Below are 55,491 nucleotides of genomic sequence, written 5' to 3' on the forward strand. Positions count from 1 at the left end.
CGGTGCCGTGGGTGGCTTCGAAGATGGCGGCGTTCTCGCCGATGTTGGCGCCGGGGGCCATGCCCAGGCCACCGACCATCGCGGCGGCGGCGTCGGAGATGTAATCGCCGTTGAGGTTCAACGTGGCGAGGATCGAATACTCCTGGGGACGGGTCTGGATCTGCTGGAAGATGCTGTCGGCGATGCGGTCGTCAACCAGAACCATCTCCTTCCACTTGCCGCCGCCGTGGCTGTTGCCGATGGCGTCGATCACGGCCTGCACTTCGGCGTCGATGTCGGCTTTCTTCTCTGGAGTGAGGCTGTCGTAGCCGGGCTCGATCATGCGGGCGTTGGCCTGCACGCTCAGGTTGGGATCCTTCTCGAGGTTGCCGAGGATCCAGCTTTCCCGCTCGGTGATGCACACATCGCGGAATTCGGTGGTGGCCAGCTCGTAGCCCCAGTCGCGGAAGGCTCCTTCCGTGAACTTCATGATGTTGCCCTTGTGCACCAGGGTCACATGGCGCTTGTCGCCCTGAAGACGCAGGGCGTGTTGGATGGCCTTGCGGATGTGGCGCTGGCTGCCGGCTTTGCTCACCGGCTTGATGCCGATGCCTGAACCCTCTGGGATCTGGCGCTTGCCCAGTTTGCCGTTGGCAGGGATCACAACCTCGTTGAGGTGCTTGCGCAGCTCCTGGCCAACGGCGTCATCGGCTTCCCATTCCACCCCCATGTAGATGTCTTCGGTGTTCTCCCGGTAAACGATCACGTCCAGATCCTGGGGACGCTTATGGGGGCTTGGGGTGCCCTCGTAGTAGCGGCAGGGCCGCACGCAGGAATACAGATCAAAGATCTGGCGCAGGGCCACATTCAGTGAGCGGATGCCGCCGCCCACTGGTGTGGTTAGGGGGCCCTTGATGGCCACGCCGTAGGCGCGGATCGCCTCGAGGGTGTCCTCCGGCAGGTACTGGTAGGTGCCGTAAAGGTCGCAGGCCTCATCGCCGGCGTACACCTTGAACCATTCGATGCTCTTGCTGCCGCCGTAGGCCTGGGCCACGGCCGCATCCAGCACCTTTTGTGTCGCAGGCCAGATGTCCACGCCGGTGCCATCGCCGCGGATGAAGGGAATGATCGGGTTGTCGGCCACCACGGGCTGACCGTTCTCGAAGCGGATCGGTGTGCCCTGGCTGGGGGCGGTGAGCTTCTCGAACTGGGCCATGGCGGTTGGTCGGGCGTCAGCAGGCCGAGCCTATGACTGAGCCGGGAGCCTTACGGTTTCAAACAGTGCAGACCGCGCATTGATGGCCAGCGAGCAGGTGTGGGTGGTGGCGGCCTGCTTCAACGAAGAAGCTGTGATCACCCGCTTCATCGAGCGGGTTCTGGTTGTCCCTGGTGTGGACCATCTGGTGTTGATCGACGATGGCTCCAGGGATGCCACTGTTCAACAGATCCGCGATTTCCTGACACAGCGCCGCAGTCAGGGCCTGTTGGTTCCGGTGACCCTGCTGGAACTCACCCGCAACTTCGGCAAGGAGGCCGCCATGCTCGCGGGACTGGATCACGTGCGTGAACGCTGTGCTGCGGCTGTGCTGATCGACTCCGATCTTCAGCATCCGCCTGAGTTGATCGAGGCGATGGTGGCGGAATGGCGCGCTGGGGCTGAGGTGGTGTCGGCGGTGCGGGATGACCGTGATCAGGAGTCGCGTCTGAAGGTGCTGAGTGCCTCGTGGTTCTACCGGGTGTTCAACAAGATGGTGGATTCCATTCAGCTCCGGGAAGGGGCTGGTGATCAGTTGATTCTTCTTGACGCAGCCGCTGTGAAGGCGATCACGTCGATGCGCGAATCCAGTCGTTTTTTCAAAGGGCTCATGCCGTGGACTGGCTATCGAGCAGTCGCACTGCCCTACCAACGGGTCAAACGGGAAGCAGGGTCCACGTCCTGGAGTCCCCTCAAGTTGTTTGGTTATGCCATCGACGGAATTTTCTCGTTTTCAGTTCTGCCTCTCAGGGTCTGGACGGGGCTGGGTCTGATGGTTTCCAGTTTCAGTCTTCTCTATGCCTTCGTGATCGCGCTTCGCACACTTCTCTTTGGCAGGGATGTTCCTGGTTATGCCTCATTAATGGGGGCAGTTTTGTTCCTCGGCGGCATTCAACTGATCGGCATCGGCGTGTTGGGTGATTACATCGGTCGGATCTATATCGACGTCAAACGGCGGCCGCACTATTTCGTCCGAGCCGTGCATCAGGGATCAGAGTTGTTGCGCTGATGTCCATTCCTTCTGGTGGGCCTTGGCACTGAACCGGGCCGCTCGGCTCCAGATCACGGCATTCAGCAGCGTGGGTGTGAAAACCAGCATCAGGGTTGGGGCCTGGAGCAGCGGTAGGAGGGCGCATACGCTGAGGTTGGTCACGTACTGCAGCAACAGCCAGCGACGGGCGAACTGGCGTCCCCCCGTCTCTTTCCGGAACGTCAACAGGGAATGGCCGAAATAGCTCGCCACGGAGGCGGCCAGGAAGGCAATGGGGTTGGCCAGGCTCAGGCTCATCCACGGGCCCAGAAGCAGCAGCACGCTGATGTGAATAGCTGCGGCCGTGCCCCCCACCAGGCCATAGCGCAGCACGCGGTTCAGCAGGGGCATCATGCGCACTGTGGGGGCGTGTTGTTGCAGCGCTGCAGCAGGGCCTCAATCAGCCGCCAGGCCTTTTGTTCGTAGCGTTTGACGAAGTCTTCAAAGCTCTGGGCCGCCGTCTCATCGGCACCATCGGAAATCACTCGCAGCACCAGCCAGGGGACGCCCTCCTGCTCGGCCACCTGTGCGACGGCGGCGCCTTCCATCTCAACGGCCCGAAGGTCGGGCAGGGCATCCCGCAGCGATTGCAGCACCGCTGGATCGCCGATGAAACGATCTCCTGTGGCGATCAGACCGCTGCTGGGCCGAGCGAACCCGTCCAGATTGCCTGCGCTATGGGCCTCCAGCAGAGCGGTCTTGGCCCATTTGAACCAAGCCGGCTGCGGTTGGAGCCGGTCCTGCTTCAGTGCTGGCAGCGTGAAGCGTGGGAACAGGGGTCGGGCATCCATGTCGTGCTGCACCACGGCCTCGGCCAACACCACATCCCATTGACGCAGGGCTGGATCCGCAGCCCCGGCAACGCCGGTGAACACCAGCACATCGATGCTGGGATCACTCGCGAGCAGGCGCGTGGCGGCCCGTGCAGCGCTCACCTTGCCCCAGCCACTCCAGGCCAGGCTGAGGCGCACCGTGTCGTTCCACGATCCCCTGTGGATTCTCAGGTCGCCGTGGTCGCTGCAGCTCAGATCCTTGAGGTGGCTGAGATCCGAGCCGATCTCCTCCGGCATAGCGCCCAGCAAGCCGATATGCAGCGGTTGCGTCATGGTTTCGTGAACCTCGCGCAACCGTAACGGCGACCTCCTGCTTCTCCCTGCACACTGTGCGGAATCAGGAGGTTGCAGTGAACGCGGGCGAGTCGGTACACAGCGTGGCCCGGATGCGAGCACTGGCGTCCACGATCACCCTTGTTCGCCGTCAGTTTCCGGCTGCTCAGGCCAACCTCAGCCCCTGGCGGGACGACCCACAGACCCGACAGTGGAGTGAAACGGAATCACTCGACCTCTCCTTTCATTTCCCTGGTTGGAGTCCACGCCTGGAATGCCGCAGTTTGCTGATGCAGTTGCGGATCAGCGCGGAGCGGGGTGACGACAAGCTGCGCCTCCTGGGGGTGTTGATACGGGGCATGACCTACGACGGCGAACGCTGGCGCCTCGCCACTGTTGGTGAATGGTTGCCGGAAGGCCCCCACCTGCCTCAACAGCAGCAGGTGAAGCAGCTCCAGCAGATCTGTCGCGAGTTGTTCGAGCTCTTTGATGGCACCGTTGCGTCTGAACCAGCGGCGTAACCCTTCGCAACGCACAAAGCCGTCCTGCCTTGAACTCCTTTTAAGTTCGAAGTCAGGCCATTTCTCGCAATCATGTCTGTCGCCCTTGCTGCCCAGCTCCGGGAAGGCACGAAAAAGTCGCACACCATGGCGGAGAACACCGGCTTCGTGAGCTGCTTCCTGAAGGGAGTCGTTGATAAGGCCAGCTATCGCAAGCTGGTGGCTGATCTGTATTTCGTCTACTCCGCCATGGAGGAGGAGATCGGCAAGCTGACCGATCATCCGGTGGTGGGTCCGGTTGCCATGACCCAGCTGAACCGTCGTGAGGCACTCGAGCAAGACCTCACCTATTACTTCGGCGACAGCTGGAAGGACGACATCCAGCCCTCCCCCTCGGCAGCGGCCTACGTGGAGCGCATTCATGCCGTGGCCCAGGAGTCACCCGAGTTGTTGGTGGGTCACCACTACACCCGTTACCTCGGTGATCTTTCCGGTGGTCAGATCCTCAAGAACATTGCCCAGAAGGCAATGAACATGGAGGGTGATGCGGGCCTGCGCTTCTACGTTTTCGACGACATCGCCGATGAGAAAGCGTTCAAGACGTCCTATCGCTCGGCCATGGACACGCTGCCGATCGATCAGGCCATGGCCGATCGCATCGTTGAAGAAGCTAATCATGCCTTCCACCTGAACATGAACATGTTCAAGGAGCTGGAGGGAAACCTGGTCGCCGCCATTGGCAAGGTGCTGTTTGGTTTCCTCACCCGCCGTCAGCGGGCTGGCAGCACGGAGGCTGTTGCGGCCTGATTCGCTGTCTAAGTCGTTGGCCCCTGCGCTTGTCCGCTTTCTGGTTCCCGGCACCAGTGCCAGGTTCCGGTGTGGCGGACTCAGTGTCGAACAGCAGACGGCCCGACTGGTGGCGAACTTGTGCCCGACGGAACTCGTCACCTACCGCGAACGCTCACCCGACCATCCGTACCTGGAAGACTGCCTTCGCCTAGAGCCCCCAGATCCCAAGGTTCTCTGGGTGGTCAGCTGGGGCTTTGATGTGCCCGGTTTGATCCAACTGCTCAAAGGCCGTCGGGTTGCGTACCACGCCCACAGCAGCGAGTACGGCTTTGACTTGCCGCCAGGTGTTCCGGTGTTGGCCGTCAGCCGCAACACCTTGGGCTATTGGGGCAACAAAGCTCCCCGCAATCCGCTGCTCCTGGTTTCGAATGCCCTGGGCCAGGACTGGCTCGACCGTGGCGACCGTTCGATCGGCCAGCGTCGACCGATCGATGTGCTGGTGCAGGCCCGCAAGAGCAGCCCCTATGTGCTGAGGCAACTGGTGCCGGCCCTGCGAAAGACGGGTCTTGTGGTGGAGGTGCAGACGGGCTGGGTGGATGACCTGGTGCGTCTCTTCAATTGTTCCACCGTGTACCTCTACGACTCAGCGGAGTACTGGCGCGGGCGCGGCGTGACAGAGGGCTTTGGATTGCCCCCGCTGGAGGCGTTGGCCTGTGGATGCGTTGTGTTCAGCAGTCTGAATCACGCCCTGGCGGACTACGGCGACCCTGGTCACACCGTGCATCAGATCGGTTGTGGGCGGCTTGATTTCGATCTTGAGCGGATCCAGGCTGCTGTTGCATCCCCTTTGCGTTGGCGGCCCTCCAGCGATTATTTGGAGGACTTGCTTCACGAGTGTTCAGAAGCTGCGCTGCTCGAGCGCTGGCGCGATGCGTTCGCTCATCTGGATGCGTTGGAGGCAGTATCGGGGGCTTTTCTCAGTAGTTCTTCCACGTGGCGGTTGAAACTGCAGCATCTGCTCGATCGACTCCAGCGAGTGGTCAATCGGTTGCCCGGCTGGCCGAAACCCCTGCTGAAATGAGGGCGTTTGCGATTATTTCTAAGTGGGTATGGCTCGCAGTCGTTATCGCTGAATGATTAAGGCTCTACAGCGATCCATACAGAGTCAAACCTGGAAGGAGCTGCGATTTCTGCTCCGTGAGCTAGCGCCGGAAAGGCGGAGGTTTTTAGCCCTTGTGCTGCTTGCGTCGCTGTTGCAGGGATTGGTTGATATTTTATTGGTGGGTCTGTTAGCTCGCTTGGTGGGCTTGCTGGCTGGCGCCAAGCTCGGTGATCAGATCCCTGGTATTCGTTTTTTTGGTGGAGGCCTGCTGGATCAAGCAGGCTGGATTGTGGTCTTGTTGATTGCGGCCTACTGGTTGGCTTCTGGTATTCGCTTCGGGGTGGCCTTGCTTGAATCTTTGCTGACAGCGGAAATATGGTCGGACCTGGTGAATAAGGTTTATCGGAATTTAATGCTGCAGCGTTATGCGTTTTTTGTGCAAAATCGTAAGGCGTTGTTGTCTGAGCGGTTCAACCGAATTCTTTCACGTGTAACGGGAACAGTGATCACGCCGATGATCGCTATTTCGGCCAGTTTTGTGTCGGTCTCTGCACTGATTCTCGGAGTGGGATTGATGCTTGGTACGACATCCCTGCTGGTTTTTGTTTTGTTGTTTGTTGCCTATGCGGTCTCCTCGCGGATTATTACTCCTTACCTGAGGCTCGCTCTGCGTCAAAAGATCCGTTATTCAAGGCGCCTCAAATTAATTTTCTCGGAATCAATGAGGTCGATTAGAGATGTGCAGTTGTATTCTTCGCATGAGTATTTTGTTAGCCGATTCTCCAGCGCTGGGGTTCTGGCTAAGCGTAATGATCGACTTTCGAGTTTGTTGCCTACGGTTCCGCGATTTGTCATAGAGCCTGCTGGTATCACGATTTTGTTCGTGGTCGGTCTCGCTCCTGCGATTGCCTCCGGTGATGCTGATCGACTTCGCGAGGTGCTTCCAGAGTTGGCGACTGTTTTAGTGGTGCTTTTGCGTATTACATCTCCCTTGCAAACTGTTTTTCGCAATGTCAATAAACTGCGGGGCGGCCTTCCTGAAGTGAAAGATGCTTTGGAGTTGCTCAGGATGCGACCCAGTCGATTGTCTCTTCGTGACCCAGGAGTTCCCTCTTCAGAAGGCGTCATGCCGAATCGCTTGATAGAGCTCAATAATGTGAATTTTTCCTATCAAGGGAGTGATCGCCCCATTCTTGAGAATGTAAATCTTTCAATTCCTGTGGGTTCTAGGATTGCCCTTGTCGGTAGTACCGGCAGTGGGAAAACAACTATTGCCCATATTTTGCTGGGTCTTTACACGCCCTCGACGGGTGGTTTATTGCTTGATGGGGTCCCTGTTTCTGAGGAAGAAATGCCTGCATGGCAGGCCAATTGTGCTTTTGTTCCTCAGAACATTCGCCTGCTCGATGCAAGCGTTAGAGAAAATGTTGCTTTTTGCGAGGACCCTGAATTAATCGTTGATAACGAAGTCTGGGCTGCTTTGGAGGCTGCTCAGTTTTCTGAATTTGCAGCGCAGATGCCCTATGGCTTGTACACAATGTGCGGCGAAGATGGAATTAAGTTGTCTGGTGGTCAACGCCAGCGCTTGGCATTGGCGCGCGCCTTTTATCGAAAGGCCAAGCTGATGGTTTTGGATGAAGCAACCAGTGCTTTGGACAACAAAACTGAGCATGATGTAATGCAGGCGCTCGACTTAATTGGTCGACGATGCACAATGGTTGTAATCGCCCATAGACTTTCAACGGTGAAAAAGTGCGATCGTATTTTTGAGATCTCTCAAGGTCGTGTCGTTGCTTCAGGAAACTTTGAAACTCTTACGCAGCTCTCTCCAAGTTTCCGCGAGATGACCATGTTGGATGCGGTTTAGTTGGTCGTGGCCAACGTTGTTCTTTTGGCCACGTCGGACTGGGACCACCCGCTCTGGACCAACAAGCAGCATGTGGCTTGTGCGCTTGCAGAGCTGGGTCATCGCGTTCTTTATGTGGATTCCCTGGGGGTCCGCGGTCCCCGGGTTGATCGGTCCGATTCAGGCCGAATCCTGAGGAGATTGCGTCGTGGATTTCGTGGGCCGCGCAAGGTGAGGCCTGGGGTGTGGGTGCTGTCGCCTTTGGTGCTGCCAGGGCAAACCCGAGGCTGGGCCGGACTTCTCAACCGTTGGAGTCTCAATCTCAGCTTGTTGGTGGCCGATTTGGTGTTGGACCTGCGTCGCCCGTTGCTCTGGACATTTAATCCGCAAACTCGCGCTTATTTGAGCCTGAATCGGTTTCATGCCGCGGTGTATCTCTGTGTGGATCGCATTCAGGCGCAGCCTGGGATGCCTGCGCAGCCTCTGGAGGAGGCGGAGCATGATCTCTGCTCTTTGGTGAACGCGCTCTTCACCACCTCACCGGAACTGCAGGCCTCGCTCGGGCCTCTGAATGCCGGCAGCCATGGTTTTGGCAATGTGGCTGATGCGACCCATTTTGGTCAGGCCCTGCATGCTGGCCTGCCCCGACCAGCGGATTGGCCTGCCACCAAGGGGCCAGTGCTCATCTTCATCGGTGCGATCGATGCCTACAAGCTCGATCTCGACATGCTCGAGGCCTTGATGGAGCAAACCCCCCATTGGACCTACTTGTTCATCGGGCCGGTGGGGGAGACCGATCCCAGTACTGACGTCAGCACCTGGAAGCGCTTCCCCCACGTTCATCAGCTGGGTCCGCGGCCTTACGCCAGCCTCCCGGCTTATCTCGCCCATTCCGATGTGGCTTTGTTGCCGCTGCAGATCAACGACTACACCCGTCACATGTACCCGATGAAATTCTTCGAGTACCTGGCGGCCGGTCGCCCGGTGGTGGCCACGGCGATCCCCTCCTTGTGTGATCAGGGGGATGTGGCTCTGCTGTGTGAGCCGGAGGTGTCCGCGTTTGAAGCGGCGATTCAGCGAGCGTTGGCAGGAGAGGGGCCGTCCCTGGAGCGGCGGCTTGAGCGTGCCCAGCGGCATACCTATCGCACGCGCACTCAGTCGATGCTCGACTGCCTCAGTCAGCACGGCTTGATGCCGGAGAAGCCCTTGGCTCCCCAGGCTCCCCGCTACTTCCCGCTGTGCACTCAGCTGGGTCGACCCCACCTTTCAGCTCAGTTGCGCCTCGCTCTGGTGCGCGTGCTGGAGCGCCTGGGCCAACCGGCAAGGGCTGAACGCTGCCTGCGTCGCTGGCTTGTGTGGGAGCCGTTCAACATCACATTGCTGAATGATCTGGCCCGGCGTCGTTTCGCTCAGGGCGACCATCGTGACGGTCGACGCCTGATGGAACGGGTCTGGAAGGAAGACGGTGAAGCCGAAATCCTGCACCAACTGTTGTTCCGCCGCCGGTTTCTACCGGGCCGTTGCACCGATCAGTTGGCGATGTTGGATGAACTGGCCTCCAGCACGGTTTTGCCGATGCACCACGTCGGCTGCTGCCGGCGGCTGTACACCGATCGGGCCATTGATGCCAAGGATGTCGCGGCGTTACGCCGAGGTGTGGAAGAGCTGGGGGTGATCTTGGTGCAGCTTGAGTCCGATCCCGACACTTATCGCTGCCTCCAGCCCAAACGGAAGAACAGGGCCAAGCTTTTGTTCTCAGTGCACCTCACGCGTCTTCGTGCCTTGATGGCGTTGAAGGACACCGCTGCTTTGAATCGGGCCTCATGCGATCTGCTGGCTAGCGCCCGTCGCTACGACCCCTTCGCCATTGATCGCATCACCGCCATGTCCATGCCCCGCAGCGTCATGGGCTGTCTCACCATTGCCGCAGTGATGGCTTGGCATGCCGACGATTCCAGGCGTTTCGATGCCGTGGTCGATCAAATGGACCGTCTATGCAATGCCTTTCATGCCGCTCGTTTCGACGTGATGTTGGGGGAAACTCACGAAGACCATCGAGGTTTTGCCGAGGCTGTACTAGCCATGCTTCAGCCATGCCGCTGGCCTGCATCGGAACCCAGCGCGCGTCCGTCCACGTACCAAATGGTTGAACCTGTCCAGCTGGTGTTTTTCTCGGATCTGCGTCGGGAACGTGCCGCCAAAGCCGAGAGCTTTCTGCAATCGCTCGGGTCGCGCTGATGGCCGTGCTGCGGGTGGTGCTCATCATTGATTCGCTCAAGCTCGGTGGTGCGGAGCGGGTGTTGCTTCGCTGGGCCGGCTGGTGCCGTGAGGAAGGCCTGCAGGTGTTGGTAATCACGCGGCACGGTCCCCAGCGTGATGCCTATCCAGTTCCCGACGGGGTGGAACGCTGGGTGGAGCCTCGGCTATCGGCTCCCCTGGAGCGGTTGGGCTGGTTTGCTTTCCCCTGGCGGCTGTTGGCCTTGCGACAGCTGTTGCGTCGTTACCGCAGTGATGTGGTGGTGGGTGTGACCACCCTGCCTGCGGTGAAATTGCTGCTGGCAAGTGCCGGACTGCCGTTGCGCACCGTGGTCTCGGAACGCAACTACCCGCCGTCCAAGCCTCCGTCCCTGGTGTGGCGATGGTTGCGGCGCTTCACCTATCCCTGGGCCGATTTGCATCTGGTTCAGACCGTCCCCGCCGGTATCTGGCTGCGCGATCACTGCGCTGTAACGCGCCAGCGGTTGCTACCCAATCCGGTCAGTTGGCCGCTGCCGGACCGGGAGCCTGTGGTGTCGCCCGAGGACTGGTTGGCAGCCGATGATCCCTTGATCCTTGCGGCCGGAACGAAGTCGCATCAGAAGGGATTTGATCGTTTGATGCCGGTGTTTGCACAGCTGGGGCAGCGGTTTCCCAGCCTGCATTTGGCCTTGCTTGGACTCGCACCTGGTCGCTATCACGGCCGAGACCAACAGGCCGACTTGCGCCAGGCTCTCGGTGACAACTTTGACTTGCAGCAGCGGATGCTCTTGCCGGGCGTCAGCGGGAGCATGGCTCGTTGGTATTCGCGGGCCACGGTGTTCGTGCTGCCATCGCGCTATGAGGGCTTCCCCAATGTGTTGCTGGAGGCGATGGCGGCCGGTTGTGCCTGCATTGCCAGCGACTGCCTCACTGGGCCTTCAGATCTGATTCGCGATGGTGAGAACGGACTTCTTTTGCCGCCCCAAGCCACCACCGACGCCTGGGTGGACGCGATCGAAACGTTGCTGATGGATCCGGAGTACCGGAGCCGGTTGGGCGCTCGCGCTGCGACGGTGCGGGAGCGTTATGCCTCTGAACGCCTGCGCCGTGATTTTCTAGAGGCGTTGCGCCGGTAGCGCTATGGATGATCTCTGGGTTGTTCTGCCCCACATCGGCGCTGGCGGTGCCCAGAAAGTTGGTTTACTCGCCGCAGAGCATTTCGCGGCACAGGGGTTCAAGGTGCGGGTGCTCTCGCTACGCCATGGCCATCCGATTAAGCACGCGATCCCCGACGGTGTGGAGCTTTTGGATCTAGGGCCGGAGGATGAGGTCAGCCTTCATCCTTGGTTGCAGGATGGCTGGAACCGTTCGCTGATCGCGCGAGGACGTCGCTTCACCGTCGCGCAGTTGATCAAGCTCAGGCGGTTTTTGATGATGGTTGTGGTTTTAGGCGGCCTTCAGCTCACGTGGCGCTGGTGTGAACACAAGGTTCAACCTGGTTCTGATGCTTGGGTGACGCGCGTGCTCGCGTGGTGCATGCAAGGCATCGGTGGTCTGCGTTACCGACGTCTCCGGGAGCTGTTGCAGCAGCAGCGCCCGAAGCGTGTGTTGGCACTGCTCACCAAAACCAACATCCTTTGCGCGGCTGCGGTTTGGGACCTTCCCATTCATCTCGTCGTGTCTGAACGCAATGATCCGCGCCTTCAGCAACTCGATCGTCTCTGGAGTCGGTTGCGTTCCGTTTACTACCGCCGTGCCGATGTAGTGACGGCCAATACGGAGGGGGTTCTGGAGGCTCTCCAGGCGATGGGGCCTTGGCAATGCTTAGCTCTGTTGCCCAATCCCCTTCCTGGTGGTTTGAGTCTGCAGGATTCCAACCAGCCGAGCGACCATCAGCGGGAGGTGCTGGCGGTGGCTCGGCTGGTGCCGCAGAAGGGGCTGGATGTGCTGATCCGTGCCTTCGCATCTCTGCCGCCGTCGGTCCGCGATGGTTGGTGCGTCACCCTTGTGGGTGATGGGCCGGAGCGCCAAACCCTTGAAGATTTAGCAACCGATGCGGGGCTCAGGGATGTGATCCGTTTTGAGGGATTCCGCTCGGATCCGCTGGTGTTCATGCGCCGTGCGTCGATCTTTGCGCTTCCTTCGCGGTTTGAGGGCATGCCCAATGCACTTCTTGAGGCGATGGCGGCAGGGCTCCCCTCGGTGGTGAGTGATGCTTCACCCGGTCCGCTGGAGATGGTGAGTGATGGTCAGCAGGGGCTGGTGGTCCCCAGCGAGGATGTGATCGCTTTCGCTGCGGCGCTCCAGCGGCTGATGCTCGATGGGGATCTGCGCCATCGTTGCGGTGTCGCTGCAAGGGCAACGTTGCGGGCGCTCGACTGGGATGTGGTGGAGTCCCACTGGCGTTCGGTGCTGGCTTTGCCTGCGCAGCCATGAGCAATGTTCCCGCTGGTCGCAGCAACGGCCGTGAGCGGGTGCTGGTGCTGGCCCCCACAGCACGTGCGGCAAGTGAAACGTTCATTCGCGCCAATCTCAACGGGTTGTCATTGGACTTGACGGCCTACTTCGGCGATGACTTTCCCCTGCATGCGCCTTGGCGGTTGGCTTACAGCAGTGCCATTCTCCTGAGCAAATTATTCACTCGTTTGCATTGGCTGCGTCTGGCTGGCTTGCCTGCAGCCTGTGTGGCCTTTGCCCTGATCCGTCGCCATCAACCGGAGGTGGTGATGGTGGAGTTTGGCTTTGAAGCGGTGCGGGTGATGGAGGCCTGCGCCTGGTCGGGCATACCCCTGGTGGTGCATTTCCGTGGATCCGATGCTTCTGCACAGCATCGACTGGGGCTTCTTAAGAAGCGTTATCGACGTCTGCTGAGCCTGGCCTCCGGTGTGATCGTCAAATCCAGACCAATGGCCGACACCCTGTTAGCGCTGGGTGCACCGGCGGACCGCCTGCTGATCAGTCCTTCTGGCGCCAATGCGTCCTTGTTTCAGGGCAGCGCGCCGGCTACGGCACCCCCGGTCCTGTTGGCGGTGGGGCGTTTTGTAGCCAAGAAAGGACCTCTTGAAACCCTTCGAGCATTTGGCTTGCTCTGCCGTAATCCAGTGCTAGCTGCCTTCAAGCCCCAACTCTGGATGGTGGGTGACGGACCACTTTTGGCCTCAGCGCGATCGCTGGTGATTGAACTTGGCCTTCAGGAGAGGGTTCGTTTTTTGGGTGTTTGCTCTCAGGTTCGTGTGGCGGAACTGATGCGGCAGGTCCGAGGATTCGTACAGCATTCGAAGGTGGCTCCGGATGGTGATAGCGAGGGCAGTCCCGTGGCGGTGATGGAGGCTCAACTCAGTGGTTTGCCCGTCGTTGCGACGCGTCATGCGGGCATTCCTGAGGTGGTGCTGGAGAACCAGACAGGGTTGCTAGTGGATGAAGGGGATGAAAGCGCCATGGCACAGGCGATGAGCTTGCTGCTGTTGGATCCCGATCTGGCCTCACGTTTGGGAGACGGCGGGCGCCAGCGCATTAAGGAGCGGTTCACCATTGAGCATCACCTCAGGCAGGTTGAGCAGCTCCTACGTCAGGTCATCGACGACAGAGGCATGTCGTGCTGAGGATGTGTGATGAGGCCTTAAAACACCAACTGCTCCAGATGCGTGGCCTGGTTCAGGCTTGATCAGCTCGGTGTTGGGAAATCCTGCACCGCACAGATATCAAAGTGGAGGTATGGCTTCCAGTCCTGGATATCCGAGAGGACTTTAAAGTGCTTGCAGACAATAATTTTAAGTTTGGTGCCTTTTGCTGTATTGATGGGGGTGGCATCGGTTCAGCCATGGCTTGCAGGACGGCGATCTCTCTCTTTGGTGCTAACTACTCCTGCTACCTCTTGCCTAAAGGTCATGCGAGAGATGTTCAGCATTCGCAATGTCATCAAAAGCTTTGGTCCTTCTTTTCCGTAATTGCCTTTAAATTCCAATTGATGTCCTCGAATCTTCGCTCTCCTCAAAGGCCCACTGTGGTGTACATCACCAGTCGTGGGCACAGTGGTTCAACGCTTTTGTCTCTCTTGCTTGGAGGGCATTCTCGGGTTGTTAGCGGAGGAGAATTGAAAATGTTGATTAGTCCTGGTACTACAAGTAAATTGTGTGCTTGTCATCTACTGGCCCCAGATCAATGCCCCTTTTGGAGTGAGGTGCAGCGGCAGGTTATCGATTCTGTTGGTGTGCCATTGGATGGACTTGCATTAATGGAGGACGGCGATGATAAAACTTTCTCTCTGCATAATCAGGCTTTGTTCATGGCAATTGCTTCTGTCAGTGGCTGCTCGATTATTGTTGATTCGTCAAAATCTTTGATTCGGCTATCTCGACTTCTTCAAGCCAAAAGGAATGGATGTTGTATTGATGTGAAGCCTCTCCATCTTCATAGAGGGCCGCTGGGACTTGTCAATAGTGCTCGAAAGAAAGGTCATGCCTTGTTTCCTGCCGCTGCGAAGCACTCCAGAGAATTTTTTAGAACCCGTGATCTACTTAAAAATTATCCTTATATGTTTGTGAGTTATGAGATGCTTGCTCGCCGTACTCAATATTCGCTGCGAAGGGTGATGCGGTGGATCGGTTTGTCGGTTGATGCCTCTCAGTTTCAATGGCGGGAGGGAATCCGTAGAGATATCGGAGGCAATCGCATGCGCCGTGGTGGTTCATCTGTGATTAAGGTCGATCAAAGCTGGAGGCAGGATCTGTCTTGTTCTGAGGTGTTGAAGTTGACATTGCTCACTCTCCCAATCCGTTTGCGTTGGAAATGGCTGTACCGCAAGTTTCATGATCGAAAAATGAAATTCGGTTTGTGAGTCTTTGTTCCGAAAGTGGCTTATTGCGATTTCAGCGGAAGTTGATTCCTGGGTGTTGTATTAGTGGGTTTCGGGGCCTTGGTCTTGCGCAAAAATTTCACGCTGAAAACTATTCACCTTATTCCCGACTGGGTTCTATTTCATGCATGTTATTATAAACGTGATTTGTCGCTCAAGTCATAGATGACGTCCTGGAACCTCATTTATATCACTGGCAATGGTCATAGTGGATCAACGCTTCTGGATATGTTGATTGGTTCTCACTCTAAATGTGTAACTTTAGGGGAAATTCATCAGCTCACGCTCAAGGCCAAGGGAGTGTGTGCCTGTGGCGCTGCGAACTATAAAGAGTGCGATTTTTGGCGCGATGTTGATTATCGTCTTCAGTCTTCCGGTGGTCCTCAGTTGTCTGAATTGCATGTCGATTCTTCCCAAGAAAGTGAATTCAGGCGCAGCAACCATGCATTGCTATCTGTGCTTCAGGAGAAGACAAATGCTCGTTGGCTTGTTGATTCATCCAAGAAGTTAACGCGATTAAAGTGTTTGCTGTCTGATCCGTCAATTAATGTTTTGCCGATACATATTGTTCGCCGACCAGAGGGGGTTGTTTGCTCAAATATGGCGAAAGGGAGAAGCTTTTATCATTCTTTGCGTTCGTACTATTCTGGTCTTTGGTCGAGATATAAGTACCTGCGCCAGAAGCCTTGCCTTACTGTCTCTTATGAAGAGCTTTGTTCATTCCCAGAGCAGGTTATGACTCGGATTATGAGGCATTTGGGATTGGACTTTGAGTTGGAGCAGTTGGATTGGTCCAGTCATGATCATCATAATGTGAATGGGAATAAGCGCACACGTACAAGCCGTCAGTCTGCAATTCGTTTGGATGAGCGTTGGAGGAGCAAGCTCAACCCCTGGCAGCGTCTTGTTGTGAAGCTTGCTTCGCTCCACTTCGTAATTTGGCTTCGGCTTCAATATGGGATGAGGCCCTGATGATCTCTCTTGTGGGCCTGATGAAATGATGTAAATTAGTTGTTAATTCTGAGCCTAAGATTATGAAGGAATTTGGTCCTCACTTCATTGTCATAGGTGCGCAGCGTTCTGGTACGACGTGGCTTCACCGTGTCTTGTCTCAGCATGATCAACTTTGGCTTACTCCCGTTAAAGAGCTCCATTACTTCGATAAGCAATCGATCAAGCTCGGTGTGTTGAGTCGGTATGAGCGTCATCGAGCACGTTTCTGGAGCATGAAGCGTGCCGTCAGTAATCCGAGATGGTTCTGTCGTTATTGGTTCTTGCCACGTGATGATGAATGGTATGGAAAACTGTTTCGTCGTGCTCGCGGAAAAGGGAAAGTGACGGGAGAAATAACACCTGCCTATGCTGCAATGTCTAAGCAAGAATGGGATCAAATCCATTCGTTATTTCCTGATTTGCGTCTGATTTTTGTGATGCGAGATCCAGTAGTGCGGACTTGGTCTGCGTTGCGCAATAGTATGAAAAAGAGTCGCATTGATCCTTCGACAAGTGTGGATGGTCTTGTTGAGTATGCATTTAAGTCTTCGATAGCTGCCCGGTCGGACTACCTTCGTTCTATTCGGATGGTGGAGTCGAGATTTGGGGCTGGCCAGCTGCATTGCTGTTTTTTTGAGCAGCTCATTGCTGAGCCAAATGTTTTCGCGGATTCAATGTTTAGATTTTTGGGTGTAAATCCATTGGGAGAGGATTTGGTTGTTCCTGCTGCTGTTAATAGTGCAGCTGGTGGAGATCAACCGCCTCTTGCATTGCAGCGAGCTTTGGCAAAGGAGTATCTGCCCATGACCGAACAGTTGGCTGATCGTTTTGGTGGCATTCCACGAGAATGGGCGACAAAGTATCGGAAGCTTTTGGGCTGATTTTCGCTGGTTTTGGCCGATTCGCCGTTGCCTCTCCTGGTTTTTCTTTGGGCCTTGATGCTCTTGTCTGATCTTTCGCTTGGGGCGGTATGAGTCAATATCTTTCCCTTGATGCTCCTGATTTAGACCGCGATTTAATCGCTTTGTTGGCAGAACAGGCGGGCATTTCTGGTGTGCGTCTTGCCCTGGTGGGAGGCGCTGTGCGCGACCTCATGTTGTATCAAATGCTCCGAGATCCTTGGCGTCCGCTTTCGGACCTTGACCTTTTGCTGGAAGGTTCATCCTCTGATTTTGTGAGTCATTTGCAGGATCAGTACGGACCTGATCGTGTATCCGAGTTGCGGCTGCATGAGCAGTTTGGGACCGCTGAACTCGTGATTGATGGGTTGCGTTTGGATGTGGCCTGTGCCCGCACCGAGACGTATCCCGCGCCTGGAGAGAATCCTCATGTCCAGGCCGGCACTCTTGAGCAGGATCTTGCACGCCGTGACTTCACGGTGAATGCGATGGCTTTAGTGCTCCAACCGGATGGATCCCCTCAATTGTTTGACCCCCATCGGGGTCGAGAGCATCTGTTGCAGCGTCAGCTTGTGTTCTTGCATGAAACCAGCGTCGCTGATGACCCCACCCGTGTTTTTCGTGGCGCCCGCTATGGCGCCCGCTTGGGTTTTCAGTTGGCACCCTCAGCGTTGGTTCAGGTGCAAGCCACTTTGGATCAGTGGCCCTGGGCGTGGAAGCCAGGCGACGTCATGGACGCTGTGCCTCCTGCCTTGGGCACCCGGTTGCGCATGGAGTTGGAGCTGCTGTTCGAACGTGAACCCTGGCAAGAAGCACTCACGCTGTTGCAGCAATGGTCCGCAATGCCTTTGCTTGATCCTGCCTTGCAACGCGATTGTCGTCTCCGTCGACGGCTGGTTCAGGGAATCCGGCTTGCACTCCCCGCTTTGGTGGTCCTAGTGGCTGCTGCCGGCGATCCAGTCGGTTTGGCTTCACGTTTGCAGCTTCCCCACCAACAGCAGCTCTGGCTTAATCAACTGGTTGATATTCGTCATTGGTTGGATGATGAGGTCAGCCAATTGCCATGGGATGGCTGGGGTGCCCTGGATTGGACCCGGCGCCTCGAGCAGAAGCGCTGGGAACCTGAGGTGGTGGCGCTTGCTGTGCTCGACAACAACGCATTCCGTCGACCATTGCTGCGGTGGTGGGGGCGTTGGCGGCATGTGAGATCACCAGTGAGTGCCCGCGAGCTCATGGCTCAGGGCGTTTCGGCAGGTCCCGCCCTCGGCGATGCGCTGCGTCGTTTGAGAGATCAACAACTTCAGCAGATGTGCTGAAGCAGGTGGTTAGTTGTTGCGATCCCGCCAGCCCTGGTCGGCAAGAGTTGCCCAGATCCCTCGGGCTTTCAGAACCCGCTCAGCCAGTTCGCGCACGGCGCCATGACCTCCCTTGTGATGCAGCACGGCATCTGCTTGGCGGCGTATTGGCCGACAAGCGTCACTTGGAGCCAGTAGGAGCTTCACGTTGCGGCGGACGGCGAGATCGTTGAGGTCATCGCCCACAAAACCGGTGTTGTTTGGCGCAATCCCCAAGCGTTGTTGCAGTGCCTTGAGTGAGGGTGGTTTGTCTTGGATGCCCACCAGGCAGTGGTTGATGTTCAGTTGGCGTGCCCGTGCTTCTGTGGCACCGCCATGGCCACCGCTGAGCAAAGCCAGTTCGATCCCGGCTTGTTGCAGCAGTTTCAGGCCGAGACCATCGCGAACGTCGAAGCGTTTCTGCAGTTGACCCTCCGGATCCAGCCATAGGCCTCCATCCGTGAGCACACCATCAACGTCCAACACCAAGAGCTGCAACTGGGCCAGTGGTGTTTTGAGCCGTTGCCAGTGCCATTCACGCAGCATTTGTCGCATCCTCTTGTCCCTCTCCTATTGCGAATCCAGTCTGTGCTCGATCTTGAATGTGCATGGTTCATTGCAGCTGTCGGCCAAGCTTTCTCTGTTGGCCTCTTCGCTCGTGTCAAAGCCTTCAGTGGTTTGGTTCTGGCAGGCTAAGGACTCTTCCAAGGGCTTGTCTTGTCAGGTTTGATCAACTACCTCAAATCTCCTTGGCTGGATCTGCTGCTTCCGCTCTCGCTGATGGGCTTCATTTGGGAGCGCAGTGGTAACCCAGTAGTAATGGTCTGCTTCCTTGCCACTTGGTGTGCCCTGAAGTTCGCACGATGGCTGCCCTCACAACCGGTGTACGGCGTGTTGATTGGGGCGATCAGCATCATTCTTAGTGCGGTGATCCATCCCTTGAGCGCTTCGGCTCCCACAGATTTGTTGCTGGTGTTGCTTGCCTTTGCTGCTGGCCTTCAGCAATCCAAAGATCAGTGGCGAATCTCGATGTGGATTGTTTTGGCAACGGTAATTGTTTCACTGCCTTTTTTGGAGCTTTCTCGATTTAACGGCAATGTTGATGTGATTCCTTGGTCGTCTCTGCGCGACGCTTTGCCCAAGGAAGCAATACGCATTCAGAAGTTAACGATTAACCGATCGGCTTATCTCTATGGCTTGTTTTCGCTGGTCGGCTATGGCCTTTGGCGTCTTGAGAAGTGGCCATGGAGGTCGGCAGTAGCTGGAGTGATTGGTGGCCTCAGCTATTTGTTGGCGTGTGCTACGGGATCTCGGGCTGCTCTGATCTTCCCTTTTGCGATTGTGGTTGTGACAGAGCTGTGCTGGCGTCATCGCCATTGGGTGGCAAAGCAAGCTCGCTTTCTTGTGACTGCTCTACTGCTGCTCTCACTGCTGTTCAACTTCGCGCTGTATTGGCCCTCCGGTCCTATAGCTGCTAATGATCAAAGTGATGTCGGTCGGGCTGAAATAGCACAGTGTTTCTTGGAGCAATCGTTGAAATCATTGCCTGAACTGGTAATTGGTCAGGGCTACGACAGGGTGTCTGATCATTGTGCACAAAGAGTGTTTCTTCCTGGCCGCACGAAGGGAATTCCTCATGCGCACAACGTTTTTGTGCAGGCACTTGCAGACCAAGGCCTGTTGACCTTGATGCTCATGGTGGTGGCTTTCGCTGTTATTTTGCATCGTTTATTCCTTGGTCTTGGGGGTGATGCAGCACCCCTCTGCTTGATCGGTCTGTCCTGTGCACTGTTCATTCTTGCTTCAGCGTTGGTGGAATCCACGCTGCTGAAAACATCTCTGCAGCAGGTGATCAGTGGTTACCTTTTAGCCGTTGCTTGGGTGGCACCGGCACCGCGTGGGCCCATGCAGCACAACTAAGAACTCCCGTACCGTCAGTCGATGGGTTTTTTGGCAGGCCTTAACGACGCCCAACGACGGGCTGTCGATCATCACGAGGGGCCTCTGCTGGTCGTGGCGGGCGCTGGCAGTGGCAAAACGCGCGCCCTCACCCATCGGATTGCTCACCTGATCGGTGAGCACGGTGCCGATCCCGCTCAGATCCTGGCGGTGACCTTCACCAATAAAGCTGCCCGCGAGATGAAGGAGCGGCTTGAGCTTCTCTTGGCGCAGCGTCTGGCCCAGAGCCAGTACGGCCAGCCTTGGAGCACCCTGCCCCCTGTGGAGCAGCGCCAGCTGCGCTCACGTATTTACAGGGAGGTGACAAAGGAGTTGTGGATCGGCACCTTCCATGCCCTGTTTGCGCGGCTGCTCCGCTACGACATCGACAAGTTCAAGGACGCGGAAGGACTCACCTGGACCAAGCAGTTTTCGATCTACGACGAGGCCGATGCCCAGAGCCTGGTCAAGGAGATCGTGACCCAGGAGCTGCAGCTTGATCCCAAGCGTTTTGAGCCGAAAAAGACCCGCTGGGCCATCAGCAATGCCAAGAACCAGGGTTGGCTACCAGACCAGCTTGAGGCGAACGCCGAAGGTCAGCGGGGCAAACTCACCGCCGATGTCTACCGGCGTTACCGCAAGGCACTGGCCGCCAACAACGCCCTCGACTTCGATGACCTCCTGCTGCTGCCAGTGCAGTTGCTCCAGCAGAACGAGCAGGTGCGCAGTTACTGGCACCGCCGCTTTCGTCATGTGCTGGTGGATGAATACCAGGACACCAACCGAACCCAGTACGACCTGATCAAGTTGTTGGTCACCGATGGCAAGGATCCTCAGGAGGTTGAGGACTGGTCAGGCCGTTCCGTCTTTGTGGTCGGTGACGCCGACCAAAGTATTTACAGCTTCCGTGCGGCTGATTTCACGATCCTGATGGGCTTCCAGGACGATTTCGGCGATCAGGCGCCGGACGAATCCACCCGAACGATGGTGAAGCTGGAGGAGAACTACCGCTCAACCGCCACGATTCTCGAGGCAGCGAATGCCCTGATCGCCAACAACAGCGAACGGATCGACAAGGTTCTGCGTCCCACACGGGGAGAGGGGGAGCTGATCACCCTTACCCGTTGTGACGACGAGATTGCGGAGGCGGAAGCCGTGGTGCACCGCTTCCGAACGATGGAAGCCGCCAACCCCGAGCTGAGTTGGGGTGATATGGCCGTGCTTTATCGCACCAATGCCCAGTCCCGTGCGATTGAGGAATCACTGGTGCGTTGGGGAATTCCCTACATCGTGGTGGGGGGGCTGCGCTTCTACGACCGTCGCGAAATCAAGGATCTGCTGGCCTATTTGCGGCTGCTGGTGAACCCGGCCGACACGGTCAGTCTGCTGCGGGTGATCAATGTGCCGAAACGGGGCATCGGCAAGACCACGATTCAGCGCCTCACCGATGCGGCCAATCAACTGGGGATTCCGCTGTGGGACGTGGTGAGTGATCCCGAAGCGGTGCGCTCCCTCGGCGGCCGTTCGGCCAAGGGTCTTCTTCAGTTCTGTGATCTCGTCAATGACCTGAAAGCCCGCAGTCGTGATGTGGCGCCATCGGAACTGATTCAGCAGGTGATGGAGAAGAGCGGTTACGTCAGTGAGTTGATTGCCGATGGCACCGATGAGGCTGAGGAGCGCCGCCGCAACCTGCAGGAATTGGTGAACGCCGCTCTGCAGTACCAGGAGGAAAACGATGAGGGCGACCTGGAGGGATTTCTGGCCACGGCAGCTTTGTCGAGCGATGCCGACAACAAAGACACTGCGGCTGATCGCGTCACCTTGATGACGCTGCACAGCAGCAAGGGTCTGGAGTTCCCGGTAGTGAGTTTGGTGGGTCTTGAGCAGGGATTGTTCCCCAGCTACCGCTCCCTGGACGACCCGGCTTCGCTCGAGGAGGAGCGTCGGCTCTGTTATGTGGGCATTACTCGAGCCAAGGAACGGCTGTTCCTGTCCCACGCCTGTGAACGTCGTCTCTGGGGTGGCATGCGCGAAGCGGCCGTCCCTTCGGTCTTTTTGTCTGAGTTGCCTGAAGCCTTGATTCAGGGAGATCTCCCCCAGACCGGTGGGGCAGCACTCCGGCGTGAGCGGCGCCTTGACCGGCTGACCCGCGTGGACCGCGACAAGCCGTCATCGGCCCCCGCCAATGCTGTGCGTCGCCGTCAGGCCGGTCCAGCCCCTGGGCGCAGCTGGCAAGTTGGCGATCAGGTCGTCCATGCCAGCTTTGGGGTTGGTGAAATCACCCACACCTTTGGAAGTGGCGAGAAGGTGTCCATCGCGGTCAAGTTCGCAGGGATGGGTCCAAAAATTCTGGATCCTCGCCTGGCCCCGATCGAGCCTGTGACGAGCTCCGGTTGAACCGAACTGGTGTCGAACCCCTGACTTCCTCAATGGATCCCACCCTGAAGAGCTGCTGCGTCATCCATCAGCTGCCGTGATTCTGGGCCTGGGCGGAGATGGGACATTGGTGGCCCGGTTAGGCTGAATTTCAGGAATGGTTCATCCCTGGATACCGCTGCATTGGCCCTGGTCTGAGGTATGGCAGTGCAGTGCAGCCCAGGTTCGAAGCCGATGAAACGCATTGGGCTTGTTGTAGTGGCATCTCTCTGCCTGGCTTTTGGCCTCCGGGCCTTGCTATTGGTCGATGCCACAGCGCTCTGGGGGGATGAGCTGTACAGCGTCGGCAAGAGTTTTCAGCCCAGCTTCAGCAGGTTGATGGCGATGTTGCGGGAGGACACTCACCCCCCGGCGTATTACACCCTGCTCTGGCTTTGGGGACATTTGGTTGGTCAGAACCCCATCAGCCTCCGATTGCTGTCTTGGCTGGCTTACGTAGCGGGTGGTCTGGTGATGGTGTGTCAGGCCATGGTCTTGGGCGAGAAGCGTCCCCAGGTGGCGGTCATCGCAGCGCTGCTTGTGTTCTGCAGTCCATATCCCATCCGTTTTGCGATTGAGGGCAAGAGCTACGCCCTGCTTGTTCTTTTGCTCTCCTTGGCGTGGTGGTGGCGTCGTTCAGCCCATCCCATTGCTTACGGAATCACGGCTGCGTTGGTCGGACTGACGCATTTTTATGGTCTTTTTTTGGTGCTCGCGGCTGCGGCTTGGGATGGTTGGCAGCGCCGTTGGTCCATGTCGACTGCCGCTTTGATCGGAGCCCTTCCGGCCCTGGCCTGGATGGCCTATGCCGCGGACTATCTGTTCAGCTCTCGAGCAGGCAGCTGGATTGGGCCGCCGGATTACGCGCTGTTTGAAGAGATCTTGGCTCGCGGTCTTGGTCTGTGGCCCCTGCCCAAATTGGCACTGATCCTGGCGTTGCTGGTGGTTCTGAGGCGCTGGGGAGGGTTGCACCGTTTGCCTTGGCCGAAGCTTGATCTGCTTGATCGAAGCGGTCTGGTGCCGTCCTTGTTGATGGTGATCGGTGTTGTTGCTGTGTCGTTCGTGAAGCCGATGGCCTTCAGCCGCTATTTCGTGGTGCTGGTGCCAGCGGTGGTGCCCGTCGTGGCGGTTCAGATCGGTGGTTTGGATCTGAATCGTGTGGGGCGCTGCTGTTCTCTGCTCGTGCTGGGTCTGTTGCTGGCCAGTTGGTGGGGGCCTGGTTTTGCCGAACTGGATCCGGTTGCAGGCGGTGCACGTGAACAGGATCAGTTCCGGCTGATCAGCCAGCGCACCAGCGGTTTGGTGGAGCGTTATAGCCCGCGATCCCGTTTGCTCAATCTGAGTGATCGCATGGAAGAGGTCATGGGTCGGATTCCCAAAGACCCTGTCCCTTGGGGGAATCGCCATGCGTTGGAGCGACGTTTGGCCATGCCACCCTTGCCGCGGGAGCTTTGGCTGGCCAGCAGCGGACCGTTGCCGAAATTGACCCGCAAGATGCAGCCGATGCAGGAGCAGGTTGAAAGGGAGGGGTACACCTGTCGGGACCGCTCCGGTGATCTCAGTTATGCCCGACTGCTGCAATGCCAATCTGCCGCCAGGGTCCTTCGCTGAGAAGAGATGCGGCTGTGCTTTCTGGGCAGGCCAAAAGCAGTGGGCCACAGGTCTGCGGATCCACGAGCAGTTCCAGTAGGCCCTGGGATGGGGTTTGGTTGAGCTGCACAGTGGAGTCCAGCCAGTGCCAGCTGCGTCGATTGGCGGGGGCGAGGCTGCTGGCCAAGCCACGTTCCAGCAGCTCGAGAGCCTGGGGATAGGCAGGAATGGAGTCGGCAAATAGCTTGACCTGCAGGGGTGCGCTGCTCTGCAGCATTTCTCCCAGATGGCCCAACAGCCCGAAGCCTGTGATGTCCGTGCAGGCATGGATCTCGTCCCGGTGCGGCCGAAGCTGGTCCAGCAGCTGGTGTTGGCTGCAGGTCATCACCGCCAGGACACCGTCGATCGCGGCTGGCGGCACCGCTCCCGCCATGGCAGCGGCAAACAGCACGCCGGTGCCCAGGGGGCGGCTCAAAAGCAGCGCATCCCCCGGCTGAATCCCCCCTTTCCGCCAGGACGTTCCATGGCTGCGTCCGTTGACACAGAGCGTCAGTTGAAGTCCCAGTTCCGCCGGTTTGGGCGTATCGCTGCGGGCTTCCAACGTGTGGCCGCCAATCAGGGATGCCCCCTGCTCCTGCAGGACTGAGTTCACTCCGGCCAAGGTCTGGGCCAACAGCTCCTGCTGATCCCCATTCTCCAGAGCTGGCAGCGTCACGATGGCTTGGGCGCTGTCCACAGTGGCCCCGCAAGCCCACAGGTCGGAGCTGGCGTGCAGGGCAGTCAAGCGACCGTTCATCCAGGGATCGCTCAGCAAGGCTGGGAATCCATCCACGCTCTGCAGCAACAGCGGTTCGCCGGGAATCTGGGCAGCATCCTCTGGAGATCCGCTGATTCCCACCTGTTGCAGCGCTGCTTCCAAAGGCTGGGCGGGGAGCTTGGCGGCGCAGCCACGGCAGGCCATCGGGGTGTTCGGGGCCATGGCACCGGCGTTCCGGAATGCTTCGAGAAAGCGTTGGTCGATCCTTCGCTTCCATCGCCAGAGCAGTGCTGATGGACCGAACTGCCAATCACCCCAACGGGCCCAAGCCTGTCCATGCTGGTCCCCGATGAGCTGCAGGGCCCAACGCTGTGGATGCCAGGGACGTAGGGCCTGTTTGCGGCAATGGGCTTCGAGGTTTTGGGCCAGTGGTTGGGCAGCGCGAACGGCCCACACTCCTGATGCAGGCCGCGGCGCGTTGGAGATCACGGCGCAGTCGCCAGCTGCAAACACGTTGTCGTGCCCTTCCACCTGCAGGAATCGATTGGTGCGCACCCGGCCATCGGGGTCCACCGGCATGCCACTGGTTTCGATCCAACTGGGCGCCCGACTGCCGGTGCAGCGCAGGCTGGTGCAGCTATTGCTGTCTACGTCGCCTTCCACGAGTTGCACCCGTGCTGTGGCAAGCATCTGGCGCTCCAGTGCTCCCAGTTGCTGAGGGTGGCTCTGCAGTTGCAGTGGGCGTTGGGGCCAGCGGCGGCGCAGGGCAAGCACCACTTCGAGGCCGGCCGGCCCTGCCCCCACCACGCGAAAGGGAGTTGCGCTGCTGGGCTCTTGCTCTGCCAGAAAGGCCAGGGCCGGCTCCAGGGGTTTGATGGCCACTCCTTCAGCGTCGCTGCCTCGGCTGACCGCTCCGACGTCCAAGCTCAGCAGGGCGTAAGGAAGGGCAGGTCGGTTGCTCAATTGCAGCAACTGCCGTCCTAGATCAACTCCGCAGATCTCCGCCTGCACGAAAGCCGCGCCGGCGCGATCGCAGAGCTGACGCAGGTCGATCTCAACGTTGTTCTGTTGTTCAAGGCCGGCGATTAAGGCCGGCAGCATTCCGGAGTACAGCGCTGATCCAAGGCGATTGACGAGCACGATGCGTCGATCAGGCCGGTGCTGGGGCCGCATGGCCCAACGTTTGAGCAGAAGTGCGTGGCTGTGCCCCCCGCCGGCAAGCACCAGTGCCCCGGCTGATGTCATGCGGATTTCCTGTAGCCCATTGGGTTGGCCTGCTGCCAGGTCCAGCCATCACGGCAGATGTCGTTCAGCGTGCGCTTTGTACGCCAGGAGAGGGTGTTGGCAGCTCGTGTGGGGTTAGCGATGGTGATAGCAGCGTCGCCAGGCCGTCGATCGACAAGGGCATAGGGGATGTGTTGGCCGCTGGCGGCGGCGAAGGCGTTGACCACGTCGAGAACACTGGCCCCGGCGCCGCTGCCGAGGTTGCAGATGAGGTGCTGTGGTTCAGCATTCAGGAGGCTGTCGAGGGCGGCTTTGTGGCCGTCGGCAAGATCCATCACATGGATGTAGTCGCGCACCCCGGTGCCGTCATGGGTCGGCCAGTCGCTGCCAAACACTTGGAGCTGATCGCGACGTCCGACGGCGACCTGGGATACGAAGGGGAAGAGGTTGTTGGGGATGCCGAGAGGATCTTCCCCGATCTGGCCGCTGGGGTGGGCGCCTACGGGGTTGAAGTAGCGAAGGCAAGCGATTCGCCAGGTGTTGGGCGCGCTGGTGTTGAGATCCGCGAGCATCTGTTCAACAGCGGCTTTGGAAAATCCGTAAGGGTTGATCGGTTGAATGGGCGCTGATTCAGCAATGGGGACGTTTGCAGGAAAGCCGTAGACCGTGGCGCTGCTGCTGAACACGAGGGTGCGGCAGCCATGGGCCTCCATGGCGGCGAGAAGGGTACGGGAGCCGGCGACGTTGACATCCCAATAAAGGAGGGGCTTCTGGACGGACTCGCCAACGGCTTTGAGGCCGGCGAAATGAATGACGGCATCGAAAGGACGATCGTTGGCGGCAGCATCTGAAAAGAGCTGGTCAAGGGTGTGGGGGTTGCGGATGTCCCCGTGCTCGATCTGCAGCCGTGTGCCGTTCAGGGACACTCCGGAGAGGGCGGACACCCTGCTGAGGGCTTCCGGAGAGCTGTTGGAGAAGTTGTCGAGGACGAGCAGGTCGTGGCCGGCTTCCAGGAGCACCAGGCAGGTGTGGCTGCCGATGAAACCGGCGCCGCCGGTCACCAAAACACGGCTGCCCATGCACCTCGGAGTTCCGAACATCGTCTGATTTTGAAGCAACTGCCGCCAGCGGGCAGACTGATCCGCTGTTGTGATGGGTCCGGTGTTGTGAGTCAGCTCCAGAGCCTCAGAGGCATGGTGGATCTGTTGCCAGAGGCACTGCAGCGCTGGCAGGCGGTGGAGGCCCAGGCACGAGAGCACTTTCGGCGGTCCGGGTTTGGTGAGATTCGAACGCCGCTGTTGGAGTCGACCGATCTGTTTTGTCGTGGCATCGGTGAGGGAACTGATGTGGTGGGCAAGGAGATGTACAGCTTTCAGGATCGCGGCGATCGCTCCTGCACCTTGCGGCCGGAGGGCACTGCATCCGTGGTGCGTGCTGCCCTCCAGCACGGCCTGCTCAGTCAGGGTGCCCAGAAGCTCTGGTACTCGGGGCCGATGTTTCGCTACGAGCGCCCTCAGGCGGGCCGGCAGCGGCAGTTTCACCAAATCGGTGTGGAGTGGCTTGGGGCGGAACGAGCCCGAAGTGATGTTGAGGTGATTGCTCTGGCCTGGGACTTGCTGGCCAGCCTGGGTGTCGGTGGCTTGGAGCTGGAACTCAACAGCCTTGGTTCGTCGGAGGACCGGCAGGCCTACCGCAAGGCTCTGGTGGCCTGGCTCGAGCAGCGCTCTGAGGCGCTCGATCCCGATTCCCAGGCAAGGCTCAGCACCAATCCGTTGCGCATCCTTGACTCCAAAAACAAGGACACCCAGGCGCTACTGGCAGATGCACCCACCCTTGCGGATGCCCTTTCTGATGCCAGCCGTAAACGTTTCGAAGAGGTGCAGCGAGGTCTGACTGCCCTGGGGATTCCTTTCCGGCTCAATCCTCGGCTGGTACGTGGTTTGGACTACTACAGCCATACGGCCTTTGAGATCACAAGTGATCAGCTCGGGGCCCAGGCCACCGTCTGTGGTGGTGGTCGTTACGACGGCCTGATTGGTCAGTTGGGAGGTCCCCAGACCCCCGCCATCGGTTGGGCCTTGGGAATGGAGCGGTTGTTGCTGGTGTTGGAAGCAGCAGCCCAGGCGGATGCTCAGGGTGTAGCTGCGAGGTTGACGGCGGCCGCAGCTCCTGATGTTTACGTCGTGAACCGTGGTGATGCGGCGGAGCGGTCTGCTCTTGCGTTGGCCCGGGGCCTACGGGCTTCAGGGCTGCGGGTGGAGTTGGATGCGTCGGGCTCCGCTTTCGGCAAGCAGTTCAAGCGGGCCGATCGCAGTGGTGCACCTTGGGCCTTGGTGATCGGTGAGGACGAGGCTGAGCGCGGTGAGGTGCGCCTGAAGGCGTTGAACCAGCAGGCTGAGGAATCCACTGTTGCGATCCAACCTGTTGACGCGATTGTGGAGTTACTGGGAACCCATTGAACATGCAGATCAATCTGGTTACTGGAGGTGCTGGGTTTCTCGGCTCCCATCTGATTGACCGGCTGATGGAGGCCGGGCAGGAGGTGATCTGCCTCGACAACTACTTCACTGGGCGCAAGGCCAACATTGCCCATTGGATCGGTCATCCCCGTTTTGAGCTGATCCGTCATGACGTCACCGAGCCGATCAAGTTGGAGGTGGATCGGATCTGGCACTTGGCCTGCCCGGCTTCTCCAGTGCACTACCAGTTCAACCCGGTCAAGACCGCCAAAACCAGCTTCCTTGGGACTTACAACATGCTGGGGCTGGCCAGACGGGTGGGAGCTCGCTTGCTGCTGGCAAGCACCAGTGAGGTCTATGGCGATCCGGAGGTGCATCCCCAGCCGGAGAGCTACCGCGGCTGTGTGAACCCGATCGGCATCCGCAGTTGCTACGACGAGGGCAAGCGCATCGCCGAGACCCTCTGCTTTGACTACCAGCGCATGAGTGGTGTGGACGTGCGGGTGATGCGGATTTTCAACACCTACGGGCCTCGAATGCTGCCCGACGATGGCCGCGTGGTGAGCAACTTCATCGTTCAAGCCCTGCGAGGTGAACCTTTGACCCTCTACGGGGATGGGTCCCAGACCCGATCGTTCTGCTACGTGAGCGACTTGATCGAGGGAATGATTCGGCTGATGAATGGAGCCCATACGGGACCGATGAACATTGGAAATCCGGATGAATTCACCATCCGCCAGCTGGCCGAGCTGGTGCGCGCGCGGATCAACCCGGCTTTGCCGTTGATCGAGAAACCCTTGCCTGAGGATGATCCGATGCAGCGCAAGCCGGTGATCGACCTGGCTCGCGAGCAGTTGAAGTGGCAGCCGACTGTGTCACTGGAGCAGGGCTTGGACCCGACGATCGATTCGTTCCGTAAGGTCCTTGCACTATGCGATCAGCCTGAGGCGTGACGATTCAACGCATTTGCTGCATTGGTGCTGGCTACGTGGGTGGCCCAACCATGGCGGTGATCGCGGATCGTTGTCCGCAGGTGCAGGTCACGGTGGTGGACCTCAACCAGGCACGGATTGATGCCTGGAACGATCCAGACCTGAGCCGATTGCCGGTGTATGAGCCTGGTCTGGATGCCGTGGTGGGCCGGGCCCGGGGGCGCAATCTCAGCTTTTCCACGGCCGTGGAAGCCGCGATTGCGGATGCCGACATGGTGTTCATCTCGGTGAACACACCAACAAAGACGAAAGGCCTGGGGGCGGGCCAGGCCAGTGACCTGCGCTGGGTGGAGGCCTGCGCACGCACTGTGGCCAAGGCGGCCCAAGGCCACACGATCGTGGTGGAGAAGAGCACCCTGCCGGTGCGCACGGCGGCTGTGATCAAAAACATTTTGGAAGCGGCATGTGACGGAGAGGATCAGCGCACGTTCTCGGTGCTGTCCAATCCCGAGTTCCTGGCAGAGGGAACAGCCATTCGCGATCTGGAAGCCCCAGACCGGGTGTTGATCGGTGGAGATGATTCAGGATCCATTGATGCCCTCGCAGAGATCTACGCCCACTGGGTTCCGCAGCAGCAGATCCTGCGCACCAACCTTTGGAGCAGTGAGCTCTCCAAACTCACCGCCAATGCCTTTCTGGCCCAGCGGATCAGCTCGATCAACTCGATTGCGGCCTTCTGCGAGGCCAGCGGGGCTGATGTGCGCGAGGTGGCCCGGGCGATTGGCACCGACAGCCGTATTGGCCCGAAATTTCTCAATGCCGGGCCCGGATTCGGTGGCAGCTGTTTCCAGAAGGACATCCTCAATCTGGTGTACCTCTCCCGCCATTTCGGCTTGCCCGAGGTGGCGGATTATTGGGAGAGCGTGGTGGCGTTGAACACCTGGCAACAGCACCGCATTGCCCGGTTGGTGGTGCAGAAGCTGTTCGGCACCGTGACGGGAAAGCGCCTGGCGATTCTTGGTTTTGCCTTCAAAGCCGACACCAACGACACCCGTGAGGCACCGGCGATTCGCATCTGTCAAGACCTGCTGGAGGAGGGCGCGCAACTCGTCATCCACGATCCAAAGGTGAAAGCCGATCAGATGGCTCGGGATCTGAATCAGGAGCCGGCCTCTCAGGTGGATCGACTGAGTGGTATTGGCAGTTGGGCTGAGGCCGGAAGCGTTGAGGATGCCGTGATGGGCGCTGATGCCGTTCTCGTGCTCACGGAATGGCAGCACTACCGCAATCTGAACTGGCAGGCTCTGGCCGCACGGATGCGCAAGCCGGCCTGGGTCTTTGATGCCAGGGCTGTCGCCGATCCTGCCCAGATCAAAGCTGCTGGCCTTTGCCTATGGCGGGTTGGCGACGGAGAGGGTTGATGGCACGCACCGTCCTGGTCACCGGCGCTGCTGGTTTCATCGGAGCTGCCCTGAGTCAGCGCCTGCTGCAGCAGGGAGACAGAGTTGTTGGCCTCGACAACCTGAACGACTACTACGACCCAGCCTTGAAGCAAGCCAGGATGCGTCAGATCGAGGCGGTCGCCCAGAAGGGTGATTGGCGCTTTGTGGAAATGGCTTTGGAAGACGGCGATGCCCTGATGGCGTTGTTTGCTGCCGAGAAGCCGACCGTGGTGGTCAACTTGGCGGCCCAGGCCGGGGTTCGTTACTCCCTGGAGAACCCGGCGGCTTACATCCAGAGCAATCTTGTGGGCTTTGGCCATCTGCTGGAAGGTTGCCGCCACCACGGCACCGAAAACCTGGTCTATGCCTCGAGCAGTTCGGTGTATGGCGGAAACCGTAATCTGCCTTTTCATGAGCAGCAGCCGGTGAACCATCCGGTGAGCCTCTACGCCGCCAGCAAGAAGGCCAACGAGCTGATGGCGCACACCTACAGCCATCTCTATGGGCTGCCGGCCACGGGCCTGCGATTTTTCACCGTGTATGGCCCCTGGGGCCGGCCCGACATGGCACCGATGTTGTTCGCCAAAGCGATTCTGGCGGGGAACCCGATACGGGTGTTCAACCACGGCCAGATGCAGCGCGACTTCACCTACATCGACGACATCGTGGAGGGGGTGCTGCGCTGCTGCGACAAACCCGCCACCGCGAACCCCGACTTCGACCCACTGGCCCCTGATCCCGCCACGGCCGCGGCACCGCACCGGGTGTTCAACATCGGCAACAGCCAACCCACGCCTTTGCTGCGCTTCATCGAGGTGATGGAGGAGGCTCTGGGCCGCGAAGCCATCAAGGATTTCCAGCCCATCCAGCCGGGCGATGTGGTGGCCACCGCCGCCAATACCGCAGCTCTGGAAGCGTGGGTGGGCTTCAAGCCCTCAACGCCGATCGAAACTGGCGTGCAGCGTTTTGCCGATTGGTATCGCTCCTTTTACGGCGTCTGATCGCCTGTCGTCAGGCAGCAATGTCGTCGCAGCGTTGTCCCATCAAAAAAGCCCCCTGGACAAAAACAGAGGGCTTTTGCTGAGTCAAGGGCTTCCGATCAGGCGGAGCCAACACCGGTGTAGGAGCCGTAGAAAAACAGGCCTACTACAAACAGAACGGCCATTCCACCTGCAGTGGCCACCAGCCAGAGGGGAAGGACGCCCTCGGTCCAGCGGCTTCTCCAGGGCACAGCCGGTGTGCCATCAGGATTGCGATCGGGAATTCGACCGTCGGGATACGGGGATTTTTTTCCGCTCATCGAATAATCCTCAGTTGAAGAAGTAACTGGACATGAGCACGCCGGTCACAAAGACAAACAGCAGACCCAGGTACAGGCTGGTGCGGTTGAGTTCAACCGGCAGGTTGTTGGGATTGGGATTGCGTTCCATGGTTCGGATCAGCGGCGGATGAACTGCATCGCGGCAAGGGCGCCCAGGAAAAACACCGTCGGGATGCCGAGGGTGTGCAACGCCAGCCAACGCACCGTGAAGATCGGATAGTTGCGTGGCGTTGTGGCGACAGGAGGAGCTTGTGTCATTACTTATTTCAGACGGAAGTCGAGTTCAGATTTGCCCTCGTAGCGCTGGCTCACCACGGGAGCTTTGCTTTCCGAAGCTTGGAAATAGGCGTCAGGACGGGGTGTCCCGAAGGCGTCGTAGGCCAGGCCGGTGGACACGAACAGGAAGCCTGCCAAAAAGATGGAAGGCAGTGTCACGGCGTGGATCACCCAGTAACGGATGCTCGTGATGATTTCGAAGAACGGGCGTTCTCCTGTTGAGCCGGCGGCCATGGCTTTGGGCGTGTCAGGACGATGATCTTAGGAGGTGGCTCAGGTGAGCTGAGGCTGAGGCGTTGTCGCAGTTACACAGCGTTGCCCACCCAGCGCAGCAGGTTGCCCCGCTCACCCAGCACAAAGGCGTGCTCCCCGTCGAACACCATGCGGGTGAAGTTGCTGGGCTGACGGTCTCCGACGGGGTCGTTCTCCCAGCTGTCGCCGCCGTCTCGGCTCACCAGCAATGTGCCGTTGCCACCGCCGGCCCAGATGGCGCCGTCGTCATCCCAGGCCAGGTCCATGTAGCCGTAGCCGTTGGTGATCGGGATGATGGCTTTGCTCCAGCTGTCGAAGTTGCCGGGCTCATCGTTGAGGCGAATCTGCGCGCCGCGGGCCACCATCCAGAGGTTGCCGTCGGGCTGGAAGCCGATGCTCTGCAGCCGCTGGCTGCTCACCCGCTGGTGCACTTGCCAGACGGAATCACCCGGCTCCCAGGTGGCGTAGAAGTTGCCGAGGCCACTCACGCTCACGTAGCTGCCGTCCCTGCTGCGACGCAGATCACGGACGGCACCGGCGGCATCGGTCACCTTGGCTTCCCAGCTGTTGCCGTCGTTGTGGGTCTCGTAGACCGCACCCACGTTGGTGGCCAACTCTGCGGAATGGCTGCCCAGGGCGGTGATCAGGTAAGGCTCGCCGGGCAGTTTGGTGTCGAGGAACAGGCGGGTCCAGTTCTGGCCGCCGTCGTCGCTGTGCATCAGCAGCCCGGGCTGTCCGGCGATCCAGCCTTCATCGCCATCGAAATCGATGCTGATCAGGCGGAAGTTTTCTTCGTCAGGCAGATCCAGGCTGCGCTCATTCCAATGGGCACCCCCATCGTTGGTTTCCCGGATCATCCGGTTGCTGCCCACCAGGTAGCCGTGGCGGCTGTCTGTGAAGGCCACATCCAGCGGGTTGGCCTGGGTGTCGAGATCCATGGCCTGCCAGGGGCTCGTGCTGGCCGTTGGCACGTGGGTGGTGACGCAGCCGCTGAGGCTGACCCCCAGCACAAGCACCAGCAGCAGCTGGCTCAAAGAGTTCAACAGACGTTTCATGGCTGGGCCTCAGCGCAGGGAATAAAGGGACAGGAAAAAGGCGAAGCCGAGGGCGAGGCTGCCGAAGATCAGAACATTCTTCTGCCCGGGTGTCATCCGGTTCACCCCAAGGCCGAAGTCGAGGTTCTCGTCGAAACCGCTGGCCTTGGCACGTGGACCGATGTCGCGGAAAGCGGCCACCTTGCTGCGGCAGACGGGGCAGCGGAAAGCAAGCGCATCGAGATCCTCGAAGGCCGTGCCGGGGTCAATCCCAACCTTCTTGACCCCTTCGTCGGGGTCATAGACGTAGCCGCAGCTGCGACATTCGAAACGGTGGGTCCTTGGGTCGCTCTCCGGAGCGGTTTCAACAGCTGGTTCCACCGCTTCGGTGGTTTCGACCGGCTGGACGGACTGTTGTTCGTCGCTCACCGCTGTGTTGCTGGGCCAAACGACTCTATCGACGACAACTCCAGGCGGTGAATGCCAGACTGGCCCGGTCTACGGGGACCTCCATGTTTGCCCTGCCCGGCTATGACGCCTTTCTGGGGTTTCTGCTGATTGCGGCTGCAGTGCCGGCCCTGGCGTTGATAACCAACAAATTGGTGGCGCCGAAAAGCCGCGCCGGTGAGCGCCAGCTCACCTATGAATCCGGCATGGAGCCCATTGGTGGGGCCTGGATTCAATTCAATATCCGCTACTACATGTTTGCGCTGGTCTTCGTCATCTTCGATGTCGAGACCGTCTTCCTTTATCCCTGGGCTGTGGCGTTCAACCGTCTTGGCTTGCTGGCCTTCATCGAGGCCCTTATTTTTATTGCCATCTTGCTGGTGGCCTTGGCCTACGCCTGGCGTAAAGGCGCCCTTGAGTGGAGCTAGTTATGTCTGAGAACACATCCCCCTCCATTGCTGCCGTTCGCGGTCTGCGCGAAGCCAGCTGCGGTCCGATTGGTGCCCCAAACGTCACCAACGATCTCAGCGAGAACGTCATCCTCACCAGTCTGGATGACCTCCACAACTGGGCACGCTTGAGCAGTCTCTGGCCTCTTCTCTACGGAACGGCCTGCTGCTTCATCGAATTTGCTGCGCTTCTCGGGTCTCGATTCGATTTTGACCGCTTCGGTCTGGTTCCCCGCAGTTCCCCGCGCCAGGCCGACCTTCTGATCGTGGCCGGCACGGTCACCATGAAGATGGCGCCCGCTCTGGTTCGGCTCTATGAGCAGATGCCGGAGCCGAAGTACGTGATCGCAATGGGTGCCTGCACCATCACCGGCGGCATGTTCAGCGCTGATTCCACTACCGCAGTTCGCGGCGTCGACAAGTTGATTCCTGTGGATCTCTATCTGCCTGGCTGTCCGCCCCGCCCCGAAGCGATCTTTGATGCCGTGATCAAGCTACGCAAGAAAGTTGGAGATGAGTCTCTGGCGGAGCGGCGCAAGCATCAGCAGACCCATCGCTACGTGACGGTCTCTCACCAGATGAAGCGTGTTGAGCCTGTGGTGACCGGTTCTTACCTTCGGGCTGAATCTCAAAAAGCTGCCCTGGCTGCAGCGCCCGCAGGGCAGACCCTGGCCACCGACGCCGCCGTTCTTACTCCTGCTGCTGAACCTGTCGAGTCATGAGCGAAACTCCTTCCAAGAAGACAGCCGCTTCGGATGAAGCTGGTGCGGTTGTTGCTCCCGAGCCTGGTCCGGTGAGCCAATGGCTGAACAAGCAAGGCTTTGATCACAACAGCCTCGAGCCTGATCACCTGGGCGTTGAGCAGATTGGCGTTGATGCTGCCGTGCTTCCGATGATCGCTGCGGCGCTCAAAAGCAACGGCTTCGACTATCTCCAGTGCCAAGGGGGCTACGACGAAGGCCCCGGTGAGCAATTGGTTTGCTTCTATCACCTGTTGGCGATGGCTGAACAGGTGGAGGCCATGGCGGCCGATCCCTCAGCCAAGCTACGGGAAGTGAGGATCAAGGTCTTCCTCGATCGTGAAGGCAGCCCCTCGCTGCCGTCGATCTATGGCCTGTTCCGTGGCGCCGATTGGCAGGAGCGTGAAACCTTCGACATGTATGGCATCCAATTCGAGGGGCATCCGCATCCCAAACGCTTGTTGATGCCTGAGGACTGGAAAGGATGGCCGCTGCGCAAGGACTACGTTCAGCCTGATTTCTACGAAATGCAGGACGCTTACTGATCTCGTTCGCGTCGATGGGTTCGGTAGAAGCGCATTACCGCAAGGGCAAGGCTGCGGGAATCGTGGCGCAGGGTTGCAGTCGGCCGGACCCCCTGCAGTGGTGCCTGAGTGACGTCGTAGCCGTCTGAGCGGAGCCCTTCCGCATCGCAACGCACGGGATCAGCGCCGCGGCTTTGGTAGTAGCGAACCAGATCAGACTCGGGCAGATCGTCCTGGGCCAGGACGGCATTAAACAGTCTGGGCTCAATGCCGAGAGTGGCGAGCTGTGCCTCGATCGCGCGGATATGACCGCGCACATCCAGGCCATCGGTCTCGCCGGGTTGCGTCATCAGGTTGCAGATGTAGAGCCTGGGGGCCTTGCTGCGTTTGATGGCGCCCACCAGTTCTGGCACCAGCAGGTTGGGGAGCAGGGATGTGTAAAGGCTGCCCGGTCCGAGCACGATCAGGTCGGCATTGGCGATCGCTTCGAGTGCCCGGGGCAGGGCCGGTGGTCGTTCAGGACTGCAGCCCAAGCGAACAATGGGGCTGGGGGCGTGGCCGATGTTGCTCTCGCCGTCGATCCGTTGGCCGTTTTCAAGTTCGGCCCAGAGCTGCACATCCACGTTGGTGGCGGGCACTACCTGACCTTGCACGGCCAGCACACGACTTGATGCGGTGATGGCGGTTTCCAGATTGCCCGTGATCGCTGAGAGGGCAGAGAGAAACAGATTGCCGAAGCTGTGCCCCTCTAGACCGCTCCCGGCCGCAAAGCGGTATTGGAATAGGCGGGTGAGCAGTGGCTCTTCGGTGGAGAGCGCGGCAAGGCAGTTGCGGATGTCACCTGGGGGTAGCACCCCCAGTTCCCGACGGAGCACCCCACTGCTTCCGCCGTCGTCAGCGACGGTGACGATCGCGGTGATGTTGCTGCTGTAGCGCTTCAGACCGCTCAGCAGGGTCGATAAGCCTGTCCCTCCGCCGATGGCCACGATGTTGGGCCCTCTGTTCAAGCGGCTCTTGGCCCGCAGGGCATCCACCAGAACGGTGTCCTTGTCGGGAGCGAGAGCCTGTTGAATCGAGCCGAAGCTGCGGCTCTGCCCCCATAGCAAAAGGCCACTGCCGATCAGCAGCACCAGGGGTCCGGTGATCTCGCGGGGTAGCACGGTGGTGATGCTGCTCAGCAGCCAGCTGAGGGTTTCCAGGATCCAGTAGATCGGCTTCAGATCGGCCCAGACGGCGGCCCCCAGCAGTGCCGTCAACAGGCCCAGGCCGGAGGTGAGCAGCCAGCGCTTCACCACCAGGCCAGGTTGCAGCCAGCGCACGGCCCGTTGGGAGCGGGTCATCAGATCCCGTCGCCGCTGATCGCGCATCATCCGGGCTTGGCGTCTGCTTGTCGGGGGCTTCAGCGCCAAGGAATGGCTTGATGAGCAAGTTCACTGAACTGTACGGAGCTTGTGGAAAGGCGGCAGGATGTCAGTGTTTTTCGGCCCAGACCGTGCCGCAGTCTCAACCTGTTGTGGAGATGCGGGACCTCACGATGCAGTGGGGACCTCGGCCTGTTCTGGATCGGGTCAACCTGACCCTGCATGTGGGGGAGCGGTTGGCCGTGGTGGGCCCATCTGGGGCTGGAAAGTCCACGGTGCTGCGTCTTCTGGCTGGTTTGCAGCTGCCCACCAGTGGTGAGCTGCGCCTTTTCAACCAACCGCAGACCTACCTGCGGCTGGACCAGACCGATCCACCGGACGTGCGGCTGGTGTTTCAGAACCCCGCTCTGTTGGCATCGCTCACGGTTGAGGAGAACGTCGGGTTTCTCTTGCGCGAACGCACGCAGCTGTCGCGGCAGGAGATTCGTGACCGTGTGCATGCCTGCCTGGAGGCGGTGGGGCTCTATGACGTGGCCCACCTCTATGCCGGGGAATTGAGTGGTGGCATGCAGAAGCGAGTCAGCTTTGCCCGTGCCCTGATTGATGATCCTCAGCGGGGGAATCAGTCGATGCCCCTGTTGTTGTACGACGAGCCCACGGCAGGACTCGACCCCGTGGCTTGCACGCGGATCGAAGACTTGATTGTGAAAACCACCACCGTGGCCCAGGGCTGTTCCGTGGTGGTGAGCCATGTGCGCAGCACGATTGAACGCTCTGCGGAACGGGTGCTGATGCTCTGCGACGGCCGGTTTCAGTGGGAAGGCTCGGTGGATGCGTTTCGCAGCACCGACAACCCCTATGTCGTCCAGTTCAGGACGGGTAGCCTGCGCGGACCGATGCAACCGGCGGAGCACTGACCACCATGCGACGCAGTGTTCGTGATGCCATCGTCGGATTCACGCTGATTGGCGGCATCGTCGGATTTGCTTCAACCGCTCTTTGGCTCCGAGGGGTTCGTGTGGGGGCTGGCCACTGGTCCCTGACGGCCCGTTTCAACGACGCAGCAGGTTTGGCGGAGCGTTCTCCTGTCACTTACCGGGGCATCTTGGTGGGTTCAGTGCGTTCGATTGAGGTCACCCCTGAGGCGGTGGTGGCTGAGCTCGAAATTAATAAATCTGATCTGCGCCTACCGCTGCCCGTGACCGCCACGGTGGGGGCAGGCTCGCTCCTTGGGGGTGACGCCCAGGTGGCCTTGGTGAGCGTTGGACCTCCACTTCCTCAGAACGCCCCCTTGCCCCGCGGGGCCGCTTGCCAGCCAACGCTCCAGCTCTGCAACGGTGGAACTGTGGTGGGACGAGAAGCTCCCAGCCTCTCCACCGTGACAGCAACCATGCAGGCGCTGCTGGCCCAGGTTCAGGACGAGCGGGTGATTCCCAATGTGGCGGCGTCGCTTGAGCAGATTGAGGCCTCCACGAAGGAATTCGAGGCGTTGACGGTGCAGCTGCAGGATGAACTGGCCAAGGCCGCTCCTGTGATTCGCAATCTCGAGACGGCGACGGCTCACTTGAACAACATCGTGGCTTCCCTCGACAATCCCCAGACCCTGAGTGACCTCAAGCAGACGGCCGCCAATGCCGCCCAGCTCACGGCCACAATCGATGCCGTGGGTGGCGATGTGGCTCAACTCACCAGTGATCCTGAGTTCATGAAGGGTGTTCGCAATCTCACCATCGGCTTGGGTGAATTCTTTGGCGAAATCTTTCCAGCGCAAACCGCTCAATAGGCACGATATCGGGTGGATATTGGTGTGATTTCGACCCGATATCGTGCGTTTTAGATGTTGCTGATGGCGTCCATTGCAACTGCTGCAATCGCCTGATCGCTGGCCTTGGGCAGCTGAACGTATTTGCCGCCTGCGGCTTCAGCCAGGTCTTTGCCCATGCCGCTGCCGATGAACTTCCGCTCGGTGTCGATCACCAGCAGCTTGATCCCAATCATCCGGTAGCGGGCAGCGACGTCCAGCACCTCTTGCTTGAGATCGGGTTTCTCATCGCCCTCCAGTTCGGGTTGGCCTAGGGAGGTGCTCAGGGGTACGTTGCCGCGACCGTCGGTGATGGCCACCACCACCACCTGGCCGAGATCCCCTGTGGCCAGCGCATTGGCACCAACGCGGGCTGCTTGCGTGAGGCCATGGGCCAGTGGTGAACCGCCGCCGCAGGGCATCGATTCCAGGCGGCGGCGGGCCGCCGTAATCGAGCGGGTTGGAGGTAGTAGCACCTCGGCCTGATCACCGCGGAAGGGGATCAGGGCCACTTCATCGCGGTTTTCGTAGGCCTCAGTGAGCAGTCGGATCACGGCGCCTTTGGCGCTCTGCATCCGGTTTAGGGCCATCGAGCCGCTGGCATCCACGAGGAACACCACTAGGGCTCCGGCCTTGCGCTGCAGCAACTTGGCGCGCAGATCGCCTTCTTCAACGATCACCGAGCGGCCCGGTTCCCGTTCCCGGCGAATCTTTTGGTATGGCGCCGCTGCCCGCAGGGTGGCGTCGACGGCGATGCGGCGCACCGGTCCGCGGGGCAGCATCGGTTTCACATAGCGTCCGCGGCTGTCGCTGAGCACCACAGAACGGCTGCCGCTGTTGCCGCTTTTCGCTTTGGCGGCATTGAACAGCAGCAGATCAGGGTCCACCTCGATCGCTTCGGGGTCGAGCATGAACTCCTCGGGCACCGCCGGTGGAGCTTGATCCTCCTCGCCGTCACCCTCGTCGTCGTCGGTGTTGTCGTCGTCGCTGTTGTCCTCCGGCGGGTCGTTGTCCTCTTCGCCGGCCCCCTCCGGTGGTGGTGGCGGGTTGTCCTGCTGCTGATCGCCCTGGTCCTGGGGCGGCGGCGGTGGTTCCTGGTCCTGCGGTGGCGGCGGCTCCATCTGCTGGTCCGGGGGGGGCATCTGCGAGGCACGCGGCGCGATCACCAAGGCGACGGCCACCTGGAGGTCGTCTGCCTCCACTTCATCCCGTCCGCTGAGGGCTGCATGGGCCTTGGCCACCCGCACGGCGTAGAGCTCGGAACGATGGCCTTCGACGCCTCCGCGGATGGCCTCAGTCACCAGGTACTCGATCTGTTCGCCGCTGATCTGAACATCCGGCAACCATTGGCGGGCCAGCAGCAGCTGGGTGGCCAGAGCATCGGTTTCTTCGCTCCATTTCTCAGCAAAGCTGCGGCTGCACTGGCCATGGCTGATCACAGCGTTGGTGATCTCCACCCGCTGCTCGGTGCTCACGAGCTGGTTGGCGGAGAGCGCGATGGCGAATCGGTCCAGCAGGTGATCGCGGACGTTGCCCTCCTCAGGGTTGTAGGTGGCGATTAGCAGCGGCCGGCAGGGGTGGCTGAGGCTGAGACCTTCCCGTTCGACTCGGTTTTCGCCGCTGCCCACCGCCGCCAGCACCAGGTTGACGATGCCGTCGTCAAGAAGATTGAGCTCATCGACGTAGAGCACGCCGCGATGGGCATCCGCCAGCAGTCCCGGCTGAAAAACTGCACTGCCGCTGGAGAGTGAAGCGGCCACGTCCACAGCTCCCACCAAACGGTCTTCGGTGATGCCGAGGGGGATCTGCACGAAGGGGGCGGGAATGACCGTGGACGGTGCTTCGCCTGTGATCCGCTCACGCGTGGTGTCGTCCCATTCCTCTGGGTTCTGGGGATCGAGGTTGCGGCCTACACCCCCTTCGGCATCGAGGATGTCGATCGGGGGCAGCAGGGCATGCAGCCCCCGAGCCAAAACTGATTTGCCGGTGCCGCGTCCCCCCGCGATCACCACACCGCCCAATCCAGGATCCACAGCCGCCAGCAGGAGGGCCAGCTTCAACGTGCCATGGCCCGTGATCGCTGCCAGCGGAAAGGCGCGGGTGGCCTGGTCGTCCTTCACCGCTACTCCGGTTGCCACCATGGACGCGTTCAGCCCGTTCGTGCGCGCCAGTCTCGCTGATGCCCTCCATCGATGACGCTTCTGTTGCGGTGGCGCTGGGGGCGAACCGACCCAGTGCGGCGGGATCGCCGCGCGAGACGTTGGTGGCCGTGCGGCCTTTGCTGGAGGATCTGCTCAGGGTCTGGTCCGATCAGGAGCTGGTTTGCCGCTGGTCATCCCTGCACGACACCGCCCCCGTAGGTGGCCCCCCGGACCAGCCCCGCTACTGCAATGCCGTGATGCTGGTGGAGGGGCTGCGAGCCTCGCCAAGCGAGGCCTCCGCACTGCAATTGCTGGATGAGCTCCAGCGGTTGGAACAGCAGTTCGGCCGCGACCGATCGCGGGAACAGCTCTGGGGGCCGCGCAGCCTCGATCTGGATCTGCTGTTTTGGGGTGAGCTGCGGCTGGAGCACCCGCGCCTACAGCTCCCGCATCCACGCCTGCATCTCAGGCGTTTCGTGCTGGCGCCGTTGCTGGAAGCGATGCAGGGCTCGGCTGCACCGTGATCACCTGATCGGCCTGGGCCAGGAGCTCCGGGTCGTGACTGCTAATCAGCATCAGCCGTTGCTCGGCGCGTTCGCGAATCACCGAACGAACCTGCTCAGCGGCCTTGGCATCAAGGAAAGCCGTCGGTTCATCGAGAACCTCGATTGGCTTGTCGCGGAGCCAGGCCCGCAGCAGCCCCAGCCGATGAATCTCTCCGCCGGAGAAGGGATCTTGCGCCAGGGCGAGCGGTGCATCCAGCCCGCCCTGGCGCTGAAGCAGGTGGGCCAGCCCCAGCCGTTGCAGCCAGGTCTCGATGTCGTCTTGGTGCCGATTCGCTCCTAGCAGCAGGTTGTCGCGCAGGCTCGCTTCAAACAGCACCGCGTTCTGGGGCGCGTAGGCGATCAGCTGGTGCATCTGCCGAGCGCCGGCCAGCCCGCTCAGCGACCAGGCCCCCCCATCGCAGCTCAGCTGCCAATGGCTGTCTTCTTCGCGGAGCAACCCGCAGATCCGATCGAGCAGGGTGGTCTTGCCGCTGCCGGAGGGTCCGGTGATCGCGACCAGTCCGTTGGCGCGCAGGCAGAGGGAATCCAGGCTTTGTGTTCCGTCATCACGACGGCTCCACTGCAACTGATGCCAGCGTTGATGGCTGAGCCTCGACAGCGTGTCGTCAGTGATGGTGAGGTCGCTGGCTTCGCCTTGGCGGGGGATCAGTTGACCGCGCCGTTGCCGCAGTGCTTCATAGCCCGGCAGGTTCCCCAGGCAGAGCCGGCGAGCCTGCACCACCGTGCTCAGGGATGCGCTGGCCCGGTAGGCCAGCACCAGGGTGGTCGTGAGGACTTCGGCCGTCAGAGTTTCGCCCTGGAGCAGCATCCAGAGACCGGCGACAGCCACCACCAGGGTGTCGCGCCAGGCGTTGAAGCTGGCCCGGCGGCGCACCCGTTCCCGCAGCAGCCAGCGTCCTTCGGCGGTTTCCCTGGCGAAGCGCTGCAGCAGCCAGGCCTCCGCCGTTGCTGCGCGCAGGGCCTTGAGGCCATGCAGCCCATCGCCGACGGTGCGTTGCAAGGCGGCATTGAGGCGGCTCTGGATCCGCCCCAGTCCCCAACTGCCGGAGCGCTGCAGCAACGCCGCTGCAGTGGTGGCCAACAGGGCCAGCAACAGCGGCCAGGCGGTGGCCTGGCCCACCAGAAGCACGCTGGTGAGGTAGATCGTCACCGCCAGAAGCGACTGCCCCATGCGCACCGCCTGATCCAGGCTCAGTGCCGTGCGGTTGATGTCGGCCATCAGCAGGGCGAGCAGCTCACCGCGTCCCAGCCGGTCGAGTTGGGCCGATGAAGCCTCGAACACTTCATGCAGCAGCTGTTGCCGAAGTCGATCGGTGAAGCCGGAGCGCAGCCGTTCCCGGTTGATGTCGACCTGGGCCTGGATCAGACCCCGCAGCAGGATCAGGCCGACCAGCAGCCCGAGGCTGGCGGCAATGGGCAGGCCGCCGATCAGGGGTGCGGCGTCCGTGCTGGAGCCTGATCCCAGCAGCAGCGTCACCGCCAGACCCAGGCCGGCGATATCGAGCAAGCTGTTGAGGGTGCTCAGGCCACTCAGCAGAGCCAGATGGCGCCATCCCGCCTCAAGGGCCAGGGCCTTGAGCAGCTGGACCTGGCGCCGACGGGGCAGTGGTTGCGGGCCTGTTTCGGTCAAGGCAGACGACACGGGGGCTGGGTTTACCCGCCATGCTGGGCCCTAGCAATGCCCTTGAGCCATGGCGCCCCTGCCGTCGCCGGAACCGTTCGAGCTGCTGGACACCGTTGAAGTGGTGGATGCTCGCAAGCTCCGTTTCGAGCGCAACAGGATCAAGTTGCCGATGGGTGTCGAGGCCACCTTTGGGATGATCCGTCACCCAGGCGCCTCCCTGGCGGTGCCGATCACCAACGATGGCCAGGTGGTGTTGCTGCGTCAGTACCGCTTTGCGGTTCAGGCCCGCCTGCTCGAATTCCCTGCCGGCACGCTTGAAGATGGCGAAGATCCATTGGAATCGATGCAGCGGGAGCTGGGGGAGGAAGCCGGCTACAGCGCTGCGCATTGGGATGTACTGGGGCCGATGCTCCCCTGCCCTGGTTATTCCGATGAAGTGATCCACTGCTTCCTGGCCCGGGAGCTCTCGCCCTTGGAGAACCCGCCAGCCGGCGATGACGACGAAGATCTGGAGGTGGTGCTGATGAGCCCAGCTCAGCTGGATGCAGCATTGGCATCGGGGGATGAATGGCTCGATGGCAAAAGTGTTACGGCTTGGTTCCGTGCCAAGCAGCTCCTCGGCCTCTGATGACCAGCTCCCGCGTTTTGTTCTGGCACCGCCGCGACCTGCGCCTGGCGGACAACCTTGGTTTGGTGGCTGCTACGGACATCAGTCCGGCGGTGACGGGGGTGTACGTGCTCGACCCGCAGCTGATCAACCCGCCTGAAAATTTGCCGCCGATGGCGCCGGCCAGGCTGTGGTTTTTGATCGAGAGCCTGGTGGAACTGCAGCAGCGGTGGCGGGAGGCCGGCAGCCGATTGCTGGTCGTCAAGGGAGACCCGGTGGCGGTATTGCCGCAGCTGGCGCAGCAGATCGGTGCCGAAGCTGTGGTGTGGAACCGCGATGTGGAGCCCTATGCCCGTGAGCGGGACCGCCAGGTGGCCAAAAAACTGCAGGCCGATGGCCGCAAGGTGGTGGTGGATTGGGATCAGCTGCTGATCGCTCCGGAGCTGCTCAAGACCGGTGGTGGTGACCCATACCGCGTCTATGGCCCGTTCCTGCGCAACTGGCGCGGCCAGGTGCTGGCCAAGCAACCCAGCACCGTTGCCGCCCCCACCGGACTGGTGGATCTCGATCCTGCACAGCTGCCGGCCGGTGAGGCCCTTGAGGCTCTGCGGGAGAGCCATGGTTTCAAGGGCGCTGAGATCTGCCCTTGTCGCCCTGGAGAAGCGGCGGCGCTGGCCCAACTCAACAGCTTCTGTGATGGGCCGCTGCTCGGTTATGAGCCTGACCGCAATTTCCCCGGTATCGCAGGCACCTCCACCCTCAGTGCTGCCTTGAGCGTCGGCACCATCAGCCCGCGTCAGGCCTGGTGTGCCGCCCAGGACTCCCGTGAGCAAGCCCGCAGCGAGGAGCACTTGCAAGCCATCGCCGTGTGGGAGCAGGAGCTGGGCTGGCGCGAGTTTTACCAGCAGGCTCTGTTTCATTTCCCGGAACTGGCCAATGGCCCCTACCGCGAGCAGTGGCGCCGCTTCCCCTGGGAGAACAACGAGGACTGGTTCGACTTCTGGAAGGAGGGGCAGACCGGCATGCCGATCATTGATGCCGCCATGCGCCAGCTCAACCAGACCGGCTGGATGCACAACCGCTGCCGCATGATCGTGGCCTCCTATCTGGTCAAAGACCTGATCTGCGACTGGCGCTGGGGCGAGCGCGCCTTCATGGAACTGGAGGTGGACGGTGACCTGGCCGCCAACAACGGTGGCTGGCAGTGGAGCGCCAGCAGCGGCATGGACCCCAAGCCCCTGCGCATCTTCAACCCCGCCACCCAGGCCTCCAAATTTGATTCAGCCGGTGACTACATCCGCCAGTGGGTGCCGGAGCTTCGCCATGTGAACACCAAGGATCTGCTCAGCGGTGAGATCGGAGCTCTGGAACGGCGCGACTATCCAGAACCGCTGGTGGATCACAAGAAGCAGCAGGCTCGTTTTAAAGCGCTTTACGCCACCATCCGGTCCTGATCGCCGTCGTCGGTACGACGGAACTGGGCCGGCACGTTGGGCGCCAGCAGCTGGCGCACCGTGTCGATAACAGCCTCTTGCTGCTGGCCACTTAACTCAGGGAAGATCGGCAGGCTCAGCACCTGGCTGCAGAGCTGTTCCGTCACCGGTAAGGAGCCCTGTTGCAAGCCTAGATGGGCGTAGGCCGGCTGCCGGTGGATTGGAATGGGGTAGTAGATGATCGTGCTCACCCCACGCTCCTGCAGGGTCTGCTTGACCCAGTCGCGGCAGCAGCTCTCGGGGATGCAGTGGCGTGCACTGGTGGTGGAGGGGTTGCAGCTTGCGTTGCAGAGCGGCTGGCCGCTGGGGCAACTGCCGATGCGCACCACGAATTGGTTCCAGCTGTGGCCGTCGTCGGCTGTCGGCAGGGTGAGCCCGTGGAGATCGCCAAGGGCATCCCGGTAACGCTTGGCGATGGCGGTTCGCTTGCTGATCCACGCCTCTAGCTTCGGCAGCTTCACGTTCAGCACCGCGGCTTGGATCGCATCCAGCCGGCTGTTGTAGCCAAGGCTGGTGTGCAGGTAGCGCTCGGGCATTCCGTGCACGGCCAGCTCGCGCATGGCCTGGGCCAGTTGGGCATCTCTGGTGGTGACGGCACCACCATCTCCCGCTGCACCGAGGTTCTTGGTGGGGAAGAAGCTGAAGCAGCCCGCATTGCCGAAGCTGCCCACCGCCTGACCCTGCCAGCGGGCTCCCGTCGCCTGGGCGCAGTCTTCGATCACCTTCAGCTGATGGCGTTCGGCAATGGCCATCAGCCGGGTCATGTTTACCGCGCGCCCGAACAGGTGCACCGGCATCAGGGCCCTGGTGGCGGGGGTGATCGCAGCTTCGATCTGATCGAAATCGATCAGGTAGGTGCTGGGGTCGACATCCACGAACACCGGGGTGGCGCCGACGGCGCTGATGGCCTCAGCTGTGGCGAAAAAACTGAACGAGCAGGTAATCACCTCATCGCCGGCACCAATGCCCAGGCCGCGCAGGGCCAGGATCAGAGCGTCGGTGCCGCTGTTGCAGCCCACGGCGTGCTCGCAGCCAACACTGGTGGCAAACGCTTCCTCGAAGCGTTTGATTTGCGGTCCACCGATGTACTGACCGCTGCGCAACACCTCGAGCACCGCCTCTTCGAGGTCCACACCAAGATCGTCGATCTGCTGGCTGAGGCTGAAGGGAGGTACTTTCATAAAGCAAAGCTTAAGTGGCTCAGCCGAACCACTCCGGCTCCTGTCCGGGGTTCCACTTCACATTGCACCCCACCGAGGCGGTCTGGTCTGGATTCACCAAAGATCCCGTCAGCACGGCCTCGAGGGCGGCCCGCAGGTCACGACCATCGAGGGGCTGATCGTTGCCGGGTCGGCTTCCGTCCAATTGGCCGCGATAGCGCAGGCTCTGCATGCCCTCGCCATCAGGTGAAAACAGGTAAAACTCCGGCGTGCAGGCGGCCCTGAGCGCTCGGGCCAGGGTTTGCTGCTCATCCAGCAGGTAAGGGAAGCTCCAGCCGTGGTGCCTGGCCTGGTCCGCCAGTTGCTCCGGCCCATCCTGGGGGTGGGTGATCAGGCTGTTGCTGCTCACACCGATCAGTTGCATCGCATTGCTGAAGTCGTGGTCCAGCCGAGTGATTTCGGGCTCCACATGTTTCACAAACGGGCAATGGGCGCAAAGCACCATCAGCAGCACGGGCCGTTGGTCCAGAGACCTGCTGTTCAGCCGACCACCCTTGACCTGGGGAAGATCAAAACCGGGCAGGCCTGTTCCCAGCGCCAGCATCGTGGATGGTGTGAGGGCCATAAGGCGCGGGCAGATGCGGCGAATCTGCTTCAGGATGGCCACCTCCGGTGGTGATGGATGCCGCGCCTGCGTCTGCTTTGGGGAATCGCCCTGCTGCTGGGGGCCTGCGCTGCTCCGAAGGAACCGTCCAGCTGGCGATTGTTCCCTCTGGAGCGCCATTCCCCCCATGACGGGGTGGCTGTGGTGAACCAGCCCGATGGCTACGGGCTCCACATTTATCTGGAGACAGACACCAGCTTCCCGGGGGTGTGTCGTCCCCGATGGCTGCCGGATCCAGCCCGCCTGTTCAACGGCAATGGATCCACTCCGTTCAGTTCCGGGTTGGCGACCCGTCAGGAGTTTTTTGATGCCGTGGCCCGGCGCGATGTGCGTGGCCTGTTGAAGAGCGAGCTGAAAGCTCTGTGCCAGGCGCGCGCTCCGGAAGACCGCTGGCAGTGGATCGAGCCGCCCCGGAACGACAATCAGGTTGTTCCCGTGCAGCTGCCCTCACTCGAGGAGGAAGACCTGCTCACCAATCCCGTGGAGGAATTGAAGCGGGCCCGGCAGCTGCTGAGGGATCAACGGGTTGGTGAGTAGCCCTCCCACACCACCGCTTCGGCGTCGCGCCAGTAGCGGCTGAACCGCCCCAGCCGGGGTGGCCGCGGCAGTTCCACGAATGGTTCGGGGTCCAGCAGTTCCAGCGGCAGTTCTGCATCGATGGCCTCACCGATGCGCTCCAGGCGTGGATCCACCGCACTGCTGCTCACCACACCATCGGCCTGATGGCGGCGGGCAAAGGCCAGGACCTCATCGGCTACATCCCCTTTGCGCAGGGTGAGGGGAAGGTCGAGGGCGTTTTCGTAGAGGAAGCCGAGCCGTTTGCGGCTGATTCGTGCCTCTTGGATCCAGCGGCTGTCGAACACGAACACCGCTGGTGCCTCGGGCCAGGCCTGCAGCGCTGGGTTGTTGGCACCAAGGGCCTCCTCGTGAATCCAGAGGATTGGGCGTTGAAATGTCATCGAGGAATCTCCTGCTTATCGCTTGGGACGGGCCAGGGCGGCACTGGCGCCTCCGCTGCTCCGGCGTTGGCGGTTGCGCTGTTGGTTGCGGTTGTTGCCGGTCTCCCGTATGGCCGGCATCGCGGAGAACAGCTGGTTCTCCAGTTGGTCGTAGCTGCCTTCAAATGGGCAGCTGTTTGCACTGGGGCAGCTGTCGCAGTAGTGCCCGTCGCTGTAGCGCTCCAGGTTGCCGCGGTTGAAGAAGTAGGGCTTGTGGCTGAAGGTGCTGGCCACCCACTGCCAGCTCAGATGGTTGCTGGCCGGATCGCCATCCAGCAGGTGCTCCAGGAACCAGTCGGCTCCGGCTTTCCAGTGCACCCGTCGCCAGTGCACGAGCCAGGCGGCCATCCACATGCGGGCGTGGTTGTGCAGCCAGCCGGTCGTTACCAGTTGATCGCGGAAGCCATCCATGCAGGCCAGTCCCGTGCTTCCTGCCCGTACATCGGCCGGCAGCTCCCGGGCATAGGCCCCGGCGTCATGGCCCGTTTTGAACGGTTCCTGATCGTCATGGATGCCATCCCCCAGATCGAGCCACATCCGTTGCCAGAAGTCCCGCCAGCCGAGTTCGTTGATCAGCTTTCCGCCCTCATCGCGGTTGCGGATCCGTGCAAAAACTGAATCGCGCACCTCCGCGAGGCTCAGCACGCCGTGACGGATGTAGGGAGACAGCCCGGTGACCGCACCCTTGAGGTGATTGCGACTTTTGGCGTAGCGCATCGCGTCAATGCGCCGCAGTTTGTCTTCGGCTGCTTCACGCCCACCGCGGATCGGGCTGAGCTCCCCTTCCGCCCCTGGGAACTCTTGCGCCAACAGGGTGTTGAGGGCATCGCGGGACGCGAATTGCCGCGGCAGGTCGCCGTTGATCAATGGTGACGCAGCGCTGGGCACCGGCCTTTGTCAGCAAAGGAGCGGTGATCTTGGCGGGGGATGGGGGAGAATCGCGCGAATTCAACCCGTTCCGGTCTGTCCCGATGCTGCTTGATCTCACCGGCAAGAAGATTCTCGTCACCGGCATCGCCAACAACCGTTCGATCGCCTGGGGCATCGCTCAGCAGCTGAAGGCGGCCGGTGCTGAACTCGGCATCACTTACCTGCCTGACGACAAGGGCCGCTTTGAGGCCAAGGTGCGCGAACTCACCGCTCCCCTGGAGCCCAGCCTGTTCCTGCCTCTGAATGTGCAGGACGCCGACCAGATGGCTGAGGTCTTCGGCGAGATCAAGGAGAAGTGGGGCGTTCTCGATGGTTTGGTGCACTGCCTGGCCTTTGCCGGCAAGGAAGAGCTGATCGGTGACTACAGCGCCACCACCGCTGAGGGTTTTGCCCGTTCCCTCGACATCAGCGCTTATTCCCTGGCGCCCCTCTGCGCCCATGCCAAGCCGCTGTTCAGCGAGAAGGCCGGTGTGATCACTCTCTCGTACCTCGGTGCTGAGCGGGCGATCCCCAATTACAACGTGATGGGCGTCGCCAAGGCTGCTCTGGAGGCGTCCGTTCGCTATCTGGCGGCAGAGCTGGGCCCCGAAAAGCAGGTGCGCGTCAACGCCATCAGCGCCGGCCCGATCCGCACCCTGGCCAGCTCCGCCATCGGCGGCATTCTCGACATGATCCACAACGTGGAGGAGAAGGCTCCCCTGCGCCGCACCGTCACTCAGATGGAAGTGGGTGGTACCGCTGCCTTCCTGCTCAGCGATCTGGCCAGCGGCATCTCCGGTCAGACCATCTACGTGGATGCGGGCTACTGCGTCACCGGAATGTGAGGCACGATGAGGGCACTGAAGCTCGGGTGATGGCACGTCAGGGAACGATCCATCGGGTCACCGGTGAAACCGATGTGAAGGTGCGTCTGGATCTGGACGGCTCCGGTCAGTGCCAGGCCAGCACCGGTGTGCCGTTTCTCGACCACATGCTTCATCAGATCAGCAGCCACGGCCTGATCGACCTGGAGATCAATGCGGTGGGAGACACCCACATCGACGATCACCACACCAACGAGGACGTGGGGATTGCCGTGGGGCAGGCCCTGGCCCAGGCCCTGGGGGACCGGCGTGGCATCCATCGCTTCGGTCACTTTGTGGCACCGTTGGATGAGGCCCTGGTGCAGGTGGCCCTGGACTGCTCCGGGCGCCCCCACCTCAGCTACAGCCTGGCGATTCCCAGCCAGAAGATCGGCACATACGACACCGAGCTGGTTAAGGAGTTCTTTGTGGCCGTGGTCAACAACAGCGGCCTGACCCTCCACATCCGTCAGCTGGATGGGGCCAACTCCCACCACATCGTTGAAGCCTGCTTCAAGGCCTTTGCCCGGGCCCTGCGCATGGCCACGGAGGTGGATCCACGCCGGGCCGGCGCCATCCCCAGCAGCAAAGGGGTGCTGGAGCAGGCCGGCGCCAGCTGAGGGCAGCTCCGCGCTTCACAGTCCGTTACGAGAAGATGGGCGAACGTTGATCGTTCGCCCGTGACCGTCGCCCCCGCCCGCAGCTACGACCGCAGCGACTGGGCCAGCGCCTTTGTGAACGTTGAGCAGGAACTCACCGACGTGGCGCTGACGCCGGTGCGTGGCGTGGTTCCTGCCGAACTTCAGGGCACCTTGTATCGCAATGGCCCCGGACGTCTTGAGCGGGATGGACATCGCGTTCATCACCCCTTTGATGGCGACGGCATGATCGCGGCGATGCGATTTGAGAACGGCAACGTCTGCCTCAGCAACCGTTTTGTGCGTACTGAGGGTTGGCTGGCGGAGGAGAAGGCCGGCAAGGTGCTCTACCGAGGCGTGTTCGGCAGTCAGAAGCCGGGTGGTCGGCTGGCTAACGCCTTTGACCTGCGCTTGAAGAACATCGCCAACACCAACGTGGTGCGTCTGGGTGATCAGCTGTTGGCCCTCTGGGAGGCGGCGGAACCCCATGCGCTCGATCCCCGCAGCCTGGAGACCCGTGGCCTGTCACGCCTCGATGGTGTGTTGAAAAAGGGCGAGGCCTTCAGTGCTCACCCCCGCTTCGATCCCGGCCACAACGGACGGCCCTGCATGGTCACCTTCGGGGTCAAGACCGGCCCCCGCAGCACCATCCGTCTGATGGAGTTCGCCACCGATGGCCCGGAGGCGGGCGCCTTGCTGCACGACCGTTCCGACAGCTTCCCCGGCTTCGCCTTCCTTCACGACTTCGCCATCACCCCCAACTGGGCGGTGTTCCTCCAGAACGCCATCGCCTTCAATCCCCTGCCGTTTGTGACCGGCGAAAAGGGTGCGGCCCAGTGCCTGGCATCTCAACCCGGCGGCAAGGGGCGTTTCTGGCTGATTCCCCGCGATTCCGGCCGCTTCGCTGGTCAGAAGCCCCGCATCCTCGAAGCTCCCGACGGTTTCGTCTTCCATCACCTCAATGCCTTTGAGGATGGCGATCACGTTGTGGTGGAGAGCATCGTCTACGACGATTTCCCGTCCATCGGACCTGATGAGGATTTCGCCGAGGTGAATTTCGACACGGTGCCGGAGGGCATCCTGCACCGTTGCCGCCTCGATCTCAGCCGTGAATCGGTGCAGACCGAGCGGATCAGCGAGCGCACCTGTGAGTTCGCCATGGTCAATCCCGAGCGTCAGGGCCTCAGCGCCCGCTTCGCCTGGATGGCGGTGGCGGAGCGGGAGAGGGGCAACGATCCGTTGCAGGCCATCCAGAAACTTGATCTGGATTCCGGGGAGACCCACACCTGGAGTGCGGCGCCCAGGGGCTTTGTGAGTGAGCCGTTGATGGTGCGTCGTCCCGGTGCTGAGGCAGAGGACGACGGCTGGGTGCTCGATCTGGTGTGGAACGGGGCCCGGGCCGCATCCGATCTGGTGATCCTCAACGCCCGTGATCTGTCGGAGGTGGCGGTGCTTGAGCTGCCGTTGGCGGTTCCCCATGGCCTGCACGGGAGCTGGGCGGCGGGTTCAGTCACGGCTTGACACAGGCCGGTCACGGTTGAGCAGGGTTTGCCGCTCCAAGTTCGCCAGCATGAGGATCCAACAGAAGGCTCGGCATGACTTCTCGACTCTGGAGCGGTGCCACGGTCGCCGTGGCCGTCCTCTCCGGGCTGAGTGCTGTGGCGCCATTCCCCCTGAGGGCTGCAGAACGCGTTTGCGATGGCACCCTGCTTCAGATCCAGGTGAATGAGCGTGGAACAAGCCGTAGCGATCGCTTTCGCTTCTCGCTCGGGCTCGACGCTGAAGATCTCAGTAAGGACGCTGCGCTGAGCGCCCTGAACGCCCGGTTGGCAGAGGCGCGTCAGGCCATTCAGCCACTCGCCCTGGGTCAGCTCACCATCCCTGCACCCCGCAGCTATGCCGTTGGGGGAGGCGCGGCGGGATCACGACTGGAGCGGGCAAGCACCACCATCACAGGCGAGTTGAGCCGTGACGATTACGACGCACTGATCCAGGCCGCCGGTGGCTTGCCGGGATTGCGACTGCAGGGAATGACATCCTTGGCGTCCAGCGACAGCCGTGCCTCATTAGCTGATCAGTTGCTCAAACAAGCTCTTGAGACGGGGCGACGTCGCGCTCAGACCACAGCACGGGCTCTCGGCCTGCGCGAGGTGGAGTTGTTGATGATTGACCAGCGGGGTTCGATCCATCGACCCATGCCGATGGTGGCCCGCATGGGGGAGGCAAGCTTCAGGCCTGGGGAGGCTCCCAAGCCAAGTCAGAGCCTCACTCTCAAACTGAACTACTGCCTGCGTTGACTGGCATCGGGATCACTGTTGAGTGACCGTGGTGCGCCGCCATTCCTTCCAGGCCAGCCGTGGCGCGCTCCAGAGGGTGGCTAGCACCAAGGGGGTGACCGGCACCGCGGTGATCACGATGAAGGCCTGCAGGGCATCGATGGAGGTGCTGTCCCCCAGGCCCGAGCCGATGCGTAGCAGCACCAAGGTGAGGCTGCCGATCATCAAGGCCCAGAACAGGCGCAGCAGAGCAGGGGGCTCGTTGCGGCCGCTCACCACCATGGCCGCGGCGTAACTCATTGAGTCGGCGCTGGTGCACATGAACAGCACCACCAGCACCAGGCCGATCGGAATCAGCAGACCGGCCAGGGGGAGTTGGCTGAGGATCGTGAGCAGGGCAGCGGCGGCTCCGTTCTGGGCCAGGGCTTCGCTGATTCTGCCCCCCGCCAATTCGAGATGCAATCCGGTGCCCCCCAGCAGGGTGAACCAAAGGTTGGTCACGATCGGGCAGAGGATGGCCACCGCCAGCACCAGTTCACGGATGCTGCGGCCGCGGCTGACGCCGGCGGTGAACAGTCCCATCAAGGGCGCATAGCCAAGGAACCAGCCCCAGTAGAAGACCGTCCAGCCGTTCACCCAGTTCGCCGGCACGGCATTGGGAGTGAGGGCCATCTGCGGCAGGTGGATCAGGTAGGTGATGAAGCCGCTCAAGAAGTGCTGCATCAGCCAGAGGCCCGGGCCCAACAGCAGCAGGCCCGCTGCCATGGCCAGGGTGAGCCACACATTGAGCTCCGACAGCCACTTGATGCCTTTATGAATGCCGCTGACGGTGGAGGTCGCGAAGACGGCGGTCAGCAGCACCACCACCAGGGATTGCAAGCCGGCACTGTCGCTGAGCCAGGGCAGTTGCCCTGCGGCATTGCTGAGCTGCAGCGAGAGGAAACCCAAGGGGCCAACCGTGCCGGCGATTGCGGCCACCACAGACAACCCATCCGCCAGGTGACCGAGTCGACCATCCACCCAGCTGCGCGGAAAGATGTTCACCAGCAGTGTGCGTGGACGCAGGGGTTCACCGCGTCGCTCCAGGATCGAGAAGGTGATCGTGGTGGTGGTGGCCACCAGGGCCCAGGCGAGGAAGCCCCAGTGCAGAAAACTCACCGCCAAGGCTGGATCCACCGCTGCGGCTGTGCTGCCCTCGACCCCCGCAAACACCGGGGATGGGGTCTGGAAGTGATACAGCGGTTCGGCTGCCGACCAGAACACACCACCCCCCGCCAGCAGGGTGCAGATCAGCACTGCGCACCAGTCGAAGAATTTGAGACTGGGCTTGCTCTCCGCTCCTCCAAGCCGGAGTTTGCCGACTGGGCTGATGGCCAGGATCAGCGCGATCAGAAACAGCAGCACCACCATCCACTGCCAGACCCCGCCGAGGACATCACTGATCACGGCTTTGCCGTTGTCGGTGAATTGCTTGGCCAGCGCCAGGTCGATGGCCGACACCAGCAGAAAGATCAGCAGGGGAGCAGCACCCACCCAGAGGGGGGGCTGGCGCCACCAGGAGCGCTGGTTCGCGGGGGTGTCAGACATCGGATGAGGGGTGAGGGGTCAGGCGCGGACGGCGGTGCGTTGGTGGCTCCAGCAGGAGAGATCCACCGCTGGTTGTTCTTCACTGGCGAGGCGTGCCAGGGAATCACCGATCAGGGGGGCGAACTTGAAGGCCTGGCCGGAGCCTCCTGCGAACAGGCTCAGCTTCGGGGTGAGCCGGTCCAGCACGAAGTTCACGTCGCTGGCCATGGAGTAAGGGCTGATCACGGTCTCCACCCGCTCCTGCACACCCTCCAGTTCGTTGAACAGGAAGGTGTCGAGCAGCTCCACCAGGCGAGCGGGTGGTTGGGTCACCATGGCGTTGGGTTCGGCGACGCGCAGCTCCCGCGGAGCCCAGTCGATGCCCGCCTTGATCCGGGGGCGGCCATCCGCCGTTTGGCTGAGGACGGGGAATCCGTAGTAGAGGCCACCGTCATCGCCGCGTTCCTGCTGGAAGCAGAACCACTGGGGGTAGCGATCGGCCAGTGCCGGGTCGACCGTGTAGTGAGCCCAGAGCATGGGCCATACCTCCAGTTTGGGTGAGAGGCCCAGAGGGGCCAGCAACAGCTGGCTCCAGATCCCGCAGGCCACCACCAGCTGTCCGGCGGCGATGTGTTCGCCGCTCTCCAAGGTGACGCCACCGCCATCGGTATCGAGGCCCGCTACGGGGCAGTGCTCGATCAGCTGATGGTCGGCATTGCGGGCGGTGTTGATCCAGTGGGCCACGACCCTGTCGCTGCGCACGGCGCCGGCGGTGGGCTCGAACAGTCCGGTGAAGCCCGGCTTCGGCTTCAGCGGGAAACGGGCCGCGATCTGGTCGGCGTTGAGGGCCTCATAGGGGATGCCCTGATCGTCCATGACCCGTCGGGCCCCGGGGATCGACCCCTCGATCGTCTCTTCATCCCAGCTTTCGCCGTAAAAGAGCAGGCCGTGGGTCTCCCGCAGTTGCTGACCGGCGTGGTTTTCTTCCTCGCGCCAGAGGCGGTTGGCCTCCTGGGCGAGACGGCAGAGCACCGGGTCGGAATACATCTCCCGGAACATCCGGGTTTCGCCATAGCTGCTGGCTTTGGCGTGGGCAAG

Annotated in this window: 54 protein-coding genes (2 of these 54 cut by a window edge); 33 read left to right on the forward strand and 21 right to left on the reverse strand. The window is 60.9% G+C overall.

Going from position 1 to position 55,491, the window contains the following annotated elements:
* On the reverse strand, positions 1-1,195 hold the 5' portion of the coding sequence (locus tag NCN05_RS03725; protein WP_250397041.1) for an NADP-dependent isocitrate dehydrogenase. 230 nt of this gene lie to the left of the window's left edge; only the first 1,195 of its 1,425 coding nucleotides appear in the window; its start codon is at positions 1,193-1,195; its stop codon lies beyond the left edge, outside the window.
* A gap of 82 nt (positions 1,196-1,277) precedes the next feature.
* Here NCN05_RS03725 and NCN05_RS03730 point away from each other — a divergent pair, with 82 nt between their 5' ends.
* Positions 1,278-2,243, forward strand: coding sequence for a glycosyltransferase family 2 protein (locus tag NCN05_RS03730; RefSeq protein ID WP_250397042.1), 966 nt, complete (start codon positions 1,278-1,280; stop codon positions 2,241-2,243).
* Here NCN05_RS03730 and NCN05_RS03735 read toward each other — a convergent pair.
* Together NCN05_RS03735 and NCN05_RS03740 are read right to left on the reverse strand one after the other, a co-directional pair.
* Positions 2,226-2,615, reverse strand: coding sequence for a GtrA family protein (locus tag NCN05_RS03735; protein WP_502988798.1), 390 nt, complete (start codon positions 2,613-2,615; stop codon positions 2,226-2,228). The two genes, NCN05_RS03730 and NCN05_RS03735, sit on opposite strands and share 18 nt — an antisense overlap.
* Positions 2,615-3,370: a 5'-methylthioadenosine/adenosylhomocysteine nucleosidase gene (locus NCN05_RS03740; protein ID WP_250397043.1), complete on the reverse strand. Its 756-nt coding sequence runs from the start codon at positions 3,368-3,370 to the stop codon at positions 2,615-2,617. Before NCN05_RS03740 ends, NCN05_RS03735 begins: the two co-directional genes overlap by 1 nt.
* A 77-nt stretch (positions 3,371-3,447) precedes the next feature.
* Here NCN05_RS03740 and NCN05_RS03745 point away from each other — a divergent pair, with 77 nt between their 5' ends.
* From NCN05_RS03745 to NCN05_RS03800, 12 genes are all read left to right on the forward strand, one after another.
* Positions 3,448-3,891, forward strand: coding sequence for a Tery_1686 family protein (locus NCN05_RS03745; protein ID WP_250397044.1), 444 nt, complete (start codon positions 3,448-3,450; stop codon positions 3,889-3,891).
* A gap of 72 nt (positions 3,892-3,963) precedes the next feature.
* Positions 3,964-4,677 carry a biliverdin-producing heme oxygenase gene (locus tag NCN05_RS03750; RefSeq protein WP_250397045.1) on the forward strand — a complete coding sequence of 238 codons (714 nt, stop codon included), beginning with the start codon at positions 3,964-3,966 and terminating at the stop codon, positions 4,675-4,677.
* A gap of 16 nt (positions 4,678-4,693) precedes the next feature.
* Complete coding sequence (locus tag NCN05_RS03755) at positions 4,694-5,740, forward strand: glycosyltransferase family 1 protein (protein ID WP_250397107.1); 1,047 nt, start codon at positions 4,694-4,696, stop codon at positions 5,738-5,740.
* 52 nt (positions 5,741-5,792) lie between these two features.
* Positions 5,793-7,628, forward strand: a complete 1,836-nt coding sequence (locus NCN05_RS03760) for an ABC transporter ATP-binding protein (RefSeq protein WP_250397046.1) — start codon at positions 5,793-5,795, stop codon at positions 7,626-7,628.
* A gap of 6 nt (positions 7,629-7,634) precedes the next feature.
* Complete coding sequence (locus NCN05_RS03765; RefSeq protein ID WP_250397047.1) at positions 7,635-9,845, forward strand: glycosyltransferase; 2,211 nt, start codon at positions 7,635-7,637, stop codon at positions 9,843-9,845.
* A complete protein-coding gene (locus tag NCN05_RS03770; RefSeq protein ID WP_250397048.1) occupies positions 9,845-10,981 on the forward strand; it encodes a glycosyltransferase in 1,137 nt (378 codons plus the stop codon). Before NCN05_RS03765 ends, NCN05_RS03770 begins: the two co-directional genes overlap by 1 nt.
* A 4-nt stretch (positions 10,982-10,985) precedes the next feature.
* Positions 10,986-12,281, forward strand: a complete 1,296-nt coding sequence (locus NCN05_RS03775) for a glycosyltransferase (RefSeq protein ID WP_250397049.1) — start codon at positions 10,986-10,988, stop codon at positions 12,279-12,281.
* Positions 12,278-13,447 (forward strand): glycosyltransferase, encoded by a 1,170-nt coding sequence (locus NCN05_RS03780; RefSeq protein WP_250397050.1) that lies wholly within the window; start codon positions 12,278-12,280, stop codon positions 13,445-13,447. The genes NCN05_RS03775 and NCN05_RS03780 overlap by 4 nt, the downstream gene beginning before the upstream one ends.
* 104 nt (positions 13,448-13,551) lie before the next feature.
* Entirely contained in the window at positions 13,552-14,682 is a 1,131-nt protein-coding gene (locus NCN05_RS03785) for a sulfotransferase (protein WP_250397051.1), read from the forward strand.
* 183 nt (positions 14,683-14,865) lie between these two features.
* Entirely contained in the window at positions 14,866-15,672 is an 807-nt protein-coding gene (locus tag NCN05_RS03790; RefSeq protein ID WP_250397052.1) for a sulfotransferase, read from the forward strand.
* 62 nt (positions 15,673-15,734) lie between these two features.
* Positions 15,735-16,574, forward strand: a complete 840-nt coding sequence (locus tag NCN05_RS03795) for a sulfotransferase family protein (protein ID WP_250397053.1) — start codon at positions 15,735-15,737, stop codon at positions 16,572-16,574.
* A gap of 89 nt (positions 16,575-16,663) precedes the next feature.
* A complete protein-coding gene (locus NCN05_RS03800; RefSeq protein ID WP_250397054.1) occupies positions 16,664-17,908 on the forward strand; it encodes a tRNA nucleotidyltransferase/poly(A) polymerase family protein in 1,245 nt (414 codons plus the stop codon).
* Positions 17,909-17,917: 9 nt separating this feature from the next.
* On the opposite strand, the gene NCN05_RS03805 is transcribed toward NCN05_RS03800, so the two are convergent.
* Complete coding sequence (locus NCN05_RS03805; protein WP_250397055.1) at positions 17,918-18,481, reverse strand: KdsC family phosphatase; 564 nt, start codon at positions 18,479-18,481, stop codon at positions 17,918-17,920.
* Between the two features lie 171 nt (positions 18,482-18,652).
* Between NCN05_RS03805 and NCN05_RS03810 the strand changes: the two genes are divergently transcribed.
* The 3 genes from NCN05_RS03810 (at position 18,653) to NCN05_RS03820 (ending at position 23,890) form a co-directional block, all read left to right on the forward strand.
* Entirely contained in the window at positions 18,653-19,846 is a 1,194-nt protein-coding gene (locus NCN05_RS03810) for an O-antigen ligase family protein (protein ID WP_250397056.1), read from the forward strand.
* A 21-nt stretch (positions 19,847-19,867) separates the two neighbouring features.
* Positions 19,868-22,261, forward strand: a complete 2,394-nt coding sequence (locus NCN05_RS03815) for a UvrD-helicase domain-containing protein (protein WP_250397057.1) — start codon at positions 19,868-19,870, stop codon at positions 22,259-22,261.
* A gap of 273 nt (positions 22,262-22,534) precedes the next feature.
* Complete coding sequence (locus NCN05_RS03820; RefSeq protein WP_250397058.1) at positions 22,535-23,890, forward strand: glycosyltransferase family protein; 1,356 nt, start codon at positions 22,535-22,537, stop codon at positions 23,888-23,890.
* Here NCN05_RS03820 and selD read toward each other — a convergent pair.
* Together selD and galE are read right to left on the reverse strand one after the other, a co-directional pair.
* Positions 23,838-25,871 (reverse strand): selenide, water dikinase SelD, encoded by a 2,034-nt coding sequence (gene selD, locus NCN05_RS03825; protein WP_250397059.1) that lies wholly within the window; start codon positions 25,869-25,871, stop codon positions 23,838-23,840. The genes NCN05_RS03820 and selD overlap by 53 nt on opposite strands.
* Positions 25,868-26,929 (reverse strand): UDP-glucose 4-epimerase GalE, encoded by a 1,062-nt coding sequence (gene galE / locus NCN05_RS03830; protein WP_250397060.1) that lies wholly within the window; start codon positions 26,927-26,929, stop codon positions 25,868-25,870. Before galE ends, selD begins: the two co-directional genes overlap by 4 nt.
* An 87-nt stretch (positions 26,930-27,016) precedes the next feature.
* Between galE and hisS the strand changes: the two genes are divergently transcribed.
* The 4 genes from hisS to NCN05_RS03850 are packed head-to-tail and all read left to right on the forward strand — an operon-like array spanning position 27,017 to position 31,684.
* Positions 27,017-28,309, forward strand: a complete 1,293-nt coding sequence (gene hisS, locus NCN05_RS03835) for a histidine--tRNA ligase (protein ID WP_250397108.1) — start codon at positions 27,017-27,019, stop codon at positions 28,307-28,309.
* A gap of 2 nt (positions 28,310-28,311) precedes the next feature.
* Entirely contained in the window at positions 28,312-29,262 is a 951-nt protein-coding gene (locus tag NCN05_RS03840; protein WP_250397061.1) for a UDP-glucuronic acid decarboxylase family protein, read from the forward strand.
* Complete coding sequence (locus NCN05_RS03845) at positions 29,259-30,662, forward strand: nucleotide sugar dehydrogenase (RefSeq protein ID WP_250397062.1); 1,404 nt, start codon at positions 29,259-29,261, stop codon at positions 30,660-30,662. Before NCN05_RS03840 ends, NCN05_RS03845 begins: the two co-directional genes overlap by 4 nt.
* Positions 30,662-31,684: an NAD-dependent epimerase gene (locus NCN05_RS03850; RefSeq protein ID WP_250397063.1), complete on the forward strand. Its 1,023-nt coding sequence runs from the start codon at positions 30,662-30,664 to the stop codon at positions 31,682-31,684. The genes NCN05_RS03845 and NCN05_RS03850 overlap by 1 nt, the downstream gene beginning before the upstream one ends.
* Before the next feature lie 98 nt (positions 31,685-31,782).
* On the opposite strand, the gene NCN05_RS03855 is transcribed toward NCN05_RS03850, so the two are convergent.
* The 6 genes from NCN05_RS03855 to NCN05_RS03880 all read right to left on the reverse strand — a co-directional run bounded on the left by NCN05_RS03855 (position 31,783) and on the right by NCN05_RS03880 (position 33,995).
* Positions 31,783-31,983: a photosystem II reaction center protein J gene (locus tag NCN05_RS03855; RefSeq protein ID WP_011363231.1), complete on the reverse strand. Its 201-nt coding sequence runs from the start codon at positions 31,981-31,983 to the stop codon at positions 31,783-31,785.
* A gap of 10 nt (positions 31,984-31,993) precedes the next feature.
* Complete coding sequence (gene psbL, locus NCN05_RS03860) at positions 31,994-32,113, reverse strand: photosystem II reaction center protein PsbL (RefSeq protein WP_006852026.1); 120 nt, start codon at positions 32,111-32,113, stop codon at positions 31,994-31,996.
* A gap of 8 nt (positions 32,114-32,121) precedes the next feature.
* The gene (psbF, locus tag NCN05_RS03865; protein ID WP_006851435.1) at positions 32,122-32,262 is read right to left on the reverse strand and encodes a cytochrome b559 subunit beta; all 141 of its coding nucleotides are present in this window, start codon (positions 32,260-32,262) and stop codon (positions 32,122-32,124) included.
* 3 nt (positions 32,263-32,265) lie between these two features.
* Positions 32,266-32,514 carry a cytochrome b559 subunit alpha gene (gene psbE, locus NCN05_RS03870; RefSeq protein WP_250397064.1) on the reverse strand — a complete coding sequence of 83 codons (249 nt, stop codon included), beginning with the start codon at positions 32,512-32,514 and terminating at the stop codon, positions 32,266-32,268.
* 71 nt (positions 32,515-32,585) lie between these two features.
* Positions 32,586-33,587, reverse strand: coding sequence for a photosynthesis system II assembly factor Ycf48 (locus NCN05_RS03875; protein WP_250397065.1), 1,002 nt, complete (start codon positions 33,585-33,587; stop codon positions 32,586-32,588).
* Between the two features lie 9 nt (positions 33,588-33,596).
* On the reverse strand, positions 33,597-33,995 hold the full coding sequence (locus tag NCN05_RS03880; protein WP_186514508.1) for a rubredoxin: 399 nt from the start codon (positions 33,993-33,995) through the stop codon (positions 33,597-33,599).
* A gap of 83 nt (positions 33,996-34,078) precedes the next feature.
* On the opposite strand from NCN05_RS03880, the gene NCN05_RS03885 reads away from it, so the two are divergent.
* The 3 genes from NCN05_RS03885 to NCN05_RS03895 are packed head-to-tail and all read left to right on the forward strand — an operon-like array spanning position 34,079 to position 35,747.
* Positions 34,079-34,441 (forward strand): NAD(P)H-quinone oxidoreductase subunit 3, encoded by a 363-nt coding sequence (locus tag NCN05_RS03885; protein ID WP_038551549.1) that lies wholly within the window; start codon positions 34,079-34,081, stop codon positions 34,439-34,441.
* A gap of 2 nt (positions 34,442-34,443) precedes the next feature.
* On the forward strand, positions 34,444-35,184 hold the full coding sequence (locus NCN05_RS03890; protein ID WP_250397066.1) for an NADH dehydrogenase subunit K: 741 nt from the start codon (positions 34,444-34,446) through the stop codon (positions 35,182-35,184).
* Entirely contained in the window at positions 35,181-35,747 is a 567-nt protein-coding gene (locus NCN05_RS03895) for an NAD(P)H-quinone oxidoreductase subunit J (protein ID WP_250397067.1), read from the forward strand. The genes NCN05_RS03890 and NCN05_RS03895 overlap by 4 nt, the downstream gene beginning before the upstream one ends.
* Here NCN05_RS03895 and NCN05_RS03900 read toward each other — a convergent pair.
* Complete coding sequence (locus NCN05_RS03900; RefSeq protein WP_250397109.1) at positions 35,741-37,096, reverse strand: gluconeogenesis factor YvcK family protein; 1,356 nt, start codon at positions 37,094-37,096, stop codon at positions 35,741-35,743. The genes NCN05_RS03895 and NCN05_RS03900 overlap by 7 nt on opposite strands.
* 149 nt (positions 37,097-37,245) lie before the next feature.
* Here NCN05_RS03900 and NCN05_RS03905 point away from each other — a divergent pair, with 149 nt between their 5' ends.
* Together NCN05_RS03905 and NCN05_RS03910 are read left to right on the forward strand one after the other, a co-directional pair.
* Positions 37,246-38,004, forward strand: a complete 759-nt coding sequence (locus tag NCN05_RS03905; RefSeq protein ID WP_250397110.1) for an ABC transporter ATP-binding protein — start codon at positions 37,246-37,248, stop codon at positions 38,002-38,004.
* Between the two features lie 5 nt (positions 38,005-38,009).
* Complete coding sequence (locus NCN05_RS03910) at positions 38,010-38,870, forward strand: MlaD family protein (protein WP_250397068.1); 861 nt, start codon at positions 38,010-38,012, stop codon at positions 38,868-38,870.
* A 50-nt stretch (positions 38,871-38,920) separates the two neighbouring features.
* Here NCN05_RS03910 and NCN05_RS03915 read toward each other — a convergent pair whose 3' ends face one another.
* Positions 38,921-41,029, reverse strand: a complete 2,109-nt coding sequence (locus NCN05_RS03915) for a magnesium chelatase subunit D family protein (protein ID WP_250397069.1) — start codon at positions 41,027-41,029, stop codon at positions 38,921-38,923.
* 38 nt (positions 41,030-41,067) lie between these two features.
* Here NCN05_RS03915 and folK point away from each other — a divergent pair, with 38 nt between their 5' ends.
* A complete protein-coding gene (folK, locus tag NCN05_RS03920) occupies positions 41,068-41,553 on the forward strand; it encodes a 2-amino-4-hydroxy-6-hydroxymethyldihydropteridine diphosphokinase (protein ID WP_250397070.1) in 486 nt (161 codons plus the stop codon).
* On the opposite strand, the gene NCN05_RS03925 is transcribed toward folK, so the two are convergent.
* Positions 41,495-43,225, reverse strand: coding sequence for an ATP-binding cassette domain-containing protein (locus tag NCN05_RS03925; protein WP_250397071.1), 1,731 nt, complete (start codon positions 43,223-43,225; stop codon positions 41,495-41,497). The genes folK and NCN05_RS03925 overlap by 59 nt on opposite strands.
* 61 nt (positions 43,226-43,286) lie before the next feature.
* Between NCN05_RS03925 and NCN05_RS03930 the strand changes: the two genes are divergently transcribed.
* Both NCN05_RS03930 and NCN05_RS03935 read left to right on the forward strand, forming a co-directional pair.
* Positions 43,287-43,847 (forward strand): NUDIX hydrolase, encoded by a 561-nt coding sequence (locus tag NCN05_RS03930; protein ID WP_250397072.1) that lies wholly within the window; start codon positions 43,287-43,289, stop codon positions 43,845-43,847.
* A complete protein-coding gene (locus NCN05_RS03935) occupies positions 43,847-45,280 on the forward strand; it encodes an FAD-binding domain-containing protein (RefSeq protein ID WP_250397073.1) in 1,434 nt (477 codons plus the stop codon). Before NCN05_RS03930 ends, NCN05_RS03935 begins: the two co-directional genes overlap by 1 nt.
* Here NCN05_RS03935 and NCN05_RS03940 read toward each other — a convergent pair.
* Entirely contained in the window at positions 45,259-46,500 is a 1,242-nt protein-coding gene (locus NCN05_RS03940) for a DegT/DnrJ/EryC1/StrS family aminotransferase (protein WP_250397074.1), read from the reverse strand. The genes NCN05_RS03935 and NCN05_RS03940 overlap by 22 nt on opposite strands.
* A gap of 19 nt (positions 46,501-46,519) precedes the next feature.
* A complete protein-coding gene (locus NCN05_RS03945) occupies positions 46,520-47,104 on the reverse strand; it encodes a thioredoxin family protein (RefSeq protein ID WP_250397111.1) in 585 nt (194 codons plus the stop codon).
* 57 nt (positions 47,105-47,161) lie between these two features.
* On the opposite strand from NCN05_RS03945, the gene NCN05_RS03950 reads away from it, so the two are divergent.
* Positions 47,162-47,680: a hypothetical protein gene (locus NCN05_RS03950; protein WP_250397075.1), complete on the forward strand. Its 519-nt coding sequence runs from the start codon at positions 47,162-47,164 to the stop codon at positions 47,678-47,680.
* Here NCN05_RS03950 and NCN05_RS03955 read toward each other — a convergent pair.
* Together NCN05_RS03955 and NCN05_RS03960 are read right to left on the reverse strand one after the other, a co-directional pair.
* Positions 47,662-48,102, reverse strand: coding sequence for a hypothetical protein (locus NCN05_RS03955; RefSeq protein ID WP_250397076.1), 441 nt, complete (start codon positions 48,100-48,102; stop codon positions 47,662-47,664). The two genes, NCN05_RS03950 and NCN05_RS03955, sit on opposite strands and share 19 nt — an antisense overlap.
* A 15-nt stretch (positions 48,103-48,117) precedes the next feature.
* Positions 48,118-49,029: an FAD-binding domain-containing protein gene (locus NCN05_RS03960; RefSeq protein WP_250397077.1), complete on the reverse strand. Its 912-nt coding sequence runs from the start codon at positions 49,027-49,029 to the stop codon at positions 48,118-48,120.
* An 83-nt stretch (positions 49,030-49,112) separates the two neighbouring features.
* On the opposite strand from NCN05_RS03960, the gene fabI reads away from it, so the two are divergent.
* The 4 genes from fabI (at position 49,113) to NCN05_RS03980 (ending at position 52,848) form a co-directional block, all read left to right on the forward strand.
* Positions 49,113-49,895 (forward strand): enoyl-ACP reductase FabI, encoded by a 783-nt coding sequence (gene fabI, locus NCN05_RS03965; protein WP_025362030.1) that lies wholly within the window; start codon positions 49,113-49,115, stop codon positions 49,893-49,895.
* A gap of 29 nt (positions 49,896-49,924) precedes the next feature.
* A complete protein-coding gene (gene hisB, locus NCN05_RS03970; protein ID WP_115081626.1) occupies positions 49,925-50,533 on the forward strand; it encodes an imidazoleglycerol-phosphate dehydratase HisB in 609 nt (202 codons plus the stop codon).
* Positions 50,534-50,593: 60 nt separating this feature from the next.
* Positions 50,594-52,072 (forward strand): carotenoid oxygenase family protein, encoded by a 1,479-nt coding sequence (locus NCN05_RS03975; RefSeq protein WP_250397078.1) that lies wholly within the window; start codon positions 50,594-50,596, stop codon positions 52,070-52,072.
* Positions 52,073-52,146: 74 nt separating this feature from the next.
* Entirely contained in the window at positions 52,147-52,848 is a 702-nt protein-coding gene (locus tag NCN05_RS03980; protein WP_250397079.1) for an SIMPL domain-containing protein, read from the forward strand.
* A 12-nt stretch (positions 52,849-52,860) separates the two neighbouring features.
* On the opposite strand, the gene NCN05_RS03985 is transcribed toward NCN05_RS03980, so the two are convergent.
* Both NCN05_RS03985 and NCN05_RS03990 read right to left on the reverse strand, forming a co-directional pair.
* Positions 52,861-54,414 carry a BCCT family transporter gene (locus NCN05_RS03985; RefSeq protein WP_250397080.1) on the reverse strand — a complete coding sequence of 518 codons (1,554 nt, stop codon included), beginning with the start codon at positions 54,412-54,414 and terminating at the stop codon, positions 52,861-52,863.
* Between the two features lie 18 nt (positions 54,415-54,432).
* Positions 54,433-55,491, reverse strand: partial view of an FAD-dependent oxidoreductase gene (locus NCN05_RS03990; protein ID WP_250397081.1) — the 3' portion only. It continues 132 nt past the right edge of the window; only the last 1,059 of its 1,191 coding nucleotides appear in the window; the start codon falls outside the window, past its right edge; it ends in the stop codon at positions 54,433-54,435.

It is taken from the genome of Synechococcus sp. MU1651, assembly GCF_023630635.1.
GTDB lineage: Bacteria > Cyanobacteriota > Cyanobacteriia > PCC-6307 > Cyanobiaceae > Parasynechococcus.

What these genes read in the sequence shown, in the direction of transcription:
- NCN05_RS03735 (WP_502988798.1), bottom strand. Translation starts at nt 2,615, where the DNA reads ATGCCCCTGCTGAACCGCGTGCTGCGCTATGGCCTGGTGGGGGGCACG.
- psbE (WP_250397064.1), bottom strand. Translation starts at nt 32,514, where the DNA reads ATGGCCGCCGGCTCAACAGGAGAACGCCCGTTCTTCGAAATCATCACG.
- NCN05_RS03730 (WP_250397042.1), top strand. Translation starts at nt 1,278, where the DNA reads ATGGCCAGCGAGCAGGTGTGGGTGGTGGCGGCCTGCTTCAACGAAGAA.
- NCN05_RS03895 (WP_250397067.1), top strand. Translation starts at nt 35,181, where the DNA reads ATGAGCGAAACTCCTTCCAAGAAGACAGCCGCTTCGGATGAAGCTGGT.
- NCN05_RS03955 (WP_250397076.1), bottom strand. Translation starts at nt 48,102, where the DNA reads ATGACATTTCAACGCCCAATCCTCTGGATTCACGAGGAGGCCCTTGGT.
- NCN05_RS03950 (WP_250397075.1), top strand. Translation starts at nt 47,162, where the DNA reads ATGCCGCGCCTGCGTCTGCTTTGGGGAATCGCCCTGCTGCTGGGGGCC.
- NCN05_RS03930 (WP_250397072.1), top strand. Translation starts at nt 43,287, where the DNA reads ATGGCGCCCCTGCCGTCGCCGGAACCGTTCGAGCTGCTGGACACCGTT.
- NCN05_RS03855 (WP_011363231.1), bottom strand. Translation starts at nt 31,983, where the DNA reads ATGAGCGGAAAAAAATCCCCGTATCCCGACGGTCGAATTCCCGATCGC.
- psbF (WP_006851435.1), bottom strand. Translation starts at nt 32,262, where the DNA reads ATGACACAAGCTCCTCCTGTCGCCACAACGCCACGCAACTATCCGATC.
- NCN05_RS03760 (WP_250397046.1), top strand. Translation starts at nt 5,793, where the DNA reads ATGATTAAGGCTCTACAGCGATCCATACAGAGTCAAACCTGGAAGGAG.
- NCN05_RS03850 (WP_250397063.1), top strand. Translation starts at nt 30,662, where the DNA reads ATGGCACGCACCGTCCTGGTCACCGGCGCTGCTGGTTTCATCGGAGCT.
- NCN05_RS03770 (WP_250397048.1), top strand. Translation starts at nt 9,845, where the DNA reads ATGGCCGTGCTGCGGGTGGTGCTCATCATTGATTCGCTCAAGCTCGGT.
- selD (WP_250397059.1), bottom strand. Translation starts at nt 25,871, where the DNA reads ATGACATCAGCCGGGGCACTGGTGCTTGCCGGCGGGGGGCACAGCCAC.
- NCN05_RS03815 (WP_250397057.1), top strand. Translation starts at nt 19,868, where the DNA reads ATGGGTTTTTTGGCAGGCCTTAACGACGCCCAACGACGGGCTGTCGAT.
- NCN05_RS03840 (WP_250397061.1), top strand. Translation starts at nt 28,312, where the DNA reads ATGCAGATCAATCTGGTTACTGGAGGTGCTGGGTTTCTCGGCTCCCAT.
- galE (WP_250397060.1), bottom strand. Translation starts at nt 26,929, where the DNA reads ATGGGCAGCCGTGTTTTGGTGACCGGCGGCGCCGGTTTCATCGGCAGC.
- NCN05_RS03945 (WP_250397111.1), bottom strand. Translation starts at nt 47,104, where the DNA reads ATGGCCCTCACACCATCCACGATGCTGGCGCTGGGAACAGGCCTGCCC.
- NCN05_RS03885 (WP_038551549.1), top strand. Translation starts at nt 34,079, where the DNA reads ATGTTTGCCCTGCCCGGCTATGACGCCTTTCTGGGGTTTCTGCTGATT.
- NCN05_RS03910 (WP_250397068.1), top strand. Translation starts at nt 38,010, where the DNA reads ATGCGACGCAGTGTTCGTGATGCCATCGTCGGATTCACGCTGATTGGC.
- psbL (WP_006852026.1), bottom strand. Translation starts at nt 32,113, where the DNA reads ATGGAACGCAATCCCAATCCCAACAACCTGCCGGTTGAACTCAACCGC.
- NCN05_RS03935 (WP_250397073.1), top strand. Translation starts at nt 43,847, where the DNA reads ATGACCAGCTCCCGCGTTTTGTTCTGGCACCGCCGCGACCTGCGCCTG.
- NCN05_RS03915 (WP_250397069.1), bottom strand. Translation starts at nt 41,029, where the DNA reads ATGGTGGCAACCGGAGTAGCGGTGAAGGACGACCAGGCCACCCGCGCC.
- NCN05_RS03890 (WP_250397066.1), top strand. Translation starts at nt 34,444, where the DNA reads ATGTCTGAGAACACATCCCCCTCCATTGCTGCCGTTCGCGGTCTGCGC.
- NCN05_RS03980 (WP_250397079.1), top strand. Translation starts at nt 52,147, where the DNA reads ATGACTTCTCGACTCTGGAGCGGTGCCACGGTCGCCGTGGCCGTCCTC.
- NCN05_RS03940 (WP_250397074.1), bottom strand. Translation starts at nt 46,500, where the DNA reads ATGAAAGTACCTCCCTTCAGCCTCAGCCAGCAGATCGACGATCTTGGT.
- NCN05_RS03805 (WP_250397055.1), bottom strand. Translation starts at nt 18,481, where the DNA reads ATGCGACAAATGCTGCGTGAATGGCACTGGCAACGGCTCAAAACACCA.
- NCN05_RS03750 (WP_250397045.1), top strand. Translation starts at nt 3,964, where the DNA reads ATGTCTGTCGCCCTTGCTGCCCAGCTCCGGGAAGGCACGAAAAAGTCG.
- NCN05_RS03905 (WP_250397110.1), top strand. Translation starts at nt 37,246, where the DNA reads ATGCGGGACCTCACGATGCAGTGGGGACCTCGGCCTGTTCTGGATCGG.
- NCN05_RS03875 (WP_250397065.1), bottom strand. Translation starts at nt 33,587, where the DNA reads ATGAAACGTCTGTTGAACTCTTTGAGCCAGCTGCTGCTGGTGCTTGTG.
- NCN05_RS03790 (WP_250397052.1), top strand. Translation starts at nt 14,866, where the DNA reads ATGACGTCCTGGAACCTCATTTATATCACTGGCAATGGTCATAGTGGA.
- fabI (WP_025362030.1), top strand. Translation starts at nt 49,113, where the DNA reads ATGCTGCTTGATCTCACCGGCAAGAAGATTCTCGTCACCGGCATCGCC.
- hisB (WP_115081626.1), top strand. Translation starts at nt 49,925, where the DNA reads ATGGCACGTCAGGGAACGATCCATCGGGTCACCGGTGAAACCGATGTG.
- folK (WP_250397070.1), top strand. Translation starts at nt 41,068, where the DNA reads ATGCCCTCCATCGATGACGCTTCTGTTGCGGTGGCGCTGGGGGCGAAC.
- NCN05_RS03775 (WP_250397049.1), top strand. Translation starts at nt 10,986, where the DNA reads ATGGATGATCTCTGGGTTGTTCTGCCCCACATCGGCGCTGGCGGTGCC.
- NCN05_RS03740 (WP_250397043.1), bottom strand. Translation starts at nt 3,370, where the DNA reads ATGACGCAACCGCTGCATATCGGCTTGCTGGGCGCTATGCCGGAGGAG.
- NCN05_RS03985 (WP_250397080.1), bottom strand. Translation starts at nt 54,414, where the DNA reads ATGTCTGACACCCCCGCGAACCAGCGCTCCTGGTGGCGCCAGCCCCCC.
- NCN05_RS03780 (WP_250397050.1), top strand. Translation starts at nt 12,278, where the DNA reads ATGAGCAATGTTCCCGCTGGTCGCAGCAACGGCCGTGAGCGGGTGCTG.
- NCN05_RS03795 (WP_250397053.1), top strand. Translation starts at nt 15,735, where the DNA reads ATGAAGGAATTTGGTCCTCACTTCATTGTCATAGGTGCGCAGCGTTCT.
- NCN05_RS03900 (WP_250397109.1), bottom strand. Translation starts at nt 37,096, where the DNA reads ATGATGCGCGATCAGCGGCGACGGGATCTGATGACCCGCTCCCAACGG.
- NCN05_RS03800 (WP_250397054.1), top strand. Translation starts at nt 16,664, where the DNA reads ATGAGTCAATATCTTTCCCTTGATGCTCCTGATTTAGACCGCGATTTA.